Below are 53925 nucleotides of genomic sequence, written 5' to 3'. Positions count from 1 at the left end.
CACAAGGCAGAAATGCGGGATATCGACGGAATCACCTACGTCAACGATGGTGACTGGGTGGAAAGCTGCACCGCCCTTGTCGAACACGCCGACGGACGCCTCGAAATTCTCGAATGGTCCAAGATGCGCTCGTGGTCGGTGATCGACCGCGCCCTGACCGCGCCTGAACCCCTGCCGGAGCCCGCCGCCGCCTGATGCGGATACTTCTCGCCACGGACGCCTGGGAACCTCAAGTCAACGGCGTGGTTCGCACCCTGACCCGGGTGGTCGACGAACTGCGCGCCATGGGCCACGAGGTCGACGTCGTCAGCCCGGACCAGTTCCCGACCTTCCCGCTGCCGACCTATCCCGAGATCAAGCTGGCGATCGGCGCCTATGAGCCGGTTCAGGACCGCTTCAAGTCGTTCGAGCCCGAGGCGATCCACATCGCCACCGAGGGGCCCATCGGCCTGGCCGCGCGCCGCATTTGCCTGGAGTGGAAGCTGCCGTTCACGACCAGCTACCACACCAAGTTCCCGGAATATGTCTCGGCCCGCCTGCCGCTGCCGCTGGCGGCCGGCTACACCTACATGCGCTGGTTCCACAAGCCGTCGGGCCGCCTGATGGTGGCCACGCCGACCATGCGCGACGAGCTGGCCAAGCACGGCTTCCGCAACCTCTCGCCCTGGTCGCGCGGCGTCGACACCGACATCTTCAAGCCCCGCGCGCCCGGCGAACCGGACGTGTTCGAGGGCCTGGCCCGACCGATCTTCCTCAATGTTGGCCGCGTGGCCGTCGAGAAGAACATCGAGGCCTTCGCCAGCCTGGACCTACCTGGCACCAAGGTCATCGTCGGCGACGGCCCGCAACGCGAGGAGCTGGCCGAGAAATATCCCGACGTGGTCTTCGCCGGCGCCAAGTTTGGCGAGGAGCTGGGCCGCTATTTCGGCTGCGCCGACGTCTTCTGCTTCCCGTCCCTGACCGACACCTTCGGCCTGGTGATCCTGGAGGCCATGGCCGCCGGCGTGCCCGTGGCGGCGTTCTCGGCCCCCGGCCCCATCGACATCATCCCCGGCTCCAACGCCGGCGCCCTGGCGCCTGGCCAGACCGACGGGCTGAAGGAAGCCTGCCTGGCGTGCCTGGACCTGGACCGCACCGTGGTGCGCAAGTTCGCCGAGGGCTTCTCGTGGCGCTCGTGCGCGGAGGAGTTCTTCCGCAACCTGCAGCCCTATCCCGAGCCGGAGAAGACCCGGTTCTGGCGACGCCTGCGCCGGCTGGCGCGGCTGAGGAAGAAGACGGCGGCGTAGGCCGCGACGAAAATCGGCGGCGCGTCCAAACTATAACGCTCGTCATCCCGGGCCTTGTGCCCGGGACCCCTGGTTCAGCTTGTACGTGACGCACGAGCGAGAAGCGCTGGCGGCTCTTCTTCACCTGCGGCGGATAGAGGGGTCCCGGGCACAAGGCCCGGGATGACGGGTTGTTTGGCGGCCCGTCCATCTACCCACAGCCTGATAGATTTAGGCTATGGCCAAGAACGATATAATCGATTGGCCCTATCCCATCGGGCGCCCTATGCAGGCTTCGCAATTCCTGCAGGAGCACTCCATGGCCTTGATCAACACCACCATCAAACCCTTCACCGCCCAGGCCTTCAAGGCCGGCAAGTTCATCGAGGTCAGCGACGCCGACCTGAAGGGCAAGTGGTCTGTCGTGTTCTTCTACCCCGCCGACTTCACCTTCGTCTGCCCGACCGAACTGGAAGACCTGGCCGACAACTATCCCGAGCTGCAGAAGATGGGCGTGGAAGTCTATTCGGTCTCGACCGACACCCACTTCTCGCACAAGGCCTGGCACGACAGCTCGCCGGCCATCGGCAAGATCCAGTACACGATGATCGGCGACCCGTCGGGCCTGGTGACCAACAACTTCGAAGTCATGCGCGAAGGCGTGGGCCTGGCCGACCGCGGCACCTTCCTGGTCGACCCGGAAGGCGTGATCCAGTTCATGGAAATCACCGCCGAGGGCATCGGCCGTAACGCCGCCGAGCTGATCCGCAAGATCAAGGCCGCGCAATACGTCGCCTCGCACCCGGGCGAAGTCTGCCCGGCCAAGTGGGAAGAAGGCGAGAAGACCCTCGCGCCTTCGCTCGACCTCGTCGGCAAGATCTAAGCTCTAGAACGACCCGCAACCTCCCTCTTCGAGGTCGCGATCGGCGTCGCCGCCGGCTCCATCAGCCCATGGAGCCGGCGGCGACGCCACCTTCCCAAAAATTCGCGCGTTTCCTGACCACAGGAGAATTGCGCCTCGAATCCGGAGCCCGCCATGTTGGACGATGGTCTGAAGACCCAGCTGAAAGCCTATCTGCAGAACCTGCGCCAGCCGATCGAACTGGTCGCCTCGCTGGGCGAGGGCCAGGGCTCCAAGGATATGCTGGCGCTCCTAGAAGACGTGGCCGGCGCCTCCGACAAGGTGACGCTGAACCTGGCCGGCGACGACGCCCGCAAGCCCTCGTTCGCCATCACCCGCGCCGCCGGCGACGCCGATGTGCGCTTCGCCGGCCTGCCGCTGGGCCACGAGTTCACCTCGCTGGTGCTGGCCCTGTTGCACGTGGGCGGCCACCCGCCCAAGGTCGACGCCGAGGTGCTGGACCGCGTCCGCGAGCTGGACGGCGACTACCGCTTCGAGACCTATTTCTCGCAGTCCTGCCAGAACTGCCCCGACGTGGTGCAGGCCCTCAACACCATGAGCGCCATCAATCCGCGCATCACCCACGTCGCCATCGACGGCGCGCTGTTCAAGGAAGAGGTCGAGGCGCGCCAGGTGATGGCGGTTCCGACCATCCTGCTAAACGGCCAGCCCTTCGGTCAGGGCCGCATGGACCTGGAGCAGATCCTGGCCAAGCTGGACACCGGCGCGGCCGATCGCGCGGCCGAGAAGATCAAGACCAAGGACGCTTTCGACGTTCTGGTGGTCGGCGGGGGGCCCGCTGGGGCCGCCGCGGCCATCTACGCCGCCCGCAAGGGCATCCGTACGGGCGTGGCGGCCGAGCGCTTCGGCGGCCAGGTGCTGGACACCATGGCCATCGAGAACTTCATCTCGGTGCAGCACACCGAGGGCCCCAAGCTGGCCACGGCGCTGGAGCAGCACGTCAAGGACTATGAGGTCGACGTCATGAACCTGCAGAAGGCCGTCGGCCTTGTGCCGGCCAAGACCCCGGGCGGCCTGATCGAGATCCAGCTCGAGAACGGCGCCAGCCTGAAGTCGCGCAGCGTCATCCTGGCCACCGGCGCCCGCTGGCGGAACGTCAATGTCCCCGGCGAGGCCGAGTACCGCAACAAGGGCGTGGCCTATTGCCCGCACTGCGACGGCCCGCTGTTCAAGGGCAAGCGCGTAGCGGTGATCGGCGGCGGCAACAGCGGCGTCGAGGCGGCCATCGACCTGGCCGGCATCGTGGCCCACGTCACCCTGATCGAGTTCGACAGCCAGCTGCGCGCCGACGCCGTGCTGCAGCGCAAGCTGGCCAGCCTGCCGAACGTCAAGATCGTCACCTCGGCCATGACCACCGAGATCCACGGCGACGGCGCCAAGGTGAACGGCCTGACCTACAAGGACCGCAACCACGACAGCGTCCATCGCGTCGACCTGGAGGGCGTGTTCGTGCAGATCGGCCTGGTGCCCAACACCGAGTGGCTCAAGGACAGCGGCGTGGCGCTCAGCAACCGCGGCGAGATCGAGGTCGACCATCGCGGCGAGACCTCGCTGCCCGGCGTGTTCGGCGCTGGCGACGCCACCACCACGCCGTACAAGCAGATCATCATCTCGATGGGCGAGGGCTCCAAGGCCGCCCTCTCCGCATTCGACTACATGATCCGCCTGGACCCCGCGGTGACCGAACAGGCCGCCGCCTGATCGAATCCCACGCCTGAAACGACGAAGGCCCCGCGAGCGATCGCGGGGCCTTTTTTGTTGCGCGGAGCTAGTCGCCTACTCGCCGTCGCCCTTGCGGTTCAGGCAGGGCTTGAGGATGACCTTGTCGATGCGCGAGCCGTCCATGTCGACGATCTCGACGTCGAAGGCGCCCAGTTCGACGATCTCGCCCTCGCGCGGGATGCGGCCCAGGCGGTCGAGGATCAGGCCGGCGACGGTGTGATAGCCGCCCTCGGCCTCGAAGGTCTCGCCCAGGGCGTCGTTGAGCTCCTGGATGTCCAGGCGCGCATCGACCAGCCAGGAGCCGTCCTCGCGGCGCAGGATGCGGCTGTGGTCGTCGGCGTGGTCTTCGGGGAAGTCGCCGGCGATCATTTCCAGCAGGTCCAGTGGCGTGATCACGCCCTGCACCGAGCCGAACTCGTCGACCACCAGGGCCATGTGCAGCGGGGTCTGCTTGAAGACGGCCATGGCGCGCAGCAGCGACATGGTCTCGGGAATCGCGATGGGTTGCTGGACGTGGGCGGCCACGTCGATCGGACCGCCGGCCAGGCAGGCGTCCAGCAGGTCCTTCTTCAGGACGACGCCGATATCGCCGTCCAGGTCGTCGCCCGTGGCCACCACGATGCGCGAATAGGCGCATTCGCGGATCTCCTTGAGGATCCGCTCGGGCTCGTCGGTCAGGGAGATCCAGAAGAGGTCGCGGCGCGGGGTCATGGCCACGCGCACGGGACGGTCGCCCAGGCGCAGCACCTCCTGGATCATCGAGCGCTCCTCGGGCTCGATCAGGCCGGCGTCGGCGCCCTCGGCCAGGACAGTCTCGACCTCCTCGGCGGTCATGTCGTTGGTGCGCTCGTCGCGCACGCCCATCAGCTTCAGGATGGCGGCGGTCGAGACGGTCAGGATGGTCACGAACGGCCGCAGGACCGTGGCGACGATGGCCAGGAACGGCGCCATGCGGCGGGCGATCGAGTCGGGAAACAGCAGGGCCAGGCGCTTGGGCACCAGCTCGCCCAGGATCACCGAGACATAGGTCAGGCCGATGACGACGACGATGGTGGCGATGGCTTCGGAATGCGGGCCGATGATCGGCTTGGGCTCGAGCCACTTGTCCAGGGCCCCGGCGATGGTGGCCTGGCCGTAGGCGCCGGCCAGGATGCCGATCAGGGTGATGCCCACCTGCACGGCCGACAGGAACCGCGTCGGGTGCTCGGCCATGGCCAGGGCCAGCTTGGCGCCCTTGTCGCCGCGGTCGGCGAAGGTCTGGAGCCTGGCCCGGCGGGCGGAGACCACCGCGAGTTCGGACATGGAGAAGACCCCGTTCAACAGAACGAGGAAGAACACGACGGCGAGCGCGAGAAGTATCATGGCCCTTTGGGGTCAATGACGCGGTCGCCGGTCGGCGACTGCGGCCCCTCTTCCTTGCGCGGCGGGGGCGGACCGTGGAGCGCAGTATACAAAAGAAAACGCCGCGGCCCATAGGACCGCGGCGCGTAAGTCGGAAAGGGGAGGAAATAGACGCTTAGGAGGCGGGACGCGCCATCGGCGTGCCGGCCTTGCCGATCGCCTTTTGCGACTCGTGGGCGCCCGGGGGCAGCGGGATCAGGCCACGGCCTTGCAGATAGCCGCCACGACCCGAGGCCGCATCCGAGGTGAACTCGTTGACGAAGTCCTGCAGGCCCGGGGTCACGCCCAGGTTGGCCTTCTTGACGTAGATGTAGAGCGAGCGCGACAGCGGGTAGGAGCCGTCGGCGATCGTCTGGGGCGACGGCTTCACGCCGTTGACCGAGGCGCCCTTGATCTTGTCCATGTTCTCTTCGAGGTAGGACCAGCCGAAGACGCCCAGCGAGCCGGGGGTCTTGGTCAGGGTGCCGACGATGGCGTTGTCGTTTTCGCCGGCGTCGATCCAGCCGTCGTTACGCAGCGGGTCGACCTTCGACTTGAACAGCTTTTCGTTGTCCGAGCGGATGGCGTCGATCGACGGGAACTTGCGGGCGCCGGCCTCGATGGCCAGTTCCACGAAGGCGTCGCGCGTGCCCGACGAGGGCGGCGGGCCGTAGACCTGGATGCGGTTGCCCGGCAGGCCGCCGCCGACGTCGTCCCAGCTGTTGGTGGTGTTCTTCACCCACTGACCGCCCTTGTAGACGTTGGCGGCCAGACCCAGGAACAGCTGCTCGGTCTTGAAGTTGTAGTCCGCGCCGTCCTTGTCGGTGGCGATGACGATGCCGTCGAAGCCGATCTTGATCTGGACGATGTCCTTGACGCCCTTGGCGGCGCAGGCGTCGAACTCGGACTTCTTCATCGGACGCGAGGCGTTGGCGATGTCGGGGAAGCCTTCGCCGGCGCCCGAGCAGAACAGCTTGATGCCGCCGCCGGTGCCGAGGCTTTCAACCTTCGGGGCCTTCTTGCCGGTCTTCTTGGCGTAGTTTTCGGCGGTGCGGGTGGCGAACGGGAACACGGTCGACGAACCGGCGGCCCAGACGTAGTCGCGGGCGGCGTAGGCGGGGACGGCGGCCATGCCCGACAGGGCGACGGCGGCGGCCGCGCAGGAAAGCAGCTTCTTCATGGGAGAACTCCTGGAGGTCTCTGGAACGTGAAGGGGGACCGGCCGCCTCCGGTGAGGCGGCCGGAAGGTCTTAGAAGTCCAGTTGCGCGCGCAGCTGGAATTGCTTGATGTCGAAGTCCTGGTTCAGGCCGATGTTGTCCGACTTGCCGTCGGTGTAGTTGGCCTGGAAGCGGACGTACGGGGTCGGGTAGTAGTTCGCGCCCACGGTCCAGCCGGTGTACTTGCCCGACTGCGACGTGGCCGGCTTCACCTTCAGGGTGTCGTAGGCGTCGGTCAGGTCGGCGAAGTCGTAGCGCAGGGCCAGTTCCAGACCGCCCCAGCCGCCGGCCGTGACCGGGTTGAGGATCTTCGGACGCTTGATCTCGCCCGCGGTCTGATCGTAGTTGCGCTGCTCGCCGGTCGGCCAGAAGCTGACGAAGGCGTAGCCGACCTTCACGGTCGGATCCGAGCCGGCCGTGCCCTGACGGGTCACGTCGATGCTCGAATACTCGCCCTGGATCGACAGGTTGTTGTGGATCCAGGCGCCTTCGACGCCGATCGTGTTGTCGCGGTTGCCGATGGCGCCGGTCGTGTAGAACGTGGCGTTGCTATAGGCGGTCGTGGTGCGGCCGGTATAGGCGAAGGCGCCTTCGTCGCCGCGGTTGCGGTAGCGATACGAGGCGGCCACGTGGACCTTGTCGCTGTCGGTCACGACCGGAGCCCAGTGCGCGCGGCCGGTGATGACCAGGCGTTCCTTGGAGTCGGCCGAGGCGTTGGCCACGTCGGCGTTGTTGATGCTGCCGCCCTGGACGCCCAGGGTGAAGCTGTAGTCCGGGCCGATCTTCTTGCCGACGACGCCCAGCTGGTAGGAGTCGACGCCGAAGTCGCCGTACGGACCGCGGTCCATGAAGGTGATGAAGCGGGTCGAGGTCAGGTTCTCGATGCCGGCGACCTTGACGTTGCCGAACAGCAGGCTGGTGTCTTCGGTGGGCTTGTACTCGATGACGACGTCATCCCAGCTCCACGCGCCGCCGTTCACGGCGCCGCCTTCGGCCTTGTAGGCGATGTAGTTGTTCAGCTTGCCTTCGATGCCGAGGAAGGCCTGGCGACCGCGCGTGTTGCGGGTCTTGAAGTCGCCGCCGGGGCCTTCGCGCTCGACGTCCTGGAACACGGCGTCCAGCAGGATGCGGCCGCGAACCTTGAAATAGGTGTCGTCGTTGGTCCACTGGGGCGCGCCCTTCCAGGACACGGTGTTGTCTTGAGCGTGCGCCGCAGCGCCGAGCCCGAACGCGAGCATCAGGCCGAGCGCCGATCCGCTCACCAGCGCGGTCTTGTTCCGCATGTCGAAATCCCCTTAAGGCTGCCCCCTGCCCGTTTCGTCCGGGATCAGGATGCGAGCGGCTTAACGGGGACCCGTGACGGTTCCGCCACCGATTTGTGACGGACGGATGACAAGGGTTTTCAAGAGGTTAAGCTGTGGCAAAGCGGCCACGGGTCTTGGGTTTCGGCCTAGGAAAATTGTCCGTGGACACACGGGTTTGGCGTGCTGAGCGCCCCCTCTGCGCCACGCGAAGAACTTCTCCTCCCCCGTAAAACGGGGGAGGTGGCGCGCTGCGAATACGCAGCGTGACGGAGGGGGCGCAAAGTCGCATACTCAACCTATGCGATCCGCATCAAAAACCCACAGTCGCGCGCGCGTTCTGCGCCGAACCTTGTCCCCGCCCGAGGTCATGCTGTGGGTTCGCCTCCGTGAGCGCCGCCCCGGCGGACCGCGCATACGCAGACAGCATCCCGTCGGGCCGTACGTCGCCGATTTCTACTGCGCGGATGCGCGGCTCGTGATCGAGATCGATGGCTGGAGCCATCACGTCGGCGACGCGACTGAGCGCGACGCGCGGCGAGACGCGTGGATGAAGGAGGAGGGCCTAACGGTGGCGCGCTACGCCGCGGGCGATGTCTTCGCCGATGTGGACGGCGTGGCCGACGGCATCTGGAACACGTGCATGGCGTTGGCGGAAGAGCGGAAGGGCCGCTGAGCGCCCCCTCCGTCACGCCGCGTATTCGCGGCGCGCCACCTCCCCCGTTTCACGGGTGAGGAGGAGTTCAGCGCCGTGACCGAGGGGGCGTTCGGAGCCGGCCGAACTCTACAGCAGCCGCGTGCGGATGATCTGCGAGAGCAGGTCGATCATCGACACCGCCACGACGATGACCAGCACGATGCAGCCGGTCTGGTCGAACTGGAAGGCGTTGATCGAGTCGTAGAGGATCTGGCCGATGCCGCCCGCGCCGATGATGCCCAGCACGGTGGCCGCGCGGCTCGACGATTCGAAGCGGTACAGCGCATAGCTGGTCCACAGCGGCGCGACCTGCGGGATCACGCCCCAGACCACTTCCTGCAGCTTCACCGCGCCGGTGGCGCGCACGCCCTCGACCGGGCCCTTGTCGATCGACTCGACGGCCTCGGCGAACAGCTTGGCCAGCACGCCGCCGGTGTTGAACATGATCGACATCACGCCGGCGAACGGGCCCAGGCCCACGGCGGTGATGAAGATCAGCGCCACGACGAGGTCGGGGATCGAGCGGATGATGTCCAGCAGGCGGCGGACCGGCTGCTGGATCCACACCGGGCTGATGTTGCGCGCGCCCAAGAGGCCCAGCGGGATGGCCACCACGATGGCTAGCGCTGTGCCCCACAGCGCCATCTGGATGGTCTGCCACATCTTGCCGATGAACAGGCCCCAGTCCATCGACAGGAACAGTTTCAGGTCGCCGAACGGCGCGAAGAACAGCTTGGCGAAGGCCGTGGTCCGCGAGGTGTCCTGGAACAGCTGCGGAAACTTGTCGATCTCGGCCGGCTTGAAGCTGATGACCAGCAGCACGAAGACGCCGCCCCAGAGCAGGACGTCGAAGGCCAGGGCCGAGGCCGACCGTTTGGGCGGCGGCGGGATGGTCTCGCTCATCAAGGGCCTCAGTTCGCCGGCGCGGGAACGCCGGCCTTGCCCTCTTGGGTCAGGCGCTCGGCCTTGACCGCGTCGAGGTTCTTCTGGGCCTGGGCGATCTTGGCGGCGTCGCCGCTTTCCTTGGCCAGGCCGAAGACCTCCAGCGCCTCCATTTCGCGCACCACCAGCAGGTGGCTGTCGTCGGCCGGCTTGAAGCCGCCGATCGAGAGCTTGGCCAGGTTGGCGCGCTGGGTGGCGGCCTCGGGGGTGTCGCCCTGGCCGTAGGTCAGGAAGAACTGGCGCAGCTTTTCCTTCACGGCCGGGTCGAGGTCCTTGCGCCAGACGATCGGGTCTTCCGGCAAGGTCGGCGATTCCCAGATCACCTTGACCTGCTCGGCCTGGCCGTCGCCGCGGGCGGCGTTCAGCTTCAGCGAGGTGGTGTTGTTGGTCGCCGCGTCCAGCTTGTGGTTGGCCACCGCGAACAGGTTGGCCTGGTGATTGCCGGTCAGCACGGTCTTGAAGCAGGTGTCGGGCTTCTTGCCGGCGGGGATGAACACGTAGGTCATCGGAGCCAGGGTGCCCGAGGTCGACTTCTTGTCGCCGATGCCGAAGTTCAGCGTCTTGTCGCACTTGAGCAGGTCGGCCAGGGTCAGCTTGCTGTCGGCCGGCACGATGATCACCGACTTGTAGCCGTCGGTGCCCGAAGGATCGAAGGTGCGGGCGAAGACCTCGCCGCCCGAACGGCGCACCGCCTCCAGGCCCGACTGGTTGGAGAACCAGCCCAGGTCGGTCTGCTTGGCGCCCATGGCCACGATCAGCGACGAATAGTTGGACGAGTAGAACGGCTTCACCTTCAGGCCGGTCTGCTTTTCCATGTCGGCCAGGACGGGCTTCCAGTAGCCCTCCATGTTCTGGGCCGACTCGGTCGACAGGATCGAGAAGGTCACCGAGTCCTTGGCGGCGGGCGCGCCCTTGTCGCCACAGGCGGCGAGCGCCAACGTGGCGGCGGCGAGACCCAGGCCGGTCATGAGGCGGCGGCTGATCATTGTGGCGCTCCTTCCCAGAATACGTCCTCGAATTCCGGGCCGTAGATGTCGATGAGTTGTTCGCGTTTCAGGCCGTCGGCGGGTCCGTCATAGACCTTCTTGCCGGCCTTCAGGGCCACGACCCGGTCGCAATAGCGCAGGGCGTAGTCCACCTGGTGCAGGGTGACGACCACCGTCAGGCCGTCGCTTTGATTGAGGTCGCGCAGGATCTCCATGACCTTGCGGGCCGAGACGGGATCCAGCGAGGCGACGGGCTCGTCGGCCAGGATGATCTTGGCCTTTTGGACCAGGGCCCGGGCGATGGCGCCGCGCTGCTGCTGGCCGCCCGACAGGGTGTTGGCCCGCTGGGCGGCGTAGTCGGCCACGCCGACGCGGTGCAGGGCGGCCATGGCGGCGGCCTTGGTCTCGGACGGCCAGGCGCCGAACAGGCCCCGGATCATCGGGATGCGGCCCAGCGAGCCCAGCGCCACGTTGCTGAACAGCGACAGGCGGCCGACCAGGTTGAACTGCTGGGCGATGAAGCCGATGCGGATGCGCGCCTTGCGCACCTGATCGCTGACCTTGCCCTTGGCTTGCACGGGACCGCCGAAAGCGGTGATTACTCCCTCGCCTTCATCGATCGTCTGCAGGCCGTCGATCGAGCGCAGGAGCGTGGATTTGCCCGAGCCCGAAGGGCCGATGAGCGCGATCATCTCGCCACGACCGACGTCGAGCGAAACGGCGTCCAGCGCGCGACGAGACCCGAAGGTCTTGGAGGCGGCGCGGATCGAGAGAACAGGGTCCGACATCATGGTCGGGGCGAATCCTTAACGGGGTTTTTTGCCAAGGGGAATGCGTTCACCGCTTTGACCCGCCTTCGCAATGGATTTGTGACACCCGGTGGATCAATTCGTCTCGGCCCCGCGTTGCAAAAGGGACTTTACAGGGGGGGTCGATACCCCTATTTCGCTCGCTTCCGGCGGACCCGAAGTCCTCATAAGCGCTGCTAACGCCGGTCTGGGTTTAACTTCTGCAGGGGTCTACGTGAATTGCACACGTACCATGAACCCCTGGACCTGGTCCGTGAGCGGTCACCGGAACGTCCTGTCGCACTCGTGCGACCGGACGCGGTGTCGGTAGCGGCGCGCTGGTTCCAGGCTGAATTCAAAGGCGATGTCTTTTACGCGGTGAAGGCCAATCCTTCGCCGTGGGTGATCCGTGAACTGGTGCAAGCCGGCGTGCGGTCGTTCGACGTCGCCTCCCTCAACGAGATCGAGCTCGTCGCCGAGCATGCCCCGGGCTCGCGCCTGGCCTTCATGCACCCGGTCAAGAGCCGCGTGGCGATCTCGGCCGCCTATTTCGATCACGGCGTGCGGACGTTCTCGTTCGACACCCACGAAGAGCTGGCCAAGATCCTCGACGCGACCGGCAACGCCAAGGACCTCAATCTGATCGTCCGCATGGGCGTGCAGGCCGAGGGCGCGGCCTACAGCCTGTCGGGCAAGTTCGGCGTCGAGAGCCACAATGCTCCGGCCCTGCTGCTGGCCGCCCGCCGCGCCACCCAGGACCTGATGGGCGTGTCGTTCCACGTCGGCAGCCAGTGCATGCGCCCGACGGCGTACCAAGCCGCGATGGCCCAGGCCTCGCGGGCCCTGGTGCGCGCCGGCGTGCTGGCCGATGTCGTCGACGTCGGCGGCGGCTTCCCGTCGATCTATCCGGGCATGGCCCCGCCGGAACTCTCCGAGTACCTGGCGGCCATCGACCGCGGCTTCTCCGAGATGATGGTTCACGAGACGACCGAGCTGTGGTGCGAACCCGGCCGGGCCCTGGTGGCCGAGGCCTCGTCGCTGCTGGTCAAGGTGGAGCTGAAGAAGGGCGACGCGCTGTATCTGAACGACGGCTCGTACGGCTCGCTGTTCGACGCGGCCCACATGAAGTGGCCGTTCCCGGTGAAGCTGTACCGCAAGAACGGCGAAGTGGTGGAAGAGGGCCTGCGCCCGTTCCGCTTCTATGGCCCGACCTGCGACAGCGTCGACCACATGCCCGGCCCGTTCTACCTGCCGGAAAGCGTGGACGAGGGCGACTATATCGAGATCGGCATGCTGGGCGCCTATGGCGTGGCGATGTCGACACGCTTCAACGGCTTTGGCGAGACCGACACCGTCGAGGTGCAGGACGCGCCGATGGCCTCGATGTACGGCTTGGCCAAGCGCTCGATCCCGACCCACAAGCCGGAATCGGAAGAGCGCAAGGTTGTCCGCTTCTCGCGTCCGAAAGGCGCGGCCGGCAAGCGCAAGCGCCGTCGCTGATTGAGATCCGCCGTGCGTCCTTCGAGGCTCGCCGGCGGCTCGCACCTCAGGATGAGGACATCTGTACTGACGTCCTCATCCTGAGGCGCCTGCGCAGCAGGCCTCGAAGGACGCACGACGCGAAATCGTCACTAAGCGCCGTGACAAATCTGAGTTAAACCGCGCGCCGCATCCCCCGCTCGGGCGTTGGGATACGAACCGCATTTCCGCTTTCCGCCGGTCGCTCCGTCCCGGCGAAGAGTTGCTTTCAACGACGGGCGTCCAAAGTCAGGGAAACCGAAGCGATGAACGCTCCCGTTCCGAACACCAAAGCCGAACTGCTGCAAAACGTCGTCGAACACATCGACATCACCTCGTTCGACGCGCGTCCGATCATCGACGCCATGCGCAAGATGTCGTTCTCGAGCCGCGACACCGCCCGCGCCGCCGACATCTTCAACATGGCGCTGACCGACCAGAACTGCTCGCCGTGGCTGATCCTGGCCGGCTCGACCTCGGCCGGCGGCTGCATGCACGTCTACCGCGACATGGTGAAGAACGGCATGATCGACGCCGTGGTCGCCACCGGCGCGTCGATCGTCGACATGGATTTCTTCGAAGCCCTGGGCTTCAAGCACTATCAGGCCGCCGGCCCGGTCGACGACAACGTGCTGCGCGACAACTACATCGACCGCATCTACGACACCTATATCGACGAGGAAGAGCTCCAGAACTGCGATCACACGATCCTGGAGATCTGCAATCGCCTGGAGCCGCGCGCCTATTCCTCGCGCGAGTTCATCTGGGAGATGGGCAAGTGGCTGAGCGAAGGCAACGCCAAGAAGCCCGGCTCGCTGATCCAGACCGCCTATGAAGAAGGCGTGCCGATCTTCTGCCCGGCCTTCGTCGACAGCTCGGCCGGCTTCGGCCTGGTCAAGCACCAGAAGGAGCGCATCGCCGCCAAGCAGCCCTATCTGATGATCGACGCGGTCGCCGACTTCCGCGAACTGACCGACATCAAGATCGCGGCCGGCACCACGGGCCTGTTCATGGTCGGCGGCGGCGTTCCCAAGAACTTCGCCCAGGACACCGTCGTCTGCGCCGAGATCCTCGGCGTCGAGGCCGACATGCACAAGTACGCGATCCAGATCACCGTGGCCGACGTCCGCGACGGCGCCTGTTCGTCGTCGACGCTGAAGGAAGCCGCCTCGTGGGGCAAGGTGAACACCACCCACGAGCAGATGGTCTTCGCCGAAGCCACCACCGTGGTGCCGCTGATCGCCTCGGACGCCTATCACCGCGAAGCCTGGAAGGGCCGCGAGAAGCCGCGCTGGAACAAGCTGTTCGGCAAGTAGGCTTGATACGGCCACGCTGAGAATGCAGGGTCCTCCGAACCACCGTTCGGGGGACCTTTTGCTATGCGTTTCAAGCTTGCCCTGGCCGCCGGCGCGGCCCTGCTGATCGGTTGCGGAAGCCTGGCCCTGGCCCGGCAGGATGCGCCCGCCCCGAAGGGCTACCTTGCCGCCGGCGTGCTGGACACCGCCAAGGTGCTGCCGCCTGCTCCAGCCGACGGCTCGGTCATCGCACAGGCCGACCGCAAGTTCTTCCTGGACACCCGCAAGCTGAAGGACACGCCGCGCTGGGCCCTGGCCCAGAACGACGTCGACGAAAAGGCCATCCTGGCGGACTACAGCTGCGCCCTGGGCCTGACGCCCACGCCCCAGACCACGCCGAAGCTGGTCGGACTGCTGCTGAAGATCCGCTACGACGTCGGCGCGGCGGTCAACGGCCCCAAGGATCTCTACAAGCGCAAGCGGCCTTATCTGGTCGATGAGGGTCCGATCTGCGTCGACAAGACCGTCGGCCTGGCCGCCAGCCCCGACTATCCGTCGGGCCATTCGACCTGGGGCTGGACCGTGGGCCTGATCCTGGCAGAGGCCTCGCCCGAGACCGCCACGCCGGTCCTGGCCCGCGCCCGGGCGTTCGGCGAAAGCCGTCTGGTCTGCGGCGTGCACAACCAGAGCTCGGTGATGGCCGGCGAGATGAACGCCGCCAGCCTGGTCGCCGCCCTGCACCGCTCGGCCGCCTTCCGCGCGGACGTCGATGCGATCCGGACAGAACTGGCCGCCGCGCGCGTCGCGGGACCGGCGCCGGACAAGGCCCGCTGCGACGCCGAGGCGGCTCTGGTGGCTCAACCGCTGCTCTGAGCTTGCGGGAGGGGCCCCGCCCCTCTACCTCTTGGCCATGGCCCATCACGCCGCTTGCGATCACGATCACGACCACAACGGCGTCGCCGGCTCCGCTCTCGCGGCAGAACTGGAGGCCGCCGAGGCGCGCTGCGTCGCGTCCGAACAGCGCCTGACCGCGCCGCGCCGCCGGGTGCTGGAGCTGCTGCTGCAGGCCGGCCAGCCGGTGAAGGCCTATGACCTGATCGCCACCTTCGGGGGCGAGGGGCCGCCCGCGAAACCGCCCACCGTCTACCGGGCCCTGGAGTTCCTCGAAAAGCAGGGCTTCGCCCACCGCATCGAGAGCCTCAACGCCTATGTCGCCTGCCGCAAGGAGGCCGACGGCCACGCCGCCGCCTTCCTGATCTGCGACTGCTGCGGCGTGACCCGCGAGATCGAGCCCAAGGCCAGCGCCGAGATCATCGCCGCCGGCGAACTGGCCGGCTACGCGTTGACGGCGGTGACGATCGAGGCGCACGGGCTGTGCGCCGATTGCCGGAACTAGGCCTCGTACGGATCGGTTCCTCCTGAACACAGGAGATCCGACATGGTCGATAAACCCAATACCGAAGGCCGCCGCGCCAACGACGCCGAGCCCTTGGGCGAAGCCACGGCCCTGGGCGGCAAGGACAAGGTCCAGAAGACCGGCGAGCGCTCGCAAAAGGCGGCGGGCCCTGATGGCGGCGACGCGACCGAAGTCGGCGACACCTTCAAGCAGTCGCCCGGCAAGCACTAGCTAGCCAACAAAACTTGTCATCCCGGCCGCAGCAAAGCGGAGAGCCGGGACCGCCGGAAACGCGGCGCTTGTTGCGGTCCCGGGTCTGCGCTGCGCTTCGCCCGGGATGACAGGGTTGGGCGATTGCGCGGTTCGCACGAACCCCGCTACCCTCAAACGTCCGTTCACTTCCCGAGACCCGCCCATGACGACCGCTGCCCCCCTCCCCGGCGTCGAGATCTGGCGCGGGGGCGTCAATACCTGGGACTGCGACGAGATGGGGCACATGAACGTGCGCCACTACATCGTCCGCGCCATGGAGGGTCTAGCGGGCCTAGCCGCCGAACTGGGTCTGCCCCACGCTTTCACGCCCTACGCCAACGCTACCCTGCTGGTGAAGGACCACCACATCCGCTTCCTGCGCGAGGCCCACGCCGGCGCGACCCTTCACATGCTGGGCGGGGTGATCGAGATCAGCGACACCGAGGCCAAGCTGCTGCAGCTGCTGGTGCACTCGGCCACCGGCGAGCTGGCGGCGACCTTCCAGACCACAGTGGTTCACGCCACCCCGCGCGAGGGCGAGGTCTTTCCCTGGCCGAAGGTGACCCTGGAGCGGGCCCAGGCCCTGAAGGTCGAGATCCCGGAAAAGGCCCAGGCCCGTAGCCTGGACCTGTCTCCCTTCACGCCCACGGCCAGCCTGGAGCGCGCCAACGCCCTGGGCTTGCAACGGATCGGCCTGGGGGCCCTGTCGCCGACCGAATGCGACGTCTTTGGCCGCATGCGGGCCGAGCAGTTCATCGGCCGGGTGTCGGACGGCATCGGCAGCTTCATCGGCCCGTTCCGCGACCTGGTGGTCGAGCACGCTGACTATGCTCCCGCGCGGACCGGCGGAGCGGTGCTGGAATATCGCATCGCCTACCTGGCCTGGCCGCGGACCGGCGACCGCGTCGAGATCCGTTCGGGCCTGGTCGGCAGCGATCCGCGCACCATGCGGGTGGTCCACTGGATGCTCGACCCCGCCACGGGCCAGCCCTGGGGAACCTCCGAAGCCGTCGCCATCACCTTCGACCTCGACGCCCGCAAGGCCGTGCCGGTCACCCCGGCGGCCCAGGCGGCGCTGAAGGCCCATGCGGTGGAGGGGTTGGCTTTGTAATCTGTCATCCCGGCCAAGCGCGAAGCGCGCCGAGCCGGGACCTCCGGAAGCTCTGAGCCTGTTGCGATCCCGGATCTGCGCTGCGCTTGTCCGGGATGACAGGTTTTAACGGCGCCGCGCCGCCATCTCAAAGATCGCCTCGCGGGCCAGGTCCGGGCGTTCCATCGGCAGGAAGTGGCTGGTTCCGGGAACCGTCTCGACGACCACGTCCTGACCCCGTCGCGCAAAGCCGCGGGCGCCGTCGGCGACCCGGCAGGTCGAGCCGCGCTCGGCCTTCAGAATCCGCACCGGCGCGGTCACCCGGCGGACGGCCCGCCAGGGATCGTGGCCCTGGGCCGAATAGTTCGAGGCCTCCCAGGCCGGGGCGCAGGCCAGCTCGACCTTGCCGTCGTCGCGATCGACGAAGCCGCCGTCGACATAGTCGGCCAGCATGACCTCGGGCCAGGTCTTGAAGGCGCCGCGCCCGGCATAGGCGGCGACGGCGGCCTCGCGGTCGTCGAAGACCGCGCGGCGGCGCAGGGCGGCCTGGACCATCGGCAGCCTCTTCCACAGCGCGCCCGAGGTCCAAGGCGCCTGGGCGTACAGCACCGCCAGGCGCGGCATGATCACGGGATCCAGCAGGACCAGGCCGCGAACCCTGTCGGGCAGGGCGGCGGCCGTCAGCAGGCTGACCGTGCCGCCCATCGAATGGCCGGCCAGCACCACGGGTGGGCCGTCCAGCGCCTTGAGCAGGGCGACGAGGTCGTCGCGCAGGTCGAGCCATGAGCGCCGGCCGTCGGGCTGGGCGGCCAGGGTCGTGGCGCCGTGGCCGCGCTGATCAACGGCCAGGATGCGCAGGCCAGCCGCCAGCGGGGCCAGCAGGGTGTTGTAGGTGCGGGCGTTGAAGCCGTTGGCGTGGACGAAGACCACGTCGATGGCCCGGTCCTGAGGGCCGAACTCCAGGCCCGCCACCTCGCCGGACCCGGCCGGGCTGTCGATGGCGATCAGGCGTCGCCGGGGTTCTCGGAAAACGGCCGCGTCCATCGACAGGGCTCCTTTTGCGGCTCGGGCGTTAAGGTAGGCCCGCGACCCGCCGACGTCCAATGGAGCCTTCGATGAATCGTCTCGCCACGATCGGCTATCAGAGCGACACCGTCGACGGCGTGATCAGCCGGCTCAAGGCCGCCGACGTCGAGCTGGTGGTGGACGTCCGCGCCGTGGCCGCCTCGCGCCGGGCCGGGTTCTCCAAGACCATCCTGTCGAGCAGCCTGAACGCCGCCGGAGTCGACTATCTGCACCTGCGCGCGTTGGGCACGCCCAAGGCCGGGCGGGACGCCGCCAAGGCGGGCCGCGCCGCCGAGATGGCCGAGATCTTCGCGGTCCACATGGAGGAGCCGGCCTCGCAGCTGGCCCTGGCCGAAGCCGTCGAGCTGACCAGCAAACGGCGGATCGCCCTGCTCTGCTACGAGGACGACCCGGCCTGCTGCCACCGCACGATCCTGGCGGACGAGATTCGGCAGCGGCTGAAGTGCGAGGTGGTGAACCTGTAAATTCAGTTGCCATCCCGGGCGTAGCGCAGCGAAGACCCGGGACCACGGCAAACTCGGAGCTTCCCGCGGTCCCGGCTCGGCGCTTCGCTTGGCCGGGATGACAGCGTCTTAAGCCTGGGTCAGCTGCCACTCGCCGCGGTTGTCGCGACAGGCGCTGTAGCGCTCGGCGGCCGGGCGCTGGCCCGAGGTCGAGACCGAGGCGTCGATCACGCGGCACGAGGCGGCGGCCACCTGCACGGGGCGCACCAGCGAGGGCGAGACATAGCCGACGCCGTAGCCGTTCTGGCCGACCAGGATCCAGCCGCCGTTCGGGGCCGCGCCCAGGGCGTCGAAGGTCTGGCCGGCGGCCAGCTTGCCCACCACCTTGCCCTTGGTCGACGGCGAGGCGCGCAGGTTCACCGTGCCGCTGGCGGCGTACTGGCCGCCCAGGGCGTCGTAGCTGGGCAGGCTGGAAACGCCCGAGGCGAAGCGCAGGCTGCGGCTGTCGACCGGCGGGCCGTAGCTGGACGAGACCACGTCGATGCGGCCCGAGGCGCCGGTGCGCTTGTTGTACCAGGTCTGGGGCTGGCCGGTTTCCAGGGCGGTCTTGGTGGCCTGTTGGGCCAGGGCGGTGTCGGTCGACTGCATGCGGCAGCCGATGTACGAGCCCGCCGCCGCGCCAGCGGCCGCGCCGACCAGGGCGCCGAGGGTCTTTTCGTTCTTCGAGACCTTGCTGCCGAGGAAGGCGCCGGCGGCCGCGCCGATCAGGGCTCCGCCTTCCTGCTTCTTGCCCGAGCCCTCGCACGAGAACAGGCTGCCCAGGCCCTTGGACTGGGCCATGGCGGGAACGGGAGCGGCGGCGCCGGCGGCGATCATGGCGGCGATGGCCAGGCCGGCGGGGAGTTGGGTCATCTTCATGTGGGTCTTCCCTAGAGGCAGTGTTGGCGCCGCGTCCCGTCCGCGAGATAGTCCCTGATCAACGATAAGGGAGGACGGCATGAGCATCCACGAACAGGTGGACTATAGCTGTTTCAAGGTCGAGATCGAGGCTGGCGTCGCGCACATCCAGCTGAAACGTCCCGACGCCATGAACACTATGACACGGGCGTTCTGGAATGAGCTTCCCGCAATTGTGAAACATATTGACGACAACGCCCTGGCCCGCTGCATCGTCATCAGCTCGACGGGCAAACACTTCTCGGCCGGCATGGAGCTCTCGGTGTTCACCGACGGCGAAGGCGTCACCGAGGAGCGCAGCGGCGACCGTCACGTGGCCGGCGAGAGCTTCCGCCGCTACGTCCATCACCTGCAGGACACCTTCAGCTGCCTGGACAAGGCCCGCATGCCGGTGATTGTCGCCATCCAGGGCGGCTGCATCGGCGGGGCGGTCGACTTCGTCAGCGCCTGCGACATCCGCTACGCCACGGCCGACAGCTTCTTCTGCATCCAGGAGATCAATATCGGCATGACCGCCGACGTCGGCACCTTCCCGCGCCTGTGCAAGCTGATCCCCGAGGGCTGGGTGCGCGAGCTGGCCTATACCGGCCGTCGCCTGCCCGCCGCCAAGGCCCTGGCCATCGGCCTGGTCAACGAGCTGTTCGACAGCCACGAGGCCGTGGTCGCCCACGCCCTGGCGACCGCCCGCGAGATCGCCGAGAAGTCGCCCCTGGCCGTGGCCGGCAGCAAGGTGATGATCAACTACGCCCGCGACCACACCATCGCCGACGGCCTGGACTATATCGCCACCTGGCAGACGGGGATGTTTGCGGGCTCGCACATGGCCGAGGCCTTCACGGCCAAGCAGGAAAAGCGGCCGACCAACTTCCCGGACCTGCTGCCGTTGAAGAAGCGGATGTAGGGGAGCGCTATAGATCCTCCCCCTTTGGGGGGGAGGTGGCCCGGAGGGCCGGAGGGGGTCCTCTCCGGTCCATGCCGTTGAGGACCCCCTCAGTCGCTCCGCGACAGCTCCCCCACAGGGGGAGCATCTATTGAGCCGGCAGCTCCGCGCCCTTCAGGTCGCAGCCTTCGAGCTTGGCCCGCGTCAGGTCGGCTTCGAGGAAGCGGGCGCGGGGGGCGCTGGCGCCGGTCAGGTTGGCGCCGCGCAGCACGGCGCGGGTCAGGTCGGCGCGGATGAAGCGGTCTTCGGCGATCTTCAGCGGGCCCAGCTTGGCGCCCGACAGGTCGGCCTTGGACAGCTGGGCCCCGACCAGGCGCGCCCCGCGCAGGTCGGCGTTCTTCAGCTTCACGCCGCGCAGGTCGGCGCCGGACAGATTGGCGCCCTGCAGCTGCACGCCTTCCAGGTCCATGCCGAAGAAGATCGCGCCCGGGGCCGACAGGCCGCTGAGCCGGCGGTTCTTCAGACGCTTGAGCGGGCGGAAATCGACCGAGTCGACCTTGGCGATCGCGCCGTCGCGGCCGTCGGACTTGCAGAAGGCCTCGTGGGCTTCCAGCACCTCGTTCAGCGGCAGGTCGTCGACATAGATGATCGGCGGCGGCGCGCGCAGCACCTCGGTCATGTCGGCGTCTTCGAGATTGGCGCCCGAGAGATCGGCCCCGACCAGCACGGCGCGCCGCAGCGAGACCTTGGCCATGTCGGCGTTGTGCAGGTTGGCGCCGGACAGGTCCGCGCCGTCCATGCGGGCGTTGGCCAGCTTGGCGCCCTGCAGCGACACGCCGGTCAGGTCGGCGTCAGTGAAGTCGGCGGCCTGGGCGAAGGCGCCCGACATCTGCGCGCCGGCCAGCTTGGCCCCGTTCAGAAGGGCGTAGTCCAGTTCGCCCGGGCGTTTCTTGTGCTCGAGGATCCGCAAGCCCTTGGTGTCGTCCTGCACGGCGGTGACGCCCTCGCGCAGGTCGCAGCCCGACAGGTCCGCGCCCGACAGGTTGGCCCCGCGCAGACAGGCGCCGCGCATGTCCGCGCGGGTCAGGTCGGCGTCGCGCAGATCGGCGTCGCGCAGGTCGGCCCCGTACAGGGTGGCGCGGTTCAGCTTGACCCGGGCCATCAGCGCCCCGCCCAGCAGCGCGCCGGTCAGGTCGGCTTCCGAGAGATCGACGCCCTCGAAGTTGTAGTTGTTGAGGTTCACATAGGCGAAGTTGGCCCGCTGGCCCTTGGGCAGACCCTTCAGGAACCGCGCATGGCCCTCCAGCACCGCCTTGATGGCGGTGTGGTGCAGCATGCGGATCAGACTGGGTTTCGCGGCGGCGGACATTAGAGAGAAGTGGAGCCCCTTCGTAGCGACGGAGCCTCGCACGGCAGCTTTAAGGAAAGGTTCAGACCTGCCTGAAAAGTGAGCGAAACCTGGGGTTTGCGATGTTACCGATACCCCGCGAGCCGTTTGCGGCCGCGCCTACAACCAGCCCTTACGCTTGAACCAAAGCAGCGGTCCGACGGCGGCGACCAGCATCAGGCCGAGCGCCATCGGATAGCCCTCCATCCAGCGCAGTTCGGGCATGTGCTCGAAGTTCATGCCGTAGATCCCCGCGATCAAGGTGGGCGGCAGGAACATGGCCGAGAACACCGAGAAGATCTTGAAGATCGAGTTCTGCTCGATGTTGATCAGGCCCAGGGCCGCGTCGAGCAGGAAGGTGATGTTGCCCGACACGTAGCTGGAGTGGTCGGTGATCGACTGGACGTCGCGCTGCAGGGACTTGAGGTGGTCGCGCAGGTCGCGGTCGCCCTCGAACTGCTCGGCCAGGGAGGCGAACGACAGCAGGCGCGCCAGGCTGACCAGGCTGTCGCGGGCCTTGGAATTGACGTTCTGGGCCCGGCCCAGCTTGTTGAGGATCTGTTCGAACGCCCCGCCGCGCGGACGGCTGAAGATGGCCCGCGACTGAGCCTCGACCTCGCCGGCCGTGCGCTCGAGGATGTCGGCGGTGCGGTCGACGATGGCGTCCAGCAGGCCCAGGAAGGTCTGGGGCCCGTTGGGGCACAGGCTGGGCTGGCGCTCGGCCTGGGCGGCGAACACCGAGAAGGCGCGCGGCTCGACATAGCGGATGGTCACCAGCCGCTGGCCGGTCAGCACGAAGGTCACCGGCGCGGCCGTGGGCAGGTCGCCGTCGGCGTTGACCAGGATGGTGGCGGTCATGAAGGTGCCGCCGTCCTCCTGGTAGAGGCGCGAGGAGGCCTCGATCTCGGCCATCTCCTCGCGGGTGGGCAGCAGCAGGCCGATCGACTGCTCGACGGCGACTTCCTCGGCGCGGGTGGGGTCGACCAGCTCGATCCAGACCGCGTCGGCGGGCAGGCGCCAGTCGGGTCCGGAATAGCCGGTCTCGAAGCCGGGAGCGCCGTGGCGCAAAACTCTCAGCATGGGTCGGCGAGCCTCGTCACACGCCGGGCATGACGCAGCCGGAGCTTGCCGTCAACTTGACGAATGCGACGCGGCTTAGCGCGGCGGGTTCTGCTTGTTGTCGTCCGACGAGGTCGCGGCCGCGATCAGGGCGGCGATGCGGTCGGTCGAGTCGGCGGCCTGGCTGATGATGTCCAGCGGCGAGGCGCGGACCGAGGCGGCGACCTGGTTGGCGGCCTGCTTGGCCAGCGAGACGGCGGCGTCTTGCGCCAGGGCGATCTTGCTGGTGGTGGCGGCGATCTTGGTCGCCTGGGCGTTCTGGTAGATGAAGCCGTTGGTCGGGTAGACGGTGGTGCCGAGATCGCGGATCGGATCGTACCAGACCTTCACCTGGCTCCAGTTGCCCTCGGGCGAGACGTCGACGACGGTGACGTCCTGTTCGATCTGGCCGCGATCGCCCTCGATGATCGACCAGTTGGCGTGGGTGACCTGGATGACGCGGTCGGTCAGGACCTGGGAGACGAAGGCGACGTGACCGAGGGTCATGCGGCCGGTGGGCTTGAAGCAGAGGACGGCGCCGGCCTTGGGCACGAAACCGGTCTCGTACTTGCCGACCGCCTGGGACCACCAGGTGCGGGCGTCGCCGAAGATCTGGATGCCCGACATCAGACGCGCGAACGGAACGCACTGCCAGTACCCGTCAGCCACCGCGCCGGACATCGGCAGCAGGCTGATCATGGCGGCGGCGGCGATGGAACCCCACAGGGTCCTCGTCCGTTTCGTCATGCTGTGGGTACTCCCCCGTTACTGGGCGTAAGGGATAACCCTGCCAGCCAGATGTGAAAAGAGTGTTTCTTAGGCGCCGGCCGCGACCGGTCGTCGCGCTTCCCAGGCCTTGGCCCAAGACTTCATGCGCTCGCGGGCAGGTTTCTCGATCAGATGATACGAGGCCGATGAAAGTGGGACCAGAGCGCAGACAATCGCGATCCAGACGATCAGCGGCAGCTTGTCATCCTCGATATGGAGAAGCTTTGTCGCTGCATTGACGGCGATGATCTTCCACGGGATGCAGATCATGTAGGTCGAATAGCTGATCTCTCCCAGATAGACGAAGAGACTTTGAGCGCCGAACTTCGAGCCGCTCGAGGCGAGGGTCGCCAGGGCCAGGATCAGGCCGCCCAGGGCCATGACGATGACCGAGTCATAGGCGCCAAGCTGCACCGTAGCGAGCACCACCAGTGTCGCCGCCGCCAGGCCCGGCGCGGCGACTCGGCCGGGAACCCCGCCCGACCGCCACAGGGCGTGCAGGGCGCAGCCATAGGCGAAGCACGGCACGATGCGCAGCGCGCCCCACTTGATCGTCGCCTCGGTCAGCGGGAAGCCGGCCAGCGCCTGGAAGGCCGGATAGAGGACGGCGATCAGGGCCAGGGCCAGGCCCACGGCCAGGAACGGCCGCTGGCGCAGCGACCAGGCGGCGAAGGCGAAGACCGGGAAGGTCAGATAGGCGAACCACTCGGCCGAGATCGACCACGAGGCGTGGTTCCAGCCCGACACCGGGGCCAGGCCCCAGGCGTGCAGCAGCACCAGGTTGGCCGGCAGGGCCTCCCAGGAGACGATGTTGTGGCCGACGGTGATGCCGGCCAGGCCCGCCGCGGCGGCCATCAGGCCCACGCCCAGCAGGGTGGCCAGGTGCAGCGGATAGACCCGCGCCAGCCGGTTCCACAGGAAGTCGCCATAGCGGAACCGCCCCTGGCCAAACCCCTGCAGATAGACGTGGCAGAGGATGAAGCCCGACAGGGTGAAGAAGGCCTCGACGCCCAGATAGCCCTTGGTCGCCACGGCCGGCGTGAAGCCGACGGCGAGATTGGGCCAGTAGTGGAACAGCACGACCCAGAAGGCCGCGAAGAACCGCAACGCGGTCAGGGACTTGATATTGGCGGCGTCGGGCATATTTCCAGTCCAGTTTGGCGAAGCCTGGGGGCTTCCGTCGCGTTCCTTGCATGGACGTGGCTCACTTGAGGGGGTGGGCCGAGGCGCGTTTTCCAAACAGAACATTAGAACCGGACGATGAACGAACTCCTTAGCCTCGCCATGGACCCCGCAGCCTGGCTCGCCCTCGTGACGCTCGTCGTCATGGAGGTCGTGCTCGGCATCGACAATCTGGTCTTCATCTCGATCCTGTCGAACAAGCTGCCGCCCGAGCATCGACAGCGGGTGCGCCGCATCGGCATCTCGCTGGCCCTGATCATGCGTCTGGTGCTGCTGTCGACCATCGCCTTCATCGTCGGCCTGACGGCGCCGGTGTTCAATCTGGGCCTGGTCGGTCCGCTGGGCGCGCATGGCGAGCCCTCGTTCGAGACCGCCTTCTCGTGGCGCGACCTGATCCTGCTGGCCGGCGGCCTGTTCCTGATCTGGAAGGCCACCAAGGAAATCCACCACTCGGTGGACACCAAGCAGCAAAGCCACGACGTCCTGGACAAGACCGGCGCGGTGATCTCCAACGTCGGCGCGGCGATCTTCCAGATCATCCTGCTGGACCTGGTGTTCTCGATCGACTCGATCCTGACCGCCGTAGGCATGACTGACCATCTGCCGGTCATGATCATCGCGGTCATCATCGCCGTGGCGGTGATGCTGCTAGCCTCGGACCCGCTGGCCAACTTCATCAACGACAACCCGACGGTCGTGATGCTCGCCCTGGGTTTCCTGCTGATGATCGGCACTGTACTGATCGCCGAAGCCTTCGGCATGCACGTGCCCAAGGGCTATATCTATACGGCCATGGCCTTCTCGGCCGGGGTCGAGGGTCTCAACATGCTGTCGCGAAAATCGGCGGCCAAGAAGGGTGACGGCGACCACTAAAGGGTCCCCGTCGGGGTCTCTTTTGATGAACGACACGCCTTTCAGCGACGCCGAGCGCCGCTTGACGCTCGGCGCGCTGATGATCGTCTTCCTGCTCAGCGCGCTGGACCAGACCATCGTCTCGACGGCCATGCCTCGCATCATCAGCGAGTTGCATGGCCTGACGCTGTATTCGTGGGTCACCACCGCCTACCTGCTGACCTCGACGGTGATGGTGCCGATCTGGGGCAAGCTGGGCGACATCTACGGCCGCAAGCCGATCCTGGTGATCGGCATCTCGATCTTCCTGGTCGGGTCTTGGCTTTCCGGCCTGTCCGGAGAGTTCGGGCCGATCCTGGGCGTCAGCGGCATGGTGCAGCTGATCGTCTTCCGCGCCTTGCAAGGCATCGGCGGCGGGGCGTTGTTCACCACCGCCTTCGCCATCATCGCCGACCTCTATCCGCCGCGCGAGCGAGGCAAGTTCGCCGGCATCTTCGGTTCGGTGTTCGGCCTGGCCAGCGTGCTGGGCCCGCTGATCGGTGGCTATTTCACCGACCACGGCACGGTGCAGATCGGAACCCACACGGTGGCCGGCTGGCGCTGGGTGTTCTACGTCAACCTGCCGCTCAGCCTGCTGTCGCTGTTCATGGTCATCGTCAAGATGCCGGCCCTGCCGCACAAGCGCTCGGGCAAGATCGACTTCGTGGGCGCGGCTCTGCTGATCGCCGCCTTCGTGCCGCTGCTCCTGGCGCTGAGCCTGGGCGGCCACAGCTTCGCCTGGAGTTCGCCGCAGAGCCTGGGCCTGTTCGCCCTGGCGGCGGTGTCCCTGGCGCTGTTCATCGTGGTCGAGACCCGCTTCAGCAATCCGATCCTGCCGCCGCACCTGTTCAAGAACCGCACCTTCTCCAGCGCCAACCTGGCCGGGTTCCTGATCTCCATGGCCTTCATGGGCGTGGTGATGTTCCTGCCGCTCTATCTGCAGCTGGGCATGGGCGTGGCGGCCACCACCAGCGGCCTGACCATGCTGCCCCTGATGGGCGGTCTGATCGTGGGCAGCACCATCTCCGGCCAGCTGGTCACCAAGACCGGCCAGTACAAGCCGTTCATGCTGGGCGGCGTCACCGTGCTGCTGGTGGGGGTCAGCCTGCTGGCCTTCTTCCTGGGCAAGGTCAGCCTGCCGGTGCTGTGCGGCCTGCTGCTGGTGGTCGGCGTGGGCCTGGGTCCCGGCCAGAGCCTGTTCAACATCGCCACCCAGAACGCCGTCGAGCCGCGCGACATCGGCGTGGCCACCAGCTCCAACCAGTTCTTCCGCCAGATCGGCTCGACGGTCGGCGCGGCCCTGGCCGGAGCCCTGCTGACCCATCGCCTGGCCGCTCAGGGCGGGTCGATGGACCTGGGCGCGCTGCAAGGCATGGCGGTCGAGGCCGCCGCCAGCGGCCGTCACGGCGCGGTGGACCCCGCCCTGCAGAACGCCCTGATCCAGGCCGTGCGCGGCGTGGTCGAGGCCGGAGCCCTGGTGGTGCTGGCCGGGCTGGTGGTGATCCTGTTCATCCCCGCCCTGCCCCTGCGCTCGCGCATGCCGACGGCCGCGCCGGTGCTGGTCAAGGACGAGCCGCCGACGATCTGACGGCTGCAAAAGGATTGTCATCCCGGGCGAAGCGCAGCGCAGACCCGGGACCATGGCATGCGCTGGCGCTTCCTGCGGTCCCGGCTCGGCGCGCTTCGCGCTTGGCCGGGATGACAAGGATTTTGCGGAATAGCGGTCCTACAAAAAGCTGTAGGGATCGATGTCGATCACGACCCGCACGGAGTTCGGGACCTTGGCCCGCGCCCGCCAGGCGCTCATGAAGCCCTGAAGGTCCACCGTGCGGTCGGCCCGCACCAGGAACCGCTTGCGACGCCGCCCGCGCACCAGCGACAGCGGCGCGTCGGCCGGGCCGAACACCTCCACCCCTTCGGCGTTGGGAATGACCGCCGCCAGCGCCTCGACATAGGTGTCCAGGGCCGCGCCGTCGGGACCCGAGGCGATCACCGCCGCCAGGCGTCCGAAGGGCGGCAGGCCGGCCTCTTCCCGCATCCGCAGCTCGGCCTCGACGAAGGCGTCGCGGTCCTGGGCCTTCAGGGCCTGCAGCACCGCATGGTCGGGGGTGTAGGTCTGCAGCATGGCCCGCCCCGGCTTCTCGTGCCGTCCGGCCCGGCCGGCCGCCTGGGCCAGGAGCTGGAAGGTCCGCTCGCCGGCCCGCAGGTCGCCGCCGCGCAGGCTGAGGTCGGCGTCGACCACGCCCACCAGGGTCAGGTTGGGGAAATTGTGGCCCTTGGCGGCCGCCTGGGTGGCGACCAGGATGTCGATTTCGCCGGCCGCCATGCTGTCGACCAGCGCCCGCGCCCCGGCCGCGTCCATCACCGTATCGGACGAGAACACCGCGATGCGGGCGTGGGGGAACAGATAGCGCGCCTCCTCCTCGACCCGCTCCACCCCGGGGCCGATCGACACGAGCGAGTCCTTGGCCCCGCAGTGCGGACAGGCCTCGGGCTTCTTCATCGAGAAGCCGGTCAGGTGGCACACCAGGCGGCCGGTGTAGCGGTGCTCGACCAGCCAGCTGTCGGTGTCGGGCGAGCGCATCTTCTCGCCGCAGGCCTTGCACAGCACCAGCGGCGCATAGCCCCGGCGATTGAGGAACAGCATCGACTGCTCGCCCCGCTCCAGGGTCACGGCCATGGCCTTGATCAGCGGCTTGGACAGCCAGCGCCCGGGCTCGGGCGGGGTCTCGCGCATGTCGATCAGGCTGATGTCGGGCAGCTGGGCCGCGCCGTGCCGCGCGCCCAGCCGCAGCCAGCGGTAGCGGCCGGCATGGGCGTTGAACAGGCTCTCCAGCGACGGCGTCGCCGAGGCCAGCACCACCAGCGCGCCCTCGATCTTGGCGCGGGCCACAGCCAGGTCGCGGGCCTGGTAGATGAAGCCCTCTTCCTGCTTGAACGAGCTGTCGTGCTCCTCGTCGACCACGATCAGCCGCAGCTTGCGGAACGGCAGGAACAGGGCCGAGCGGGCCCCGACCACGATCCGCGCCCGGCCGCTGGCCACGCCTTCCCAGACCCGCCGGCGCTTGGGCGGGGCGACGCCGGAGTGCCACTCGGCCGGCACGGCGCCGAACCGGGCCTCGAAGCGCATCATCACCGCCTGGGTCAGGGCGATCTCGGGCAGCAGGATCAGGACCTGACTATCGGGATCTTCGGCGAGGGCGGCGGCCACGGCCTCCAGATAGACCTCGGTCTTGCCCGAGCCGGTGACGCCGTCCAGCAGCGCCGCCTGGAAGCCGCCCTGGCCGAGCATCTCGGTCAGCACGTCGGCGCTGGCCTGCTGGCTGGGATTGAGCGACTGCGGCGGCAGCGACAGGTCGGGCGCCGGGAAACTGTTGTCGGCCTCGACCAGTTCCAGCGCCAGCGCGCCCTCGTCGACCAGCCCCTTGACGACCCCCGCCGAGACGCCGGCCGCGTTGGCCAGGGCCGCGCCCGACATCGGCCCGGCTTGCGCGGCGGCCAGCACCTTCAGGCGCGCGGGCGTCATGCGCCCGGGCTGGGTTCCGGTGAGCACCAGCACCTTGTCGGGCTTGGGCGGCGGATGGCGCAGGCCGCGCAGGGCCATGGCCAGGGGCCAGCCGGGAACGTCGACCGAATAGCGCGCCGCCCAGTCGATGAAGGTCAGCACGCCCGGCGGCAGGGACGGATCGTCGAGCCTTTCCAGAACCGGCTTCAGCGGCCGGTTGCCGCCGGTCCCGTCGCGCAGGGCGGTGACCACGCCGCGAATCACGCGAGGCCCCAGAGGGACGGTGACGTGGTCGCCCAGTTCGAGCCCCAGCCCCTCGGGCTCGGCGTAGTCGAAGGCCTCCGGCAGCGGCATGGGCAGAAGAACGGAAGCGATGCGCGGCATGGGAATCAGCTTCTGCCGCGAAAGTCGGTCCGGGTCGAGATGATGCGTCGTCGCGCACCGCAAGCCGGCGTTAACCGATAATGGGTTTGATGTTCGCCTCTGAGTGGATTTTCCGGTGGGCGGAGCAGAAGACCATGAGCGATGCGACCCAAGCCTTGAAGCAGCCCGTCGACCCCGAGGTCGTCCGCGCCTTCCTGCGCACCGAGCCCGATTTCCTGCGCGATGATTCCGGCCTGCTGGGCGAACTGGGCCTCCGCGTCGACGGCGGCAACGTCATCGATTTCGGCCCCGCCGCCCTGGCCCGCGCCTCGGCCGCCCATCAGCGCGAGGCCCATGTGCGTCGCGAGATCGAAGCCACCGCCCGCGCCAATTTCTCGGCCCAGGCCCAGACCCACGCGGCGGTCATCGACCTGCTGGACGCCCGCAACCATTCCGACCTCGCGCGCCGCGTCGACGAAATGGCCGCCCTGCGCTTCAACCTGACCACCGGCGTCATCGTGCTGGAAGGCCCGGGCCGCGTGCCGGCCGGCTGGCACGCCCTGATCGAGGGTCAGGTCGACATGCTGATGGGCGAGCACGCCGTGGCGCGCATGGGCTTCTACGCCCCGGCCCTGGGCCTGTTCGGCGACAAGCTGGACCACATCCGCAGCATGGCCATCGTCCGCCTGGCCCTGTGGGAGCCGTCGCGCCAGGGCATCCTGGCCTTTGGCTCGAGCGATCCCGAAGCCTTCACGCCCGACATGGGCTCGGACCTGGTGGCCTTTCTGGCCCGCGTCGTCGAGCGCACCGCCGAGCGCTGGCCGATTCTGTGATTTTCCTCCTCCCCTGTGAAACGGGGGAGGTGGCGCGGCGCTATCGGCGCCGTGACGGAGGGGGCGTCGTCGCTCCAGCCGTCTTGCGCCGCAGCGCCCCCTCCACCACCATTCGGCGGTCACCCTCCCCCGCTCCGCGGGGGAGGAGATGAGCGGCGCCGTCAGCGGCCGCCAGGCCCTCGCCGCCTGGCTGGAGCATCTGACCCACGAGCGGCGGGCCTCGCCGCGCACCGTGCGGGCCTATGGCGACAACGTCGTGGCCTATCTGAACTTCCTGGAGCGCCATCGCGGCGAGACCGTCTGGCTGACCGACCTCGGCGCGATCACCGCCGCCGAGCTGCGGGCCTATCTGGCCTTTCGTCGGCAGGGCGAGGACGGCCTGGCCCCGCGCTCGCTGTCGCAGAGCCTGTCGTCGATCCGCGCCTTCCACCGCTTCCTCGACCAGCGCTTCGACACCCCCAACGCCCTGATCGACCTCGTGCGCGGCCCGCGTCTGAAGGTCGGCCTGCCGCGTCCGGTGACCGAGGAACAGGCCCGCGACCTGCTGGCCGAGACCGCCGACACCGACCGCGAGGACTGGGAAGTCGCGCGCGACGAGGCGGTGCTGACCCTGCTCTGGGGCTGCGGCCTGCGGATCTCCGAAGGCCTGTCGCTGCTGCGCCGCGACGCGCCCCTGGCCGAAACCCTGCGCATCACCGGCAAGGGCGGCAAGACCCGCATCGTGCCGGTGCTGGACGCCGTGCGCGAGGCCGTCGACGCTTATGTCGCCGTGCTGCCCTTTGTGCTGGCGCCCGATGAGCCGCTGTTCCGCGCCAAGCGGGGCGGACCGCTGTCGCCGCGCCACGTCCAGGCTCTGGTGCAGCTGTTGCGCGGCCGTCTGGGCCTGTCGGACCGGGTGACGCCGCACGCCCTGCGTCACGCCTTCGCCACCCACCTGCTGGGGGCCGGAGCCGACCTGCGCTCGATCCAGGACCTGCTGGGCCACGCCTCGCTGTCGACCACCCAGCGCTATACCGAGGTCGACGCCGCCGGTCTGATGGCCGCCTACGCCAGGGCGCATCCCCACGCCTAGCTCCACCGCAGGTCGTCGCCGCTGTGACATCCTGTCGCGTCAACCCTAACAAAATCACAGAATTAACTGCGTTTTTACTGCGCCTGACCCTTTTGGAGATGAGAGCCGAAGCATGTCCGCCGTTTGGCGACGCGACGGAAAACGGGGTTAGCGATGACGTTCGACGATCTGAAGATTTCGACCAAGGTGGCCTTGCCGGCCGTGATCCTCACCGTGGTGGCGCTGTCCATCACCGGTGTGGGCGCCTGGCAAGCCCGCAAGTCCGAAGCCGCCACCAAGATTCTCGTCGAGCAGCGCGCGCCGGCCGAGCTGGAAAGCTCGCGCTTCAACCGTCGCATCACGGCCATCGGCTATGCGGCCTATCGCACCGTCTCGAACGACGGCGCCTCGGCGGAAGCCAAGGAAGCCAGCGACGAGATCGACAAGGCCTACAAGGAAGCCAAGGAGAACCTGGCCAACGTCAAGGCGGCCGATCCGGCCGCCGCCAAGACGATCGCCGGTTTCCAGACCCGTCTGGACGGCATCTATTCCAGCGGCCGCCAGGGCGCGGACCTGGGCCTCCAGAACGCCGGCGAAGCCGCCAAGATGGTGATGGCGGTCATCGACCCCGACATCGCCAGCCTCAGCAAGGACGTCAGCGCCTATACCAACAAGCACAATGACGAGACCAAGGCGATGGTGGCCAAGGCCGCCAATGAATCGGCCACTGGCTCGCTGATGAGCATCCTGTTCGGCCTGATCGCCTCGGCCGCCGCCATGGTCTTCGCCCTGTGGATCGGCCGCTCGAAGATCTCGGCCCCGCTGAGCAACCTGTCCAAGACCATGGAGACCCTGGCCCAGGGTTCGGTGGACGTCGACGTGGTCGGCGCCCAGCGCAAGGACGAGGTCGGCGCGATGGCCCGCTCGGTCCAGGTGTTCAAGGACAACGCCCTGGCCCTGCGCACGGCCGAAGCCGCCCAGCAGCGCGCCAGCGCCGAGACCGAAGCCGAACGCCGCCGCAACCAGGAAGCCGCCGCGGCCGCCGCTCGCGAGCAGGCCTTCGTCATGGAAAACATCGCCACCGGCCTGACCCGTCTGGCCGAAGGCGACCTGACCTACCGCGTCGACCAGGAATTCCCCGAGGCCTACAAGCGCCTGCAGAATGACTTCAACGGCGCCATCACCCAGATGGAAGAGGCGATGCGCACCATCGTCACCGCCGCCAGCAGCATTGGCGCGGGCTCCGACGAGATCGCCTCGGCCGCCGACGACCTGTCGCGCCGCAGCGAGCAGCAAGCCGCCAGCCTGGAAGAAACCGCCGCCGCCCTGGACGAGATCACCGCCACGGTGAAGCGTTCGTCGGCCGGCGCCGTCGAGGCCTCGCGCGTCGTCACCTCGACCCGCGCCGACGCCGAACGCTCCAGCGTTGTCGTCCGCAGCGCCGTCGACGCCATGAACCAGATCGAGAAGTCGTCGCAGTCGATCAGCCAGATCATCGGCGTCATCGACGAGATCGCCTTCCAGACCAACTTGCTGGCCCTGAACGCCGGCGTCGAAGCGGCTCGCGCCGGTGAAGCCGGCCGTGGTTTCGCGGTCGTCGCCCAGGAAGTTCGCGCCCTGGCCCAACGCTCGGCCGACGCCGCCAAGGAGATCAAGACCCTGATCTCGTCCTCGACCCAACAGGTCAGCCAGGGCGTGTCGATGGTCGGTCAGACCGGCGAGGCGCTGCAGGCCATCGTCAACAAGGTCAGCGAGATCGACGGCCTGGTCAGCGAGATCGCCGCCTCGGGCTCGGAACAGGCCACCGGCCTCAACCAGGTCAACGCCGCCGTCAACCAGATGGACCAGACCGTCCAGCAGAACGCGGCCATGGTCGAGCAATCGACCGCCGCCAGCCACTCGCTGAAGGGCGAGGCCGGCAACCTGATGCAGATGATCTCGCGCTTCCAGGTCAACGGCGCCGGCGCCTCGACCTCGGCCCGCGCTCCGGCCCGTCGTCCGGCCGCTCCGGTCACGCGTCCAACCCTGCAGCCGGCCACCTCGGCCAGCCGCCCGGGCGCCAATCCGGTCAAGGCCGCCCAGGCCAAGCTCGCCGCCTTCGCCGGCTCGGCCAAGGCCCAACCGTCGAGCGACGACTGGGAAGAATTCTAAGTTTGTAAGCGTAAGCGCCCCACCCCCTCATGGGGCGTTCCTCCCCTGAAAACGACTAAGCCCCGCCGGACGCACCGGCGGGGCTTTTTTCATTTCATCGGGGTCGGGACGCCGCAGCCTTCGACCATGCGGATCACCGCATACTGGCCCATGGGCGCTCGCTCGCCGCCGCGCCGGGGCTTGGACCGGGTCTGGTCGTCCCTAGCGGGCGTGACGCTGGCCCTGTCGCAGCGGCCATAGGGATTGACCCAGGGCCGTGTCCGCTCGACCAGCGCCGGCGTCGAAGGCGAAGCCTCGGCGGGCGCGGCCTGGAGCGCGACGGCGAGCAGGAACGCGCCCAGCATGTCTAGCGTCCGACGTTGAAGCGGACCGTCGACGACACCGGACAGCCGTCCACCATTCGCAGCACGGTCAGGGTGTGGTTCGCCTGCGGCAGGTCGCCCAGCGGCGCGACCTTGGCCAGGACCGAGGTGTCCGGCTCACGCGCCCGCTGCACGCCCGACTCGCCGCACCAGGCTGGCGCGGACGAGATCGCCGGGGCCTCGGTCTTCCAGGCATAGGTCCGGGTCTTCTCGACGCGCCCGGCGCCGGGCGGAGGCGGGAACAGCCGAAACGTCCGCTCGGCCGGCTCCGGCGCCGTCCATCCATAGACGCGCTCGGCGCTGCGCGCCTGGGGCGGGTTCACGACGAGCGGAGGACCGGCGCTATAGGCGGCGGCGAGCAGCAAGGCGGACAAAAGCATGGCGGGGCTCCGTTCCCGAAACCCCGCCACTCTACGTCCGATTGATCGAACGCCGCTATCTAATTTTCAGGCCGAAGACTAGGCCTGGGTGATCCAGCCCTCGACGCCCATGGCCGCCTGGCGCATGGCCTCCGAACGGGTCGGGTGCGGGTGGCAGGTGCGGGCGACATCTTCCGACGAACCGCCGAACTCCATGGCCACGCAGAACTCGGCGATCATGTCGCCGACGTTCGGACCCACCGCGTGGACGCCCAGGATGCGGTCGGTCTTGGCGTCGGCCAGAACCTTCACCTGGCCTTCGCTCTCGTGGTTGATCTTGGCGCGGCTGTTGGCCAGGAACGGGAACTTGCCGACCTTGTAGGCGACGCCCGCGGCCTTCAGTTCTTCCTCGGTCTTACCCACGGTGGCGACTTCCGGCTTGGTGTAGATCACGCCCGGAATGATGTCGTAGTTCACGTGGCCCGCCTTGCCCGCGATCAGCTCGATGCAGGCGATGGCCTCGTCCTCGGCCTTGTGGGCCAGCATCGGCCCTGAGGTCACGTCGCCGATGACCCAGACGCCGTCGACGCCGGTCTTGTAGTGGTTGTTGGCGATCACGCCGCGCTTGTCGGGAACGATGCCGACCGTGTCCAGGCCCAGGCCGACCGTGTACGGACGACGGCCGATGGCGACCAGCACGTAGTCGGCCGACAGGGTCTGGGCCTCGCCGCCGGCGACGGGCTCGAACGTCAGGTCCACGCCCTTGGCCGAGGTCTTGGCGCCGGTGACCTTGGCGCCCAGCTGGAACTTGAAGCCCTGCTTGGCCAGCGACTTCTGGAACACCTTGGCGGTCTCGTCGTCCATGCCCGGGACGATGCGGTCCAGATATTCGACCACGGTGACGTCCGCGCCGAGGCGACGCCACACCGAGCCGAGCTCCAGGCCGATGACGCCGGCGCCGATGATGATCATCGTCTTGGGCACTTCCGGCAGCGACAGCGCGCCGGTCGAGTCGACGATGCGCTTGTTGTCGACGTCCACGCCCGGCAGCGGGGTGGGCTCCGAGCCGGTGGCGATGACGATGTTCTTGGTCTCAAGGGTGGTTTCCGAACCGTCGTCGGCCTTCACGACCACCTTGCCGGCGCCGGCGATGCGGCCCCAGCCTTTGACGTAGTCGACCTTGTTCTTCTTCATCAGGAACTCGACGCCCTTGGTCAGGGCTTCGACGCTGTCGGCCTTCTGGGCCATCATCTGCGGCAGGTTCAGCTTGGGCTTCACCTCGATGCCCAGCTTGGCGAACTCGCCGCCGACGGCCGCCTCATAATATTCCGAAGCGTGCAGCAGGGCCTTGGAAGGCATGCAGCCCACGTTCAGGCAGGTGCCGCCCAGCTTGCCGCGACCTTCGATGATGGCGGTCTTCAGACCCAGTTGGCCCGCGCGGATCGCCGCGTTGTAGCCGCCGGGACCGCCCCCGATGATGACGACGTCGTACTGAGCCATGGATCTTCGCCTTGAGGACGCGCCGGAAGCGGCGCCGGACAGAATATGGGGCCTCGCCGGCCACAATGTCAGACCTTCGGAGGCGCGTGTTCCTTAGAGCGCGCGCGCCGAAAACGGAACCCGCTTTCGACGTCCGCGCCCTTGGAAAGCCAGCAGATCCGGCCTTTTGCGTCAGTCTGCAGGCTGGGCGCCGCCACGACGCTCGACCAGCCACACCAGCGCGCCGATGACGGCCATGATCCCCAGGATCATGTAGTCGGACTGCTTCTGCTCCGGCGGGAAGGTGGCGTCATAGGCCGGGCCCTGCATCCACAGCCAGCCCAGGACGTCCAGGACATAGGCGACGGCGAAGACCAGGGCCGCCCGTCCCTGACGCCGCGCCAGCCGATAGGCCGTGACGAAGAACAGGATGACGGCCGCCCACCACAGCGCAACCTGCGGCCAGGACAGCGAGTCCATCAACGCGCCGTGGGACTTCACCATCTCGGGCAGCTTCAGCAGATGCAGCTTGTGCAGCAACGTGAAGCTCGCCGGCATGGCGCTCATCAGGGCGTACAGGGTGATGGCGACGACCAGCAGCCAGCGCAGGTACTTCATGAAAGCCTCCCCAGGTTTTGGCGGAGCCTAGACCCGGAGGACGGGCGGTCGCAACTTTCCAACTCGGAAAGTTGCCACTTGACGATCTGGAAAGTCACGAATAGCTTTCCAATATGGAAAGTGAGAACCTCGACATGGTCCGAAACGAAGACGCCGCCCGCATGCTGGCGGAAATCGAAGCCGCCAACGTGCAGATGGCCCAGAGGGCGCGCGCGCCGCGCTGGTACCATCCGGTGCTGGGCCTGCTGGCCGGCGGTTATGTCGCGGTGCAGGCCGCGCCCAGTCCGCAGCGGCTGATCTATTTGCCCATCTTCCTCGGTGCGATCGCCCTGATGGTCCGGGCCTATCGCCGCAAGACCGGCCTGTGGGTCAACGGCTGGCGCGCCGGGCGCACGCGCCGGGTGTCGATCGCCTGGATGGTGCTGTTCATGGGCGTGCTGGTGGCGGCGATGTTGCTGGAATGGCGGATGGGCGTGCGCGGCGCCTTCCTGGCCGCCGGCGCGGTGACGGCGCTCTTCACCACCGCCTATGGGTTCGTCTGGGAAGCCGCTTTCCGCCGCGACCTGAGCGACGGCGGATCGCTATGAGCGCTGCGCTGGACCCGGTGATCCACGCGCCCAACCGGTTGCAGATGTGCTGCATGCTGGCGGCGGTGGACACCATCGACTTCGCCACCATCCGCGAGGCCCTGGACGTTAGCGAGTCGGTGCTGAGCAAGCACATCAAGCTGCTCGACGACGCCGGCTATGTGCGGATCAGCAAGACCCCGTCCGACGGCCGGGTGCGCACCTGGGTGTCGCTGACGCCCGCCGGCCGCAAGGCGCTGAAGGGCCACCTGGCGGCGCTGAAGACGATGATGGCCGCGGCTGCGGGCCTGGAGACCTGAAGGCTGGACATCGGCGCGCGGCTCGACGAGGTTGCGCGCCCTTTTCCCGGACGCCTCCATGACCACCGCGCAGACCCTGGGCCTTTTGGCCGCCCTCGCCTGGCCGATCCCGATGATCGCCGCCCTGTTCCTGGTGGTCCGCACCAAGGCGCTGAAGTTCCGGCCCATCTGGGCTGTGGTCAGCTTCGTCGGCGTTGGCGCGTTCTGGATGGAGAGCGCCACCAGCAAGTGGGGCTTCATCCCCGTCGCGATCAACCTGCTGGGCCCCGGCTCGGCGCCGGGCTTCTACAAGGCCTGCGTGCCGATCGGGGCGGCGCTGGTCATCGCCCTGGTGCTGAAGATCAGAACAGCACGCGCGGGTTCATGATCCGCTTGGGGTCCAGGGCCGAGCGGATCGCCCGCAGGGTCGCGACCTCGACCGGATCCTTGTAGCTCAGGGCCTCGGCCGTCTTCATCGCCCCCAGGCCGTGCTCGGCGCTGATCGAGCCGTGCAGGTCGGCGGTGATGTCGTGGACGATCCTGGCCCCGGCGTCGCGCAGGGCGTCGTGGGCGTCGTCGTCTCCGCCGGCCGCCTTCAGCACGTCGTAGTGGACATTGCCGTCGCCGACATGGCCGAAGGCGACGATGCGCGTGCCCGGATAGGCCTCGGCGATGGCGGCGTTGGCGCGCGCGATGAAGACCGGGATCTTCGAGACCGGCACGCTGACGTCATGCTTCCAGGCCGCGCCCTCGGGCTTCTGGCCGGCCGAGTGGCCCTCACGGATATGCCAGAAGGCCTTCATCTGGGTCTCGGTCTGAGCCACGGCGGCGTCGCTGATCAGGCCGCGCTCCAGGGCCCCGGTCAGCAGCCGCTCCAGCGCCGCCTCGGCCGCCCCGGGCTCGCCGCTGGCGATCTCGATCAGCACGTACCAGGGATGGATCGACGGCAGCGGGTCGCGCAGGCCCGGCACGTTGCGCACGGTCAGCTCGAAGCCCAGCCGGCCCATCAGCTCGAAGGCCTCCACCGCGCCGCCAGTCTCGTCCTTGGCGCGGGCCAGCAGCTGGATGGCGTCTTCCGGCGAGCCCAGACCGACGATGGCCACGGCCCGCGAGGCCAGCAGGGCGTGCAGTTTCAGCGACGCGGCGGTGACCACGCCCAGCGTGCCCTCGGCCCCGATCAGCAGCTGCTTGAGATCGTAGCCGGTATTGTCCTTGCGCAGGCGCTTGAGGCCGTTCCAGATCTCGCCATTGGGCAGCACCGCCTCGAGACCCAGCACCTGCTCGCGCATCATGCCGTAGCGTAGCACCGCCGTGCCGCCGGCGTTGGTCGAGACCAGGCCGCCGATGGTGCACGAGCCTTCGGAGGCCACGCCCACCGTGAACCGCCGGCCGACGCTGGCCGCCTGGGCGTGGGCTTCGGACAGGGTGACGCCGGCTTCGAGCACCATGGCGTCGTCCAGGCCGTCGACGTCGCGCACGGCCCGCAGCTTCTCGGTCGACAGCAGGATCTCGCCGTGCGGGATCTGGCCGGCGACGAGGCCGGTATTGCCGCCCTGCGGGGTGATGGCCACGCCGTCGGCGGCGCAGATCCCGACCACGGCGGCGACCTCGGCCGTCGTGCGCGGCAGCACCAAGAGCGGCGTCTCGCCCCGCCACCGCCCGCGCCATTCCACGAGCTTGGGCTCCAGGCGATCGGGATCCTGGCTCCACCCACCCTCGCCGAGCATGGCTTTCAGGCGGGACACGACATCGGCGGGGACGGGTTTGGTCATGGGACGGGACGATACGCTTTGTGGGGCGCCCCTGTCAGTATATACTGCGGGCTATACGGAGACCGAGATGGGCATCCTGATCAAGAACCCCGACGCCGAGCGCGCGGTGCGCGAACTGGCCGAACTCACCGGCGAGAGCCTGACCACGGCGGTCGAGATCGCGGTGCGGGAGCGGCTGGCGGCCAAGCAGCAAGAAGCCCAGCCCCATCGCAAGCGCACCGTTGCGGAAATGCTGGAAGCCACCGATCGCTTTCGCAAGGCGGTCGGGCTGGACAAGCGCAAGCTCAGCGTGACCAAGGCCGACTTCGACGCCATCAACGAGATTCCCGGGCTCGACATTCGAGACGATGCTCTGTGATCGTCGTCGACGCATCCGCTCTGGTCGCCATCGGCGATCGGGAGCCGGAGGCCGAACTGTTCTTGGGCGTGATTGCCAAGGCCTCCCGAGCTGTGGCCTCACCGGCCAATATCGTCGAAGCCGGGCTTGTTCTGATTGGTCGGGACCGCTTCGACGACATCGGACAATTCAACATATGGCTCGCTGAACTGGGCGTCGAAACCTCCCCGGATACGATCGATCCCGCCGCCGTCCTGGCCGGGTATTTCCAGTTTGGGCGCGGCTATCATCGGGCGCGCCTGAACTTCGCCGACTGCTTCGCCTACGCCCTGGCCAAAACTCTTGACGCGCCGCTGCTGTACAAGGGCGACGATTTTCCTCTGACCGACGTTCGCTCGGCGCTGGACTCCTAGCCGAGCTCCGGATCCGGCACGCCTCGGATATCCCGCCAGTATTCCTCGCGGACGTCGTCGTCGATCACCGGCGCGTCGCCCGCGCCCTTGTAGAGGCGGTCGGCGCCGTCCTTGCGGGCCCGGGCGATCCAGAAGGGCTGGCCGCTTTCCAGGTCGCGAAAATTGGCCTTCAGGCCCGAGTTGCGCAGCGCTTCGAACGAGCGGCCGGCATAGTACAGCGTCTCGCCGGTCTTGGACGAACCGACCCGGCCGATGCGGGCGGGACCGTTCAGGCCCTTGGACTTGTCCTCGAGGTACATGATCTTGAATTTCATCGGCCTCTATCCCACGAACCCGGCCGCGCGTCTAAGGCGGTCATTGATCGCCTCCCCCAGACCCTCATCGGGAATGGCCGCCACCGCGATGCCGACGGGTTTCGTCCGATCGGCGGCGCGGAGAAACGAGAACAGGTTGGCCGCCGCCTCGGCCAACGAACCGGTCGGGCTGAGATTGAACACGCCCTCCCCGTCCGGCCACGGACCGAAGGCCAGGTAGGCTTCTCCGGCCTGCGGTGCGTCCGCATTGATCCGCACCGGCGCGTCCGGGGCGTAATGCAGGGCCAGGCGACCGGGCGAGCGCTTGGCGTCGTCCTGCGCTTCGGCCAGCGGACCGACGATCGCTTCCAGCTGAGCCCGGGTCACGGCGCCCGGACGCAGCAGGCGCGGCGGGCCGTCCAGCACGGCGACGACGGTGGATTCGAGGCCAACCTCGCAGGGTCCGCCGTCGAGGGCGGCGGCCGTCGCCGCACCGGTCTCGGCGAAGGCGTCGGCGAAGGTGGTAGGGCTGGGCCGACCCGAGCGGTTGGCCGAGGGCGCGACCACCGGCCCGCCGAACGCCGCCAGCACGGCGCGCGACAGCGGATGGCCCGGCACGCGGATGGCCACGGTGTCGAGGCCGGCGCGAGCCAAGTCGCACACCGCCGAGGCGTCCCTGATCGGCGCGACGATGGTCAGCGGACCCGGCCAGAACGCCTTGGCCAGGGCCAGCGCCCGATCGTCGAAATCGGCAATGCGGGCGGCGGTCTCGACATCGGCGACATGGGCGATCAGCGGATTGAAGCGCGGACGGCCCTTGGCCTCGAAGATCGCCGCCACGGCGGTCGGGTTCGAGGCGTCGGCGCCCAGGCCATAGACCGTCTCGGTCGGCAGCAGCACGAGCCCGCCGGCGGCGAGGGCGCGCGCGGCCCCCTCTATCGCCTCTAGAGAGCCTACGGCCTCTTCTTGGCCGTGATGGCGAAGCTGACCTTCACCTTCGCCGCGATCTGATCCGTGTCCGCCCATTCGCCCTGTCCGACCCCGAACGTCGTCCGGTCGAGGGTGGTTACACCGCGCGCCGTGGCCGTGTCGCCGTCGATCTTCAGCGTGAAGGGCAGGCTCAGCGGCTTCTTGACGCCGCGCAGGTCCAGGGTTCCGTCGGCGACGAACTTGCCCTCGCCGGTCTTGCGGAACCGGGTCGCGCTGAAGGTCGCCTTCGGATGGGTGGCGACGGCGAAGAAATCGTCGCCCGGCAGGCTGGCGTCGCGCTGGTCGTCGCCGGTCGAGGCCGAGCCCATGTCGATCGACACCGTCAGCTTGGAGCGGTCCAGGGCCTCGGGCGAGAACAGGATGTCGGCGGTCCAGCGCTTGAAGGTCCCCTGCAGGGGCTCGCCCGACCAGGCGGCCGTGAAGCCCAGGGTCGAGCTCTTGGCCACGGTCCAGGCGACAGGGTCCTTCAGGGCGGTGTCGGCGGCCGGCAGCGCGGCGTCGGTCGCAACCGGCAGGGTCGCGACCGGGGCGCCATTCGAGGCGGCGACGGCGGGCGTGGCGGGGGCCTCGGGCTCAGCCGGTTCTTCGGCGACCGCCGGAGCGGCCTTGGGCTTGACGGCCGGGGCGTAGAGATAGCCTGCGGCGACCACGGCGATCAGGCCGGCGGCGGCCAGCCAGGCGCGCGGCTCCTTGAAGCCGGGCTTGGCGCCAGGGGCCATGTGGCCGAGCACCTCGTCCTTGTCGAGGATCTGGTGCTTGGCCACCGCGCCCAGGTGCAGCAGCAGCAGCAGGTAGGTCAGCTTGACCAGAAGGCCGTGGCCGATCTCGCCGATCTCGTGCCAGACGTGCTTGGCGGCCGGCGCCAGGTCGGGGAGCAGCGGCAGGTGCGGCCAGGGCACCGTCCCGTACAGCAGGGTCGGGATGTTGATGCGGCTGGCCGAGACCAGGATCCAGCCCGTCAGCGGCAGGCCGATCATGATGACGTAGAAGCCCGCGTGCACGACGTGCGAAGCGATCCGCTCCCAGTTCGGTTGACCTTCCGGCGGCGGCGGCGACTTGTGGGTCAGCTTCCACGCCAGCCGGAACAGGCTGAGCAGCAGGATCGTGATGCCGATCGACTTGTGCAGCTGGAAGATGGCGTAGGTCGTGGGCGAGCCCTTGGGCCCGTCGCCCATGCGCCAGCCCAGGATGATCTGGAAGATGATGGCCGCGGCGATCAGCCAGTGGATGATGATCGCCACCGTGGTGTAGCGCGTCCGCGTCGCGGCCATGGAAGTCTCCGGATATCCCTATGGTCGGCCCGACCGCCGTGCGTGACGACCGGGCCAACTTGCAATCTAGAAGCCTGGCGACGGGCTTCCACTTCAAACTGTCGCCAGCTTGAGCAGAAAGCCGTCTCGCCGACTACTTCTTGTCGAACTCGACCTCGATATTCAGGGTCACGTCGTCCGAGATCAGCGGCACGTACTTGGAGACGCCGAAGTCGGAACGCTTGATCGTGGTCGAGGCCGAGAAGCCGGTCTTGACGCTGAGCGGGACGAAACCGCTGCCCACGCCATTGAAGGTGACGTCCAGCACGGCCGGCTTGGTCACGCCGTGGATGGTCAGGTCGCCGGTCACCTTGCCGGTGTGGCCGTCGCCCACGTCGACCGAGGTCGAGACGAAGGTGATGGTCGGGAACTTGGCGGCTTCCAGCCAGCCGTCGCCAGCCAGTTCCTTGTTGAACTTCAGGCCGAAGGCGTCGCCGCCGGTGGCGGTGTCGATCGAGGCCGGGTCGACGGTCACGTTGATCTTGGCGGCTTCCGGCGCCTTGGGATCATAGGTGAACTCGGCGTCGACCTTGGTGAAGCGCAGCGTATAGTTCGAGAAGCCCATGTGCTTGAGCTTGGCGTTGACCGCCGCGTGGGTCTTGTCGAGGACGTAGTGGCCGGCCGGCAGGTCGGCGGGCTTGGTCGAGTTGACGCCCGGCGCGGCCGAGGCGGCGGACGCCGAGAGGAGCGCGGCGGCGAGCGCGGCGTAGGCGAAGGGGCGGGCCATGGGGAGGGTCTCCTAAAAGAACTGTGATTGCAGCAGTTACGGTTTCACCCAATTAGGAACTCCACCTTGCGGATAAAGGGGCGAGCGATCACGAACCCGTGATGCGTTGGACTAACTTGGCGACGCCGCGCGCCGCGCCTAAACAGAACGCCGATAACCTGGAGCCTGCACGTCCATGACCTTCCGCGCGCCCGTCCGCGACATCGCCTTTTCCCTGCGCCACGCGGCCGGCTTCGATCGCCTTTCGGACGCCTTCCCCGACGCCGACGCCGACACGGTCGCCGCGGTGCTGGAGGCGGCCGGCGTCTTCGCCGCGGACGTGCTGGCCCCGCTGAACCGCCAGGGCGACCTGGTCGGCGCGAAGCTGGAAAACGGCGTGGTCCGTTCCGCGCCCGGCTTCGCCGACGCCTACAAGCAGTTCGCCGAGGGCGGCTGGACCGGACTGGCGGCCGATCCCGCGCACGGCGGCGCGGGCCTGCCCAAGACCCTCGAGGTGGCGGTGCTGGAAATGGTCCAGGCCGCCAACATGGCCTTCGGCCTGTGCCCGATGCTGAGCCTGGGCGCGATCGAGGCCCTCGATCACCACGGCTCGGATCGCCAGAAGGCGCTCTACCTGCCCAAGCTGGTCTCGGGCGAGTGGACCGGCACCATGAACCTGACCGAGCCGCAGGCCGGTTCGGACCTGGCGGCGATCACCACCCTGGCCACCCCCGATGGCGAAGGCGGCTGGACGATCAGCGGCCAGAAGATCTTCATCACCTGGGGCGACCACGACGCCACCGACAACATCGTCCACCTGATCATCGCCCGCACGCCCGGCGCGCCTCCCGGGGTCAAGGGCATCTCGCTGTTCCTGGCCCCCAAGCACCTGGTCGACGACGACGGCAAGCCGGGCGCGGCCAACGCCATCCGCGTCGGCGGGCTGGAGCACAAGCTGGGTATCCACGGCTCGCCCACCTGCGTGATGCTGTTCGAGGGCGCCAGGGCCGAGCTGGTCGGCGAGCTGGGCTCTGGCCTGGCCCACATGTTCACGATGATGAACGCCGCCCGCCTGCAGGTCGGCACCCAGGGCGTGGCGATCGCCGAACGCGCCTATCAGCAGGCGCTGGCCTTCGCGCTGGAGCGCCGCCAGGGCCGCTCGGCCTGGACCGGCGAGAGCTCGGCCCCGCTGTTCGACCATCCCGACGTGCGCCGCACCCTGACCCTGATGAAGGCCAAGATCGAGGCGGCGCGGGGCATCTGCCTGTCGACCGCCGTCGCCGCCGACCTGTCGCGCCAGGGCGCCACCGAGGAAGACCGCAAGACCGCCAAGCTGCGCGAGGAGCTGCTGACCCCGATCGCCAAGGCCTGGTCGACGGACATCGGCGTCGAGGTGGCCTCGCAAGGCGTGCAGATCCACGGCGGCATGGGCTTCATCGAAGAGACCGGCGCGGCCCAGCACTATCGCGACGCCCGCATCGCCCCGATCTACGAAGGCACCAACGGCATCCAGGCCATCGACCTGGTTGGCCGCAAGCTGCCCATGGCCGAGGGCCAGGCCATCGCCGACCTGATGGACGACATCCGCGACACCATCGAGGTCCTGAAGACCTCGGACCTGTCGCTGATCGGCTCGCGCCTGGAAGCCGCGCTGAACGCCGCCGCCGACGCCACCGCCTGGCTGATCGAGCGCCGCGCGCGGGCCATGCCCGATGCCCTGTCGGGGGCCACGGCCTATCTGAAGCTGCTGGGCGAGGTGGTCGGCGGCTGGATGCTGGCCAAGGGCGCCCTGGCGGCGTCCGACGAGGCCGATGCGGCCTGGGGTGAGAGCAAGCGGGCCCTGGCGCGGGTCTATGCGGAGGCTGTGCTGGCCCAGGTTCCTGGGCAGGCGGCCGGCGTCACGCTGGGCGCGGCGGACTTCGCGGCGATGACGGCCGAGGTGCTGGGGGCTTAGCGGAGCGCCAAGCAAGATGCTCCCCCTTTGGGGGAGCTGTCGCGGAGCGACTGAGGGGGTCCCTCGCGGCCTATGCCGTTGAGGACCCCCTCCGGCCCTCTGGGCCACCTCCCCCACAGGGGGAGGATCTGCTCAGAAGATCCTACAGCTGACCCAGCATGTAGTCCGCCGACGACACCTTGAATTCCCCGCCCTCTTCCACGTTCAGCGTGGTCACCACGCCGTCCTTGGCGATCAACGAATAGCGCTGCGAGCGCGAGCCCATGCCGAACTTCGAACCGTCGAAGTCCAGGCCCACGGCGCGGGTGAACTCGCCGTTGCCGTCGGCCAGCAGCAGAACCTCGCCGTCGATGCCCTGGTCCTTGCCCCAGGCCTTCATCACGAACAGGTCGTTGACCGAGACGCAGGCGATGGTGTCGACGCCCTTGGCCTTCAGTTCGTCGGCCTTCTCCTTGAAGCCCGGCAGGTGCTTGGCCGAGCAAGTCGGGGTGAAGGCGCCGGGAACGGCGAACAGGGCGACGGTCTTGCCCTTGAACAGTTCTTCGGTGGTGACCGGAGCGGGGCCTTCGGCCGTGCTGGTCATGAAAGTGGCCGCCGGAAGCGTGTCGCCAACCTTGATCGTCATGGTCTTGGTCCTGTCCTTTGAGGGTGCGGTCTTCGCATATAGGGCGAAAGTCTGGCCGCCAAGGGCGAGGTTAGACTTGAAACCGTCGTCTTCCGCCCTGATCCTCTGTGCATGGACCAAGTGACCCACGACGAGGCTGATTTCCTGGCGGGTCGTCTGCTGGTGGCCATGCCGGGCATCGAGGACGAACGCTTCGAACGGGCCGTGCTCTACCTGTGCGCCCACGACGCCGAGCAGGCGATGGGCATCGCCGTCAACCGCCCGGTCGAGGGCCTGACGGTCTTCGAGCTGCTCGACAAGCTGGGCGTGCGCTCGGAGATCAAGACCCAGACCAATCTCGTCCTGATGGGCGGGCCGGTGGAGTTGGAGCGCGGTTTCGTGCTGCACACCGACGACTTCAACTCGCCGGACTCGACCGTCGAGCTGTCGGGCGGCCTGGGCCTGACCGCCACCCGCGACGTGCTGGACGCCATGGGCAGCCGCATCCGCCATCCCCGCCGGGCGATCCTGGCCCTGGGCTATGCCGGCTGGGGTCCGGGGCAGCTGGAGCAGGAGGTCCGGGACAACATCTGGCTGATCTGCGACGCCGACGAGGAGCTGCTGTTCGACGACGACCATGAGCACAAGTGGACGCGGGCGTTGGCGAAGCTGGGGGTTTCGGCGGATCACCTTTCGGCGCAGGCGGGGCGGGCTTGAGGGATCGGGGGACTTGCCCCCACCTGGTCGCTTCGCGACCGTCCGCCCCCATAGGGGGCGGATAAGATCATCTTCCCCCTATGGGGGAGGAGGGCCGAAGGCCCGGAGGGGGCAAGCGGCCCCTACCCCCGCGCCTTCACCGGCGCGGCGCCGTCCACATAGGCCTCGTTGAGATAGACCTCGGCCTCCTGCGGCGACAGGGCCGGGGCGTAGCCGAAGCCCTGGCCGTAGTCGCAGCCCAGGGCCTGCAGGGCATGGGCCATCTCGGCGTTCTCGACGCCTTCGGCGACGACTTCCAGGTCCAGGTCCTGGCCCAGCTTGACCACCGAGCGGACGATCTTGGCCGAGCCCGGATTGCCGCCCATGGTGCGGACGAAATAGCGGTCGATCTTCAGCGTGTCGAACGGCAGTCGCGTCAGGTACTGCAGCGACGAGAAGCCGGTGCCGAAGTCGTCCAGCGCCAGGCCGGCGCCGGCTTCGCGCAGGGTCTTGAGGATGATCGCGGCCCGCTCGGGATCGCGCATGATGTCGCTTTCGGTGACCTCGAGCTTGAGGGCCCCGCGCGGCAGATTGTTGACCTTCAGCACCTGGGCCACGTCGTTGACCAGGCCCGGACGGTCGATCTCGCCGGTCGACAGGTTGACGCTGACGGTCAGGGCGCCGACGGCCGGATGGCTGCGACGCCAGGCGGCCAGCTGCGCGCCGGCGGTGCGCATCATGTGCTCGCCCAACTCGCTCATCAGGCCCATCTCCTCCACCAGCGGGAGGAACTCGTCGGGCGGCAGCATGCCGCGACGCGGGTGCAGCCAGCGGGCCAGGGCTTCGAAGCCCGACAGCGCGCCGGTCGACAGGCGCACGACCGGCTGGAAGTAGGGGGTGATCTCGCCGCGGGCGATGGCGCCGCGCAGGTCGGCCTCCAGGGCCAGGCGCGACAGGCCGTCCGTCTCCATCGAACGGCCATAGGCGGCGGCCCCGCCGCGACCGGCCGAGGCGGCGGCCTCGACGGCCAGTTCGGCGCGGCGCAGCAGTTCGGTGGCCTCGGGCGCGTCGTCGCCGCCCTCGGCCGAAACCGCGCCGATCGACAGGGTGGGATGGATGTCGAAACCCGCCACCCGCAACGGCTGCTCCAGCGCCGTGCGGAGGATTTCGGCGGGCTCGAAACCCTTGGGCTCGCAGAGTACGGCGAACTCGTCTTCGCCAATGCGTCCCATGATCGAGCCGGCCGGGAAGGCCGCGGCCAGGCGCGAGCCCAGGGCGGCCAGAACCAGGTCGGCGCGTTCGTGACCCAGCGCCTCGTTCAGGCGGCGCAGACGATCGACGTCCGCCACCACCAGTTCGTGCACGCCGTCGCTGCGCAGGCGCTCGCGCGCCCGTGCGATGAAGCTCTTGCGGTCCAGCAGGCCGGTGAGATCGCAGCGTTCGGACGCGGCGAACTTCACTTCCGGCGCGACGACGCCGGCGGCGCGGACGCCGTCTTCCAGCCAGACGCCCCGCCAGATGCAGGTCTCGGCGCCGCGCATGCGCAAACGCGCGACGACCTCGGATCCCGGTTCGCGGAGCTTGAGCACCTCTTCGGCCTGGGCGCGGTCTTGCGGCAAGGCCAGGGCGCGGAAGGCGGCGGAGGAGCATTCTGGAGCCAGGGGCCCCAGGCCCAGCGCGCGCGCCGAGCCGTTGACGCGCAGGCGATCGGAGTCCGGCTCCCAGACCCACAGGGCCACGTCAGCCGCCGCCAGCGCCTCCAGCGTCGCTGTCGCGTCCCAAATTCGACGGTCCGTAGCCCGAAACGACATTATCGATCCCACGCCAACCTTGGCGCCCAGTATCCGTCCCCCGCGCTAGAGTCGCGCGACAAGTCCGAACAGACGATGATCTCGCCACTCGCCGTTAATTTTCAAATAAGCGCGCGCATAACCTTCCTCGGAAAAGCCGCATTTCAGCAAAAGAGCGGCCGAAGGACCGTTCTCCGGCATGCAGGCCGCTTCCAGGCGATGGAGACCCAAGCCATCGAAAGCAAAACGGATCACCGCCGCGACGGCGTCGGTCATGTGGCCCTGACGCGCGTGTTTCTGGCCGATCCAGTAGCCGATGGTCGCCGTCTGCGCGACGCCACGCCGCACGTGGAAAAGTCGCACGGCGCCGACCAGGGCGTCGTCGGACTGGCGGAACACGAAGAACGGCCAGGCTTCGCCGGTCTCCAGTTCGCGGGCATAGGCGCCCAGGCGACCCCGGAAGGCGCGACGGCCCAGGTCGTCCTCGGGCCAGGTCGGCTCCCAGGGCTCCAGGAACGGCCGCGAGGCCCGACGCAGCTCGGCCCAGGCCTTGTGGTCGGCCAGGCGCGGCGGCCGCAGATACACGCCCGCGCCCTGCAGCTTCAGGCCGGGCTTTCCTTGGAACATCCGCATCAGGGTGGGCACACGAATCCTCGGAGCGCGTCGAAGGCGCGAAAGTCGCCCCTCAGGCGGCCGCGAACAAGGCCTTCTCAAACGCCGGACCGGCCTTGAGGGCCGACTTGGCGCCGAGGATGGCGGTGGCGCAACGCCCAGACCCCAGCAGGCGTTCACCCAGCCGCGCGACATCGGCGGGAGTGACGGCGTCGACCTCGGCGGCCAGCTCGGCCGGCGGGTACAGGCGATCGAACAGCAGCACCTGGCCGGCGGCCTGCTCGGCGCGCGACAGGGGCTGCTCGCGGGCCATGAACATGTGGGCCTTCAGCTGGGCCTTGGCGCGGGCCAGCTCGCTGGGCTCGATGTGGCGGGCCAGGGCGACCAGCTGCTCGGCGCAGACCTTGGCGGTCTCGACCGCGTCGCCGGCCGCGCAGCCCGCATAGATCCCCAGCGCGCCGTGGTCGGCGTAGGTGTCGGAATAGGCGTCGATATTATACGCAAGGCCGCGCTTCTCGCGGGCCTCCTGGAACAGGCGCGACGACATCCCGCCGCCCAGGCATTCGGCGAAGATGCGCAGGGCGAAATAGTCCTGCTCGCGCGCGCCGCAGGCCGGCAGCATGAACACCAGGTGCGACTGTTCCAGCTTGCGGACCTCGCCCTGGTGGCCGCCCACAAACGGCGCGGCCGAGGGAGTCGCGGCGCCCGGCGTGGCCGGAACGCCGCCGAAGGCGCGCTCGGCGGCGGCCAGCAGTTCGCCTTCGCTTACCGCACCCGTGGCGCTGACCACCAGCCGGTCGGCGGCGTAGAGCGCGCCGCGCCAGTCCGACAGGGCCCCGACGCTGGCGGCGTTGACGCTGTCGACCGTGCCCAGGATCGGACGGGCCACCGCGTGCTCGCCCCAGGCGGCCTTCTGGATCAGGTCGAAGACATAGTCGTCGGGCGCGTCGGCGGCCTCGGCGATCTCCTGGGCCACCACCTGCTTCTCGCGGGTCAGGTCGGCCTCGTCGAGGGTGGGCCGCAGCAGCAGGTCGGCGATGACGTCCATGCCCAGGTCCAGCCCGCCCTTCAGGGCGCGGACCTGGAAGCTGGTGCGTTCATATCCGGTGGCGGCGTTGATCGAGCCGCCCTGGCTTTCGATGACCTCAACGATGTCGCGCGAGGTCCGTGCCCCCGCGCCCTTGAACACCATGTGCTCAAGCAGGTGGGCCCAGCCCGAGCGGGGGACGTCCTCATTGGCCGCGCCGCGCCCGGCGACCACGGTCAGGGCCAGGGTCTCCAGGCCCGGCATCGGGTCGCAGACGACCCGGACGCCGTTGGGAAGGGTGGTGAGGGACGCGGTCATGCGGTTTCCTCCTCCCCTGTGAAACGGGGGAGGTGGCGCGGCGCCATCGGCGACGTGACGGAGGGGGCGTCGGGCAGGAGACGTCGTAGCGCCCCCTCCGTCACGTCGCGTATCCGCAACGCGCCACCTCCCCCGCTTTGCGGGTGAGGAGAAAAGAACAACACCCTCACGAAGTGGCCGCGAAGGTGCGCACGAAGGCCTTCACCGTCTCGCCGCTGGCGGGCAGGCGCTCGAAGCGCTCGGCCTTTTGCGAGAGGTCCGGCGTGGCGCGCGGCGTGGCGGGCGTCAGGCCGCAGGCGGCCGCCACGGCTTCGGGGAACTTGGCCGGGTGGGCGGTGGACAAGACCACAACCGGCGTCGTCGGGTCGGCCAGCTGCACGCGGGTCGCCGCGGCCAGGCCGACGGCGGTGTGCGGGTCGATGACCTCGCCGGTCTCGTTCAGCGTCGACAGCATGGTCTTGGCGGTGTCGGCCTCGCTGACCGCCGCGCCGCGGAACAGCTCGCGCATCATGGCGAAGGCGCTGGGCGGGATGTCGATCAGGCCGGTGTCGTTGAAACCTCGGAACGCCCGGCCCGTCTCGACGCCGTCGCGGCGCACGGCCTCGAAATAGAGGCGCTCGAAGTTCGACGCGACCTGGATGTCCATGGCCGGGCTCTGGGTGGCGGCCACCGAGCCCTTGGCGTAGCGGCCTTCCTCGAAGGTGCGGGCCAGGATGTCGTTGGAGTTGGTGGCGCAGGTGATCTGGGCGATTGGCAGGCCGAGCTTGGTCGCCACGAAGGCGGCGTAGGCGTCGCCGAAATTGCCGGTCGGGACCACGAAGGCCACGGACCGCTCGGGCGCACCCAGGGCCACGGCGGCGGTGAAGTAATAGACGCTCTGAGCCGCGATCCGCGCCCAGTTGATCGAGTTGACGCCCGACAGGTCGACCGAATGGCGGAACTGGTCGTCCTGGAAGGCCTGCTTGACGATGGCCTGGCAGTCGTCGAACGAGCCCAGGATCGAGACGCAGGCGACATTGGCGTCGGCCGCCGTGGTCATGAACCGGCGCTGGACCTCGCTGATCCGGCCCTCGGGGAAGAGGGCCACGATGCGGGCGTTCTTGCGGCCCCGGAACGCCTCGACGGCCGCGCCGCCGGTGTCGCCCGAGGTGGCGCAGATGATGGTCATCTTCCGCGACTGGCGTTCCAGCACGTAGTCGTACAGCCGCCCCAGCAGCTGCATGGCGACGTCCTTGAACGCCAGGGTCGGGCCGTGGAACAGCTCCAGCAGGAAGCGGTTGGCGGCCAGCTGCTTCAAGGGGACGACGGCGGTGTGGGCGAAGGTGGCGTAGGCCTCCTCGCACATCTGGGCCAGGTCCTCGCGCGGGATGTCGTCGCCGACGAACTTGCCGACCACCTCGGTCGCCACCTGGGCGTAGGTCTTGCCGGCGAAGGCGGCGATCTCGGCTTTGGTGAAGCTGGGCCACTCGGACGGCACATAGAGACCGCCGTCGGGGGCGAGGCCCGCCAGCACGGCGTCGAGGAATCCGATCGGGGCGGCCTCGCCGCGGGTCGAAACGTAACGCATCAGGGTCTCAGTCTCCGCCAGAGCATGGCGGCATAGATAAAGAGCAGGGTTACGGCAAGACCGAACCACGTAAGCGCGTATTCCAGGTGCCGATTGGAAATTTCTGCCGGAAGCGGCGCGGGCGTGACGCCGGCGACCGCCGGGCTCTCGCCTTCGACCATCAGGGCCAGCGGCGCGGGGTTGCGACCGGCGATGCCCGCCACCGCCTTGGCCCGGTCGCCGCCCATCTGCTTGAGTGGGATCAGGACGCCGGTGACATGGCCGGGCTCGGGGAAGGCGCGGGTCGGCGGCTCGACCTTGCCGGTCAGGTCCGGCACCACGCCGCGGTCGACCAGAATCAGGTTGTAGGGGCCGCTGCTCAACCCGCACAGCGCCTGAGCGCGCCAGACCACGTCGCCGTCGCGGATGCCGTAGGCCAGGGACAGGGGCGGCAGGCCGACCGGCTGGCAGTCGACGCTGACCCGGGTCCAGGCGGCCTGCTCGGGCGGGGTCGAGGCGGTCAGCACCGAGGCCAGCGGCACGGGCGGCGCGGTCTTCAGCGTCTCGATCCGCGCCAGCAGGTCTTCCTTCCAGTGCAGGCGCTGCATCTGCCAGGCGCCCAGGAAGCACAGGATGGCGAAGGCGATGGCCGTGGCGATCGTCAGGCCGAAGGGGAAGCCGGCCTTCTTGCGGGGAGCGGTCTCAGACATCGTGGCGGTTGGCCTCGGAGGCCTTGTTGGCGTAGGCGGCGGCGACCATCAGGCCCTTGGCGGGACGCATCAGGCCAAGACTCAGGATCAGGGTGACGGGCAGCCAGACCACCAGCAGCGCCCAGATCGGCCAGTTCCAGGCGAACATCGAGAACAGCGCCCCGAAGGCCCCCACGCAGCCGGCGATCAGGATGATGAAGGTCGAGGCCCCGTCGCCGGTCTCGTAGCGGCCCAGGTCGAAGCCGCAGGCCTCGCAGGTGGGCGCGACCTTCAGGAATCCCTCGAACAGAAACCCCTCGCCGCAGTTGGGGCAGCGGCCGGATGCACCGGCCATGTAGGGGTTCACGTGAGCCATGGGACCACACTCTTAGCAGCTTGGGCCGCCTCGGGCCGAAATCCTCGTCCTTCGACAGGCTCAGGATGAGGATTTCTACTGAGGCCGCCTTCGACCTCATCCTGAGCTTGTCGAAGGACGAGGTCGACGCACCGCAGAAATGAAAAAGGCCCGGAACGCTGGTCTAGCGTTCCGGGCCCCCTCGGAAGATCTGATCTAGTGCGCCGAAGCGCCGAAGATCACGTAGATGAAGGCGAACAGGAACAGCCAGACCACGTCCACGAAGTGCCAGTACCAGGCGGCCGCCTCGAAGCCGAAGTGCTGCTTGGGCGTGAAGGCGCCGTTCAGCAGGCGGATCAGGCAGACGATCAGGAACAGGGTCCCGACGAACACGTGGAAGCCGTGGAAGCCGGTGGCCAGGAAGAAGGTCGAACCGTAGAGGCCCGAGTTCACGGCCGCTTCCGAGTAGAACAGCTGCTCGTGGTTGATGTGGCTGTACTCATAGACCTGGATGCAGGTGAAGAGCGCGCCCAGGGCGATGGTCAGGATCAGGCCCCACTTGGCGCCCTTGCGGTCGCCGACTTGCAGAGCGTGGTGGGCCCAGGTGACCGTGGTGCCCGACAGCAGCAGGGTCAGGGTGTTGACCAGCGGCAGGTGCCAGGGCGAGACGGTCTCGACGCCGGCGGGCGGCCAGGCGGCCCAGGCGGTGCGGACTTCCTCGATCGCCGACAGGGTGCGGTGATGATGGAACAGCGCCATCTCGAAGAAGATCCAGAACCAGGCGACGAAGAACATCACTTCCGAAGCGATGAACAGGATCATGCCGTAGCGCAGGCCGATCGAGACGACCGGGGTGTGGTCGCCGGCCTTGGCTTCCTTGGCCACGTCCGACCACCAGCCGAACATCGTGTAGAGGATGCCCGCGAAGCCGGCGGCGAAGATCGCCCAGTTGCCCTTTTCGATGCCGAACACGCCGCCCTTGATCCAGCCGATCAGGCCGATGGCCATGACGGTGGCGGCGGCCGAACCCACGAAGGGCCACGGGCTGGGCGGCAGGATGTGATAGTCGTGTTTGACGGCGCCGTGGGCCATGGTGGTGCTAACCCTTATATCCCTCTAGGCGCATCGACCGGGTCCCCCCGCCGAAACGCTCCGTGTTGAACGCTATAGCGCCCTCTGCGGCGTGCCGCCAAGGGGTTGAACGATGCGAGGCGTCGTCGGCGCCTCTTGTTTTTTGCCTTCCACGCCATCGACGGCCGGGAAGAAGGTGTAGGAGAGGGTGATCTCGTCCTTCCCCTTGGTCTCGATGTCGTCGACATATTGCGGGTCGACGAAATAGACGACCGGAAACTCGACCGTCTGACCCGGCTGGATCGTCTGGTTGCTGAAGCAGAAGCATTCCAGCTTCTGGAAGTATGGACCTGCCTGTTCGGGCACCACGTTGTAGATCGCCCGGCCGGTCA

Annotated in this window: 56 protein-coding genes and 1 pseudogene (2 of these 57 cut by a window edge); 26 read left to right on the top strand and 31 right to left on the bottom strand. The window is 68.2% G+C overall.

Annotated features, from left to right (window positions below):
- From AC1RUS_RS19940 to ahpF, 4 genes are all read left to right on the top strand, one after another.
- Window positions 1-195, top strand: partial view of a UDP-2,3-diacylglucosamine diphosphatase gene (locus AC1RUS_RS19940; protein ID WP_492918327.1) — the final stretch only. The gene continues 624 nt to the left of window position 1, outside the view; the window shows 195 of its 819 coding nt (coding positions 625-819); its start codon lies off the left edge, out of view; its stop codon occupies window positions 193-195.
- On the top strand, window positions 195-1286 hold the full coding sequence (locus AC1RUS_RS19935) for a glycosyltransferase family 4 protein (RefSeq protein ID WP_492918326.1): 1092 nt from the start codon (window positions 195-197) through the stop codon (window positions 1284-1286). The genes AC1RUS_RS19940 and AC1RUS_RS19935 overlap by 1 nt, the downstream gene beginning before the upstream one ends.
- Before the next feature lie 298 nt (window positions 1287-1584).
- The gene (gene ahpC / locus AC1RUS_RS19930) at window positions 1585-2148 is read left to right on the top strand and encodes an alkyl hydroperoxide reductase subunit C (RefSeq protein ID WP_492918325.1); all 564 of its coding nucleotides are present in this window, start codon (window positions 1585-1587) and stop codon (window positions 2146-2148) included.
- A 153-nt stretch (window positions 2149-2301) separates the two neighbouring features.
- Window positions 2302-3888 carry an alkyl hydroperoxide reductase subunit F gene (gene ahpF, locus AC1RUS_RS19925; protein ID WP_492918324.1) on the top strand — a complete coding sequence of 529 codons (1587 nt, stop codon included), beginning with the start codon at window positions 2302-2304 and terminating at the stop codon, window positions 3886-3888.
- Between the two features lie 75 nt (window positions 3889-3963).
- Here the strand turns inward: ahpF and AC1RUS_RS19920 are convergent, their stop codons facing one another.
- The 3 genes from AC1RUS_RS19920 to AC1RUS_RS19910 form a co-directional block, all read right to left on the bottom strand.
- Window positions 3964-5271, bottom strand: a complete 1308-nt coding sequence (locus AC1RUS_RS19920; RefSeq protein WP_492918323.1) for a hemolysin family protein — start codon at window positions 5269-5271, stop codon at window positions 3964-3966.
- Between the two features lie 154 nt (window positions 5272-5425).
- Entirely contained in the window at window positions 5426-6469 is a 1044-nt protein-coding gene (locus AC1RUS_RS19915; RefSeq protein WP_492918322.1) for a substrate-binding domain-containing protein, read from the bottom strand.
- Between the two features lie 70 nt (window positions 6470-6539).
- The gene (locus AC1RUS_RS19910; RefSeq protein WP_492918321.1) at window positions 6540-7790 is read right to left on the bottom strand and encodes an OprO/OprP family phosphate-selective porin; all 1251 of its coding nucleotides are present in this window, start codon (window positions 7788-7790) and stop codon (window positions 6540-6542) included.
- Window positions 7791-8178: 388 nt separating this feature from the next.
- Here AC1RUS_RS19910 and AC1RUS_RS19905 point away from each other — a divergent pair, with 388 nt between their 5' ends.
- Window positions 8179-8484: an endonuclease domain-containing protein gene (locus AC1RUS_RS19905; RefSeq protein ID WP_492918320.1), complete on the top strand. Its 306-nt coding sequence runs from the start codon at window positions 8179-8181 to the stop codon at window positions 8482-8484.
- Between the two features lie 108 nt (window positions 8485-8592).
- Here the strand turns inward: AC1RUS_RS19905 and phnE are convergent, their stop codons facing one another.
- From phnE to phnC, 3 genes are read right to left on the bottom strand one after another with little or no spacing between them, the layout of a single operon-like run.
- Window positions 8593-9408 carry a phosphonate ABC transporter, permease protein PhnE gene (gene phnE / locus AC1RUS_RS19900; protein ID WP_492918319.1) on the bottom strand — a complete coding sequence of 272 codons (816 nt, stop codon included), beginning with the start codon at window positions 9406-9408 and terminating at the stop codon, window positions 8593-8595.
- A gap of 8 nt (window positions 9409-9416) precedes the next feature.
- A complete protein-coding gene (gene phnD / locus AC1RUS_RS19895; RefSeq protein WP_492918318.1) occupies window positions 9417-10433 on the bottom strand; it encodes a phosphate/phosphite/phosphonate ABC transporter substrate-binding protein in 1017 nt (338 codons plus the stop codon).
- The gene (gene phnC / locus AC1RUS_RS19890) at window positions 10430-11224 is read right to left on the bottom strand and encodes a phosphonate ABC transporter ATP-binding protein (protein WP_492918317.1); all 795 of its coding nucleotides are present in this window, start codon (window positions 11222-11224) and stop codon (window positions 10430-10432) included. Before phnC ends, phnD begins: the two co-directional genes overlap by 4 nt.
- Before the next feature lie 237 nt (window positions 11225-11461).
- On the opposite strand from phnC, the gene AC1RUS_RS19885 reads away from it, so the two are divergent.
- From AC1RUS_RS19885 to AC1RUS_RS19860, 6 genes are all read left to right on the top strand, one after another.
- Entirely contained in the window at window positions 11462-12721 is a 1260-nt protein-coding gene (locus AC1RUS_RS19885; protein WP_492918316.1) for a type III PLP-dependent enzyme, read from the top strand.
- A 284-nt stretch (window positions 12722-13005) separates the two neighbouring features.
- On the top strand, window positions 13006-14055 hold the full coding sequence (locus AC1RUS_RS19880) for a 1,9-bis(guanidino)-5-aza-nonane synthase (protein WP_492918315.1): 1050 nt from the start codon (window positions 13006-13008) through the stop codon (window positions 14053-14055).
- Between the two features lie 63 nt (window positions 14056-14118).
- The gene (locus AC1RUS_RS19875; protein WP_492918314.1) at window positions 14119-14907 is read left to right on the top strand and encodes an acid phosphatase; all 789 of its coding nucleotides are present in this window, start codon (window positions 14119-14121) and stop codon (window positions 14905-14907) included.
- A 37-nt stretch (window positions 14908-14944) separates the two neighbouring features.
- Entirely contained in the window at window positions 14945-15430 is a 486-nt protein-coding gene (locus tag AC1RUS_RS19870) for a transcriptional repressor (protein ID WP_492918313.1), read from the top strand.
- 42 nt (window positions 15431-15472) lie between these two features.
- Window positions 15473-15661, top strand: a complete 189-nt coding sequence (locus AC1RUS_RS19865) for a hypothetical protein (RefSeq protein ID WP_492918312.1) — start codon at window positions 15473-15475, stop codon at window positions 15659-15661.
- Window positions 15662-15845: 184 nt separating this feature from the next.
- Window positions 15846-16793: a thioesterase family protein gene (locus AC1RUS_RS19860; protein ID WP_492918311.1), complete on the top strand. Its 948-nt coding sequence runs from the start codon at window positions 15846-15848 to the stop codon at window positions 16791-16793.
- Window positions 16794-16898: 105 nt separating this feature from the next.
- Here the strand turns inward: AC1RUS_RS19860 and AC1RUS_RS19855 are convergent, their stop codons facing one another.
- Complete coding sequence (locus AC1RUS_RS19855) at window positions 16899-17816, bottom strand: alpha/beta fold hydrolase (RefSeq protein WP_492918310.1); 918 nt, start codon at window positions 17814-17816, stop codon at window positions 16899-16901.
- 71 nt (window positions 17817-17887) lie between these two features.
- On the opposite strand from AC1RUS_RS19855, the gene AC1RUS_RS19850 reads away from it, so the two are divergent.
- Window positions 17888-18322 (top strand): DUF488 domain-containing protein, encoded by a 435-nt coding sequence (locus AC1RUS_RS19850; RefSeq protein ID WP_492918309.1) that lies wholly within the window; start codon window positions 17888-17890, stop codon window positions 18320-18322.
- A 108-nt stretch (window positions 18323-18430) separates the two neighbouring features.
- Here AC1RUS_RS19850 and AC1RUS_RS19845 read toward each other — a convergent pair whose 3' ends face one another.
- Entirely contained in the window at window positions 18431-19219 is a 789-nt protein-coding gene (locus AC1RUS_RS19845) for an SH3 domain-containing protein (RefSeq protein ID WP_492918308.1), read from the bottom strand.
- Between the two features lie 79 nt (window positions 19220-19298).
- Between AC1RUS_RS19845 and AC1RUS_RS19840 the strand changes: the two genes are divergently transcribed.
- Window positions 19299-20159: a crotonase/enoyl-CoA hydratase family protein gene (locus AC1RUS_RS19840; protein ID WP_492918307.1), complete on the top strand. Its 861-nt coding sequence runs from the start codon at window positions 19299-19301 to the stop codon at window positions 20157-20159.
- A 127-nt stretch (window positions 20160-20286) separates the two neighbouring features.
- On the opposite strand, the gene AC1RUS_RS19835 is transcribed toward AC1RUS_RS19840, so the two are convergent.
- The 4 genes from AC1RUS_RS19835 to AC1RUS_RS19820 form a co-directional block, all read right to left on the bottom strand.
- Window positions 20287-21507 carry a pentapeptide repeat-containing protein gene (locus AC1RUS_RS19835; protein WP_492918306.1) on the bottom strand — a complete coding sequence of 407 codons (1221 nt, stop codon included), beginning with the start codon at window positions 21505-21507 and terminating at the stop codon, window positions 20287-20289.
- Between the two features lie 138 nt (window positions 21508-21645).
- The gene (locus AC1RUS_RS19830) at window positions 21646-22605 is read right to left on the bottom strand and encodes a magnesium transporter CorA family protein (RefSeq protein WP_492918305.1); all 960 of its coding nucleotides are present in this window, start codon (window positions 22603-22605) and stop codon (window positions 21646-21648) included.
- Window positions 22606-22680: 75 nt separating this feature from the next.
- A complete protein-coding gene (locus tag AC1RUS_RS19825; RefSeq protein WP_492918304.1) occupies window positions 22681-23370 on the bottom strand; it encodes a CHAP domain-containing protein in 690 nt (229 codons plus the stop codon).
- A 69-nt stretch (window positions 23371-23439) separates the two neighbouring features.
- Window positions 23440-24534: an acyltransferase family protein gene (locus AC1RUS_RS19820; protein WP_492918303.1), complete on the bottom strand. Its 1095-nt coding sequence runs from the start codon at window positions 24532-24534 to the stop codon at window positions 23440-23442.
- Window positions 24535-24651: 117 nt separating this feature from the next.
- Between AC1RUS_RS19820 and AC1RUS_RS19815 the strand changes: the two genes are divergently transcribed.
- Both AC1RUS_RS19815 and AC1RUS_RS19810 read left to right on the top strand, forming a co-directional pair.
- The gene (locus tag AC1RUS_RS19815; RefSeq protein ID WP_492918302.1) at window positions 24652-25446 is read left to right on the top strand and encodes a TerC family protein; all 795 of its coding nucleotides are present in this window, start codon (window positions 24652-24654) and stop codon (window positions 25444-25446) included.
- A gap of 25 nt (window positions 25447-25471) precedes the next feature.
- Window positions 25472-27052 (top strand): MDR family MFS transporter, encoded by a 1581-nt coding sequence (locus AC1RUS_RS19810; RefSeq protein WP_492918301.1) that lies wholly within the window; start codon window positions 25472-25474, stop codon window positions 27050-27052.
- 138 nt (window positions 27053-27190) lie between these two features.
- On the opposite strand, the gene AC1RUS_RS19805 is transcribed toward AC1RUS_RS19810, so the two are convergent.
- Window positions 27191-29353 (bottom strand): primosomal protein N', encoded by a 2163-nt coding sequence (locus AC1RUS_RS19805; RefSeq protein ID WP_492918300.1) that lies wholly within the window; start codon window positions 29351-29353, stop codon window positions 27191-27193.
- A gap of 134 nt (window positions 29354-29487) precedes the next feature.
- On the opposite strand from AC1RUS_RS19805, the gene AC1RUS_RS19800 reads away from it, so the two are divergent.
- The 3 genes from AC1RUS_RS19800 to AC1RUS_RS19790 all read left to right on the top strand — a co-directional run bounded on the left by AC1RUS_RS19800 (window position 29488) and on the right by AC1RUS_RS19790 (window position 33367).
- Window positions 29488-30165, top strand: coding sequence for a DUF484 family protein (locus AC1RUS_RS19800; RefSeq protein WP_492918299.1), 678 nt, complete (start codon window positions 29488-29490; stop codon window positions 30163-30165).
- Window positions 30166-30313: 148 nt separating this feature from the next.
- Window positions 30314-31237: a tyrosine recombinase XerC gene (locus tag AC1RUS_RS19795; RefSeq protein WP_492918298.1), complete on the top strand. Its 924-nt coding sequence runs from the start codon at window positions 30314-30316 to the stop codon at window positions 31235-31237.
- 153 nt (window positions 31238-31390) lie between these two features.
- Window positions 31391-33367: a methyl-accepting chemotaxis protein gene (locus AC1RUS_RS19790; RefSeq protein WP_492918297.1), complete on the top strand. Its 1977-nt coding sequence runs from the start codon at window positions 31391-31393 to the stop codon at window positions 33365-33367.
- Between the two features lie 89 nt (window positions 33368-33456).
- Here AC1RUS_RS19790 and AC1RUS_RS19785 read toward each other — a convergent pair whose 3' ends face one another.
- The 4 genes from AC1RUS_RS19785 to AC1RUS_RS19770 all read right to left on the bottom strand — a co-directional run bounded on the left by AC1RUS_RS19785 (window position 33457) and on the right by AC1RUS_RS19770 (window position 36185).
- On the bottom strand, window positions 33457-33711 hold the full coding sequence (locus AC1RUS_RS19785) for a hypothetical protein (protein ID WP_492918296.1): 255 nt from the start codon (window positions 33709-33711) through the stop codon (window positions 33457-33459).
- Window positions 33712-33713: 2 nt separating this feature from the next.
- Entirely contained in the window at window positions 33714-34109 is a 396-nt protein-coding gene (locus tag AC1RUS_RS19780) for a hypothetical protein (RefSeq protein WP_492918295.1), read from the bottom strand.
- Window positions 34110-34187: 78 nt separating this feature from the next.
- Entirely contained in the window at window positions 34188-35588 is a 1401-nt protein-coding gene (gene lpdA / locus AC1RUS_RS19775) for a dihydrolipoyl dehydrogenase (RefSeq protein WP_492918294.1), read from the bottom strand.
- 171 nt (window positions 35589-35759) lie between these two features.
- Window positions 35760-36185, bottom strand: coding sequence for a hypothetical protein (locus AC1RUS_RS19770; RefSeq protein WP_492918293.1), 426 nt, complete (start codon window positions 36183-36185; stop codon window positions 35760-35762).
- 134 nt (window positions 36186-36319) lie between these two features.
- Between AC1RUS_RS19770 and AC1RUS_RS19765 the strand changes: the two genes are divergently transcribed.
- The 3 genes from AC1RUS_RS19765 to AC1RUS_RS19755 are packed head-to-tail and all read left to right on the top strand — an operon-like array spanning window position 36320 to window position 37438.
- On the top strand, window positions 36320-36772 hold the full coding sequence (locus tag AC1RUS_RS19765) for a hypothetical protein (RefSeq protein ID WP_492918292.1): 453 nt from the start codon (window positions 36320-36322) through the stop codon (window positions 36770-36772).
- Window positions 36769-37071: a transcriptional regulator gene (locus tag AC1RUS_RS19760; protein WP_492918291.1), complete on the top strand. Its 303-nt coding sequence runs from the start codon at window positions 36769-36771 to the stop codon at window positions 37069-37071. Before AC1RUS_RS19765 ends, AC1RUS_RS19760 begins: the two co-directional genes overlap by 4 nt.
- Window positions 37072-37129: 58 nt before the next feature.
- Complete coding sequence (locus AC1RUS_RS19755) at window positions 37130-37438, top strand: hypothetical protein (protein ID WP_492918290.1); 309 nt, start codon at window positions 37130-37132, stop codon at window positions 37436-37438.
- Here AC1RUS_RS19755 and AC1RUS_RS19750 read toward each other — a convergent pair.
- On the bottom strand, window positions 37413-38822 hold the full coding sequence (locus AC1RUS_RS19750) for an FAD-binding oxidoreductase (RefSeq protein ID WP_492918289.1): 1410 nt from the start codon (window positions 38820-38822) through the stop codon (window positions 37413-37415). The genes AC1RUS_RS19755 and AC1RUS_RS19750 overlap by 26 nt on opposite strands.
- Window positions 38823-38889: 67 nt before the next feature.
- Here AC1RUS_RS19750 and AC1RUS_RS19745 point away from each other — a divergent pair, with 67 nt between their 5' ends.
- Entirely contained in the window at window positions 38890-39180 is a 291-nt protein-coding gene (locus AC1RUS_RS19745) for a type II toxin-antitoxin system VapB family antitoxin (protein ID WP_492918288.1), read from the top strand.
- Window positions 39177-39572, top strand: coding sequence for a type II toxin-antitoxin system VapC family toxin (locus AC1RUS_RS19740; RefSeq protein WP_492918287.1), 396 nt, complete (start codon window positions 39177-39179; stop codon window positions 39570-39572). Before AC1RUS_RS19745 ends, AC1RUS_RS19740 begins: the two co-directional genes overlap by 4 nt.
- Here AC1RUS_RS19740 and AC1RUS_RS19735 read toward each other — a convergent pair.
- From AC1RUS_RS19735 to AC1RUS_RS19720, 4 genes are all read right to left on the bottom strand, one after another.
- On the bottom strand, window positions 39569-39886 hold the full coding sequence (locus tag AC1RUS_RS19735; RefSeq protein WP_492918286.1) for a 1-deoxy-D-xylulose-5-phosphate synthase: 318 nt from the start codon (window positions 39884-39886) through the stop codon (window positions 39569-39571). The genes AC1RUS_RS19740 and AC1RUS_RS19735 overlap by 4 nt on opposite strands.
- A gap of 6 nt (window positions 39887-39892) precedes the next feature.
- Window positions 39893-40891, bottom strand: a complete 999-nt coding sequence (locus tag AC1RUS_RS19730) for an L-threonylcarbamoyladenylate synthase (protein ID WP_492918285.1) — start codon at window positions 40889-40891, stop codon at window positions 39893-39895.
- The gene (locus AC1RUS_RS19725; RefSeq protein ID WP_492918284.1) at window positions 40819-42126 is read right to left on the bottom strand and encodes a YceI family protein; all 1308 of its coding nucleotides are present in this window, start codon (window positions 42124-42126) and stop codon (window positions 40819-40821) included. Before AC1RUS_RS19725 ends, AC1RUS_RS19730 begins: the two co-directional genes overlap by 73 nt.
- Before the next feature lie 133 nt (window positions 42127-42259).
- Entirely contained in the window at window positions 42260-42892 is a 633-nt protein-coding gene (locus tag AC1RUS_RS19720) for a YceI family protein (RefSeq protein ID WP_492918283.1), read from the bottom strand.
- A gap of 175 nt (window positions 42893-43067) precedes the next feature.
- Between AC1RUS_RS19720 and AC1RUS_RS19715 the strand changes: the two genes are divergently transcribed.
- Entirely contained in the window at window positions 43068-44825 is a 1758-nt protein-coding gene (locus AC1RUS_RS19715; protein WP_492918282.1) for an acyl-CoA dehydrogenase family protein, read from the top strand.
- A gap of 142 nt (window positions 44826-44967) precedes the next feature.
- Here the strand turns inward: AC1RUS_RS19715 and AC1RUS_RS19710 are convergent, their stop codons facing one another.
- Window positions 44968-45450 (bottom strand): peroxiredoxin, encoded by a 483-nt coding sequence (locus AC1RUS_RS19710; RefSeq protein WP_492918281.1) that lies wholly within the window; start codon window positions 45448-45450, stop codon window positions 44968-44970.
- A 111-nt stretch (window positions 45451-45561) separates the two neighbouring features.
- Between AC1RUS_RS19710 and AC1RUS_RS19705 the strand changes: the two genes are divergently transcribed.
- Window positions 45562-46146: a YqgE/AlgH family protein gene (locus AC1RUS_RS19705; RefSeq protein ID WP_492918280.1), complete on the top strand. Its 585-nt coding sequence runs from the start codon at window positions 45562-45564 to the stop codon at window positions 46144-46146.
- Between the two features lie 122 nt (window positions 46147-46268).
- Here the strand turns inward: AC1RUS_RS19705 and AC1RUS_RS19700 are convergent, their stop codons facing one another.
- The 6 genes from AC1RUS_RS19700 to AC1RUS_RS19675 all read right to left on the bottom strand — a co-directional run bounded on the left by AC1RUS_RS19700 (window position 46269) and on the right by AC1RUS_RS19675 (window position 52483).
- On the bottom strand, window positions 46269-47936 hold the full coding sequence (locus AC1RUS_RS19700) for a putative bifunctional diguanylate cyclase/phosphodiesterase (protein ID WP_492918279.1): 1668 nt from the start codon (window positions 47934-47936) through the stop codon (window positions 46269-46271).
- Between the two features lie 45 nt (window positions 47937-47981).
- Window positions 47982-48548, bottom strand: a complete 567-nt coding sequence (locus tag AC1RUS_RS19695; RefSeq protein ID WP_492918354.1) for a GNAT family N-acetyltransferase — start codon at window positions 48546-48548, stop codon at window positions 47982-47984.
- A 52-nt stretch (window positions 48549-48600) separates the two neighbouring features.
- Entirely contained in the window at window positions 48601-49872 is a 1272-nt protein-coding gene (locus AC1RUS_RS19690; protein ID WP_492918278.1) for a M16 family metallopeptidase, read from the bottom strand.
- A 166-nt stretch (window positions 49873-50038) separates the two neighbouring features.
- Window positions 50039-51439 carry a threonine synthase gene (gene thrC, locus AC1RUS_RS19685; protein ID WP_492918277.1) on the bottom strand — a complete coding sequence of 467 codons (1401 nt, stop codon included), beginning with the start codon at window positions 51437-51439 and terminating at the stop codon, window positions 50039-50041.
- Window positions 51439-52128: an SURF1 family protein gene (locus AC1RUS_RS19680; RefSeq protein ID WP_492918276.1), complete on the bottom strand. Its 690-nt coding sequence runs from the start codon at window positions 52126-52128 to the stop codon at window positions 51439-51441. The genes thrC and AC1RUS_RS19680 overlap by 1 nt, the downstream gene beginning before the upstream one ends.
- Entirely contained in the window at window positions 52121-52483 is a 363-nt protein-coding gene (locus AC1RUS_RS19675; RefSeq protein WP_492918275.1) for a DUF983 domain-containing protein, read from the bottom strand. The genes AC1RUS_RS19680 and AC1RUS_RS19675 overlap by 8 nt, the downstream gene beginning before the upstream one ends.
- A 40-nt stretch (window positions 52484-52523) precedes the next feature.
- Here AC1RUS_RS19675 and AC1RUS_RS19670 point away from each other — a divergent pair.
- Window positions 52524-52610: pseudogene (locus AC1RUS_RS19670) on the top strand (hypothetical protein); the annotation flags it as partial.
- A gap of 68 nt (window positions 52611-52678) precedes the next feature.
- Here AC1RUS_RS19670 and AC1RUS_RS19665 read toward each other — a convergent pair.
- Window positions 52679-53554, bottom strand: coding sequence for a cytochrome c oxidase subunit 3 (locus AC1RUS_RS19665; RefSeq protein ID WP_492918274.1), 876 nt, complete (start codon window positions 53552-53554; stop codon window positions 52679-52681).
- A 72-nt stretch (window positions 53555-53626) separates the two neighbouring features.
- Window positions 53627-53925: the final stretch of a cytochrome c oxidase assembly protein gene (locus AC1RUS_RS19660; RefSeq protein WP_492918273.1), read on the bottom strand. It continues 331 nt past the right edge of the window; only the last 299 of its 630 coding nucleotides appear in the window; its start codon lies off the right edge, out of view; its stop codon occupies window positions 53627-53629.

This window comes from Caulobacter sp. GW821-FHT10F06 (assembly GCF_058809215.1).
This window is presented reverse-complemented; position numbering and strand designations above follow the sequence as displayed.

Coding starts and splice junctions, on each gene's coding strand:
- AC1RUS_RS19710 (WP_492918281.1), bottom strand. CDS start 45,450: ATGACGATCAAGGTTGGCGACACGCTTCCGGCGGCCACTTTCATGACC.
- AC1RUS_RS19675 (WP_492918275.1), bottom strand. CDS start 52,483: ATGGCTCACGTGAACCCCTACATGGCCGGTGCATCCGGCCGCTGCCCC.
- AC1RUS_RS19765 (WP_492918292.1), top strand. CDS start 36,320: ATGGTCCGAAACGAAGACGCCGCCCGCATGCTGGCGGAAATCGAAGCC.
- AC1RUS_RS19750 (WP_492918289.1), bottom strand. CDS start 38,822: ATGACCAAACCCGTCCCCGCCGATGTCGTGTCCCGCCTGAAAGCCATG.
- AC1RUS_RS19730 (WP_492918285.1), bottom strand. CDS start 40,891: ATGGGCGGACACGGATCAGATCGCGGCGAAGGTGAAGGTCAGCTTCGC.
- AC1RUS_RS19755 (WP_492918290.1), top strand. CDS start 37,130: ATGACCACCGCGCAGACCCTGGGCCTTTTGGCCGCCCTCGCCTGGCCG.
- AC1RUS_RS19680 (WP_492918276.1), bottom strand. CDS start 52,128: ATGTCTGAGACCGCTCCCCGCAAGAAGGCCGGCTTCCCCTTCGGCCTG.
- AC1RUS_RS19840 (WP_492918307.1), top strand. CDS start 19,299: ATGAGCATCCACGAACAGGTGGACTATAGCTGTTTCAAGGTCGAGATC.
- ahpF (WP_492918324.1), top strand. CDS start 2,302: ATGTTGGACGATGGTCTGAAGACCCAGCTGAAAGCCTATCTGCAGAAC.
- AC1RUS_RS19695 (WP_492918354.1), bottom strand. CDS start 48,548: ATGCGGATGTTCCAAGGAAAGCCCGGCCTGAAGCTGCAGGGCGCGGGC.
- AC1RUS_RS19760 (WP_492918291.1), top strand. CDS start 36,769: ATGAGCGCTGCGCTGGACCCGGTGATCCACGCGCCCAACCGGTTGCAG.
- AC1RUS_RS19860 (WP_492918311.1), top strand. CDS start 15,846: ATGACGACCGCTGCCCCCCTCCCCGGCGTCGAGATCTGGCGCGGGGGC.
- AC1RUS_RS19735 (WP_492918286.1), bottom strand. CDS start 39,886: ATGAAATTCAAGATCATGTACCTCGAGGACAAGTCCAAGGGCCTGAAC.
- AC1RUS_RS19935 (WP_492918326.1), top strand. CDS start 195: ATGCGGATACTTCTCGCCACGGACGCCTGGGAACCTCAAGTCAACGGC.
- AC1RUS_RS19690 (WP_492918278.1), bottom strand. CDS start 49,872: ATGACCGCGTCCCTCACCACCCTTCCCAACGGCGTCCGGGTCGTCTGC.
- AC1RUS_RS19745 (WP_492918288.1), top strand. CDS start 38,890: ATGGGCATCCTGATCAAGAACCCCGACGCCGAGCGCGCGGTGCGCGAA.
- AC1RUS_RS19790 (WP_492918297.1), top strand. CDS start 31,391: ATGACGTTCGACGATCTGAAGATTTCGACCAAGGTGGCCTTGCCGGCC.
- AC1RUS_RS19830 (WP_492918305.1), bottom strand. CDS start 22,605: ATGCTGAGAGTTTTGCGCCACGGCGCTCCCGGCTTCGAGACCGGCTAT.
- AC1RUS_RS19865 (WP_492918312.1), top strand. CDS start 15,473: ATGGTCGATAAACCCAATACCGAAGGCCGCCGCGCCAACGACGCCGAG.
- AC1RUS_RS19805 (WP_492918300.1), bottom strand. CDS start 29,353: ATGCCGCGCATCGCTTCCGTTCTTCTGCCCATGCCGCTGCCGGAGGCC.
- lpdA (WP_492918294.1), bottom strand. CDS start 35,588: ATGGCTCAGTACGACGTCGTCATCATCGGGGGCGGTCCCGGCGGCTAC.
- AC1RUS_RS19915 (WP_492918322.1), bottom strand. CDS start 6,469: ATGAAGAAGCTGCTTTCCTGCGCGGCCGCCGCCGTCGCCCTGTCGGGC.
- AC1RUS_RS19815 (WP_492918302.1), top strand. CDS start 24,652: ATGAACGAACTCCTTAGCCTCGCCATGGACCCCGCAGCCTGGCTCGCC.
- AC1RUS_RS19785 (WP_492918296.1), bottom strand. CDS start 33,711: ATGCTGGGCGCGTTCCTGCTCGCCGTCGCGCTCCAGGCCGCGCCCGCC.
- AC1RUS_RS19795 (WP_492918298.1), top strand. CDS start 30,314: ATGAGCGGCGCCGTCAGCGGCCGCCAGGCCCTCGCCGCCTGGCTGGAG.
- AC1RUS_RS19835 (WP_492918306.1), bottom strand. CDS start 21,507: ATGTCCGCCGCCGCGAAACCCAGTCTGATCCGCATGCTGCACCACACC.
- AC1RUS_RS19725 (WP_492918284.1), bottom strand. CDS start 42,126: ATGGCCGCGACGCGGACGCGCTACACCACGGTGGCGATCATCATCCAC.
- ahpC (WP_492918325.1), top strand. CDS start 1,585: ATGGCCTTGATCAACACCACCATCAAACCCTTCACCGCCCAGGCCTTC.
- AC1RUS_RS19665 (WP_492918274.1), bottom strand. CDS start 53,554: ATGGCCCACGGCGCCGTCAAACACGACTATCACATCCTGCCGCCCAGC.
- AC1RUS_RS19845 (WP_492918308.1), bottom strand. CDS start 19,219: ATGAAGATGACCCAACTCCCCGCCGGCCTGGCCATCGCCGCCATGATC.
- AC1RUS_RS19705 (WP_492918280.1), top strand. CDS start 45,562: ATGGACCAAGTGACCCACGACGAGGCTGATTTCCTGGCGGGTCGTCTG.
- AC1RUS_RS19875 (WP_492918314.1), top strand. CDS start 14,119: ATGCGTTTCAAGCTTGCCCTGGCCGCCGGCGCGGCCCTGCTGATCGGT.
- AC1RUS_RS19850 (WP_492918309.1), top strand. CDS start 17,888: ATGAATCGTCTCGCCACGATCGGCTATCAGAGCGACACCGTCGACGGC.
- thrC (WP_492918277.1), bottom strand. CDS start 51,439: ATGCGTTACGTTTCGACCCGCGGCGAGGCCGCCCCGATCGGATTCCTC.
- phnC (WP_492918317.1), bottom strand. CDS start 11,224: ATGATGTCGGACCCTGTTCTCTCGATCCGCGCCGCCTCCAAGACCTTC.
- AC1RUS_RS19700 (WP_492918279.1), bottom strand. CDS start 47,936: ATGTCGTTTCGGGCTACGGACCGTCGAATTTGGGACGCGACAGCGACG.
- phnD (WP_492918318.1), bottom strand. CDS start 10,433: ATGATCAGCCGCCGCCTCATGACCGGCCTGGGTCTCGCCGCCGCCACG.
- AC1RUS_RS19800 (WP_492918299.1), top strand. CDS start 29,488: ATGAGCGATGCGACCCAAGCCTTGAAGCAGCCCGTCGACCCCGAGGTC.
- AC1RUS_RS19905 (WP_492918320.1), top strand. CDS start 8,179: ATGCTGTGGGTTCGCCTCCGTGAGCGCCGCCCCGGCGGACCGCGCATA.
- AC1RUS_RS19820 (WP_492918303.1), bottom strand. CDS start 24,534: ATGCCCGACGCCGCCAATATCAAGTCCCTGACCGCGTTGCGGTTCTTC.
- AC1RUS_RS19825 (WP_492918304.1), bottom strand. CDS start 23,370: ATGACGAAACGGACGAGGACCCTGTGGGGTTCCATCGCCGCCGCCGCC.
- AC1RUS_RS19870 (WP_492918313.1), top strand. CDS start 14,945: ATGGCCCATCACGCCGCTTGCGATCACGATCACGACCACAACGGCGTC.
- AC1RUS_RS19720 (WP_492918283.1), bottom strand. CDS start 42,892: ATGGCCCGCCCCTTCGCCTACGCCGCGCTCGCCGCCGCGCTCCTCTCG.
- phnE (WP_492918319.1), bottom strand. CDS start 9,408: ATGAGCGAGACCATCCCGCCGCCGCCCAAACGGTCGGCCTCGGCCCTG.
- AC1RUS_RS19910 (WP_492918321.1), bottom strand. CDS start 7,790: ATGCGGAACAAGACCGCGCTGGTGAGCGGATCGGCGCTCGGCCTGATG.
- AC1RUS_RS19715 (WP_492918282.1), top strand. CDS start 43,068: ATGACCTTCCGCGCGCCCGTCCGCGACATCGCCTTTTCCCTGCGCCAC.
- AC1RUS_RS19780 (WP_492918295.1), bottom strand. CDS start 34,109: ATGCTTTTGTCCGCCTTGCTGCTCGCCGCCGCCTATAGCGCCGGTCCT.
- AC1RUS_RS19855 (WP_492918310.1), bottom strand. CDS start 17,816: ATGGACGCGGCCGTTTTCCGAGAACCCCGGCGACGCCTGATCGCCATC.
- AC1RUS_RS19920 (WP_492918323.1), bottom strand. CDS start 5,271: ATGATACTTCTCGCGCTCGCCGTCGTGTTCTTCCTCGTTCTGTTGAAC.
- AC1RUS_RS19770 (WP_492918293.1), bottom strand. CDS start 36,185: ATGAAGTACCTGCGCTGGCTGCTGGTCGTCGCCATCACCCTGTACGCC.
- AC1RUS_RS19880 (WP_492918315.1), top strand. CDS start 13,006: ATGAACGCTCCCGTTCCGAACACCAAAGCCGAACTGCTGCAAAACGTC.
- AC1RUS_RS19810 (WP_492918301.1), top strand. CDS start 25,472: ATGAACGACACGCCTTTCAGCGACGCCGAGCGCCGCTTGACGCTCGGC.